We start from the raw sequence: 57,671 nt of genomic DNA, 5'->3' as shown, positions 1-57,671 counted from the left end.
CGCACCCGTACGTTGACCGGGTGGGGTCGCACCGCACCCACCTCCTCCGAAGTGCTCTCGACCAGCGATCCCGAACTGATCGCCAAGGCAGTCGCCATGGTCGCCGAGGACAACGACAGCAAGCCCGCCCACCTGCGGCGCGGCGTGATCGCCCGCGGCCTCGGCCGCTCCTACGGCGATCACGCGCAGAACGCGGGCGGCTTGGTCGTCGACATGACCGCGCTGCACAACATCCACCGGATCGATCGCGACACCCGCATCGTGGACGTGGACGGCGGCGTCAGCCTGGATCAGCTCATGAAGGCCGCGCTGCCGTTCGGCCTCTGGGTCCCGGTGCTGCCCGGCACCCGCCAGGTCACCATCGGCGGCGCGATCGCCTCCGACATCCACGGCAAGAACCATCACAGCGAGGGCAGCTTCGGCAACCACGTGCGCTCGATCGATCTGCTCACCGCCGACGGGCAGGTGCAGCACATCACGCCGAAGCGCAACGCCAAGCTGTTCTGGGCGACCGTCGGCGGCAACGGGCTCACCGGCATCATTCTGCGCGCGACCATCGAGATGGTGCCGACGGAGACGGCCTACTTCCTCAACGACGGCGTGAAGACCACGACCCTCGACGAGACCATCGCCGCGCACAGCGACGGCAGCGAGGCGAACTACACCTACTCGAGCGCCTGGTTCGACGTGATCAGCCCGCTGCCCAAGCTGGGCAGGGCCACCATCACCCGGGGCAGGCTGGCGAAGGTCGACGAGCTGCCCAAGCGGCTGCGCAGCAAGCCGCTGAAGTTCGACGCGCCGCAGCTGATGACCGTCCCGGACATCTTCCCGAACTGGACGATGAACAAGCTGACGCTGATGTCCATCGGCGAGGCCTACTACCGGATGGGCGGCAACTACACCGGCAAGGTGCAGAACCTGACGCAGTTCTATCACCCGCTGGACATGATCGCGGAGTGGAACCGCGGCTACGGCTCCAACGGCTTCCTCCAGTACCAGTTCGTGGTGCCGACCGAGGCGGTCGAGGAGTTCAAGCGGATCATCATCGACATCCAGGCGTCCGGGCACTACTCGGCGCTGAACGTGTTCAAGCTGTTCGGCCCCGGCAACCAGGCGCCGCTGAGCTTCCCGATGCCGGGCTGGAACATCTGCGTCGACTTCCCGATCAAGCCCGGTCTCAACGAGCTGGTCGGCGAGCTGGACCGGCGGGTGCTGGAATTCGGCGGGCGGCTGTACACCGCGAAGGACTCGCGGACCACCGCCGAGACCTTCCACAAGATGTATCCCCGGATCGACGAGTGGATCAAAATCCGCCGTAGCGTCGATCCCACAGGCGTTTTCATGTCCGATATGGCGAGAAGGCTGGAGCTGCAGTGATCAATGCCGTTGGCAACCCGCAGTCGATTCTGCTGCTGGGTGGCACCTCGGAGATCGGCTTGGCAATCTGCGCGGAGTACCTGAAGAAGGGGCCCGCGCGCATCACCCTCGCGGCGCTGCCCGGTGATCCGCTGCGGGAGGGCGCGGTCTCCCAGATGAAGGCCGCCGGCGCGAGCCAGGTCGACGTCATCGACTTCGACGCGCTCGACACCGAAAGCCACGCCAAGGTGATCGACGCGGCGTGGGACGCAGGCGATGTGGACGTCGCGATCGTCGCCTTCGCCCTCGACGGCGATCCCGAAGAGCTGTGGCAGAACCAGGCCAAGGCCGTGCGGGTCGCGCAGATCAACTACACCGCCGCGGTCTCCGTCGGCGTGCTGGTCGGCGAGAAGATGAAGGCGCAGGGCTTCGGGCGGATCATCGCCATGTCCTCCGTCGCCGGTGAGCGGGTGCGCCGCTCGAACTTCGTGTACGGATCGACCAAGGCCGGGCTGGACGGCTTCTACCTCGGCCTCGGCGAAGCGCTGCGGCCGCACGGCCCGCGCGTGCTGGTGATCCGGCCCGGCATGGTGCGCACCAAGTTCTCCGCGCACGTCAAGGAGGCTCCGCTCACCGTCGACAAGGAAGACGTGGCGGCGCTGGCGGTCGCGGCGTCGCAGCGGGGGAAGGAACTGGTCTGGGCGCCGGGAACCTTCCGCTACGTGATGATGGTGCTGCGGCACATCCCGCGCTCGATCTTCCGCAGACTGCCGATCTGATCGGCGACCTTCGGACGAAGTGCCCGCGTGATCGGTGATCGCGCGGGCACCTATCGTCTGACGGAGTGACCCTGTGAACCGGGAGGCGCCATGCGAGTAATCCAGTGCGACGAGCGCGGAGCGGTCCGTTGAGCACGGTGACCGCCGCGGACGAAGCGCCGCCGCGTCCGGTCGATCCGGCTCCGGCGCCGGGGCGCGGGTCGCTCGTGGCGCGGCAGATCGCCTCCGGCGTCGGCGAGGCCGCGCTCGCGGCGGTGGTCGCCGCCGTGGTGGCCGTCGTCGGGCTGGTCGCTTTCTCGCTGGTGCAGTGGCCCGCCTTCAACTCGTCGAACGTGACTCGGGCGCTGACCACGGTCGGACAGGTCGGCGCGGCGGTCGTGCTCGCGGTCGCGATCGCGCTGCTGCGGCTGCGCAAGTGGCCTTCGATCGCGAAAGTGCTTTCCTGGGCCGGACTTTCGACGTTCGTCACATTCACGCTCGGCATGCCGCTTGCGGCGACGAAGCTGTATCTGTTCGGCGTCTCGGTGGATCAGGAGTTCCGCACCGAGTTCCTCACCCGGCTCACCGATTCCGCCGCGCTGCGCGACATGACGTACGCGGATCTGCCGTCGTTCTACCCCGCGGGCTGGTTCTGGATCGGCGGGCGGGTGGCGAATCTGCTCGGGATGGACGGCTGGGAAGTGTTCAAGCCGTACGCGATCACCTTCCTCGCCGTGGCCGCCGTGGTCGCGCTGGTGTTGTGGTCGAAGCTGATCCGCGCGGACTGGGCGGTGGGCGTCGCGGCGGCGAGCACGGCGGTCACCCTGGCCTACGCCGCACCCGAGGCCTACAGCGCTGTCATCGTGCTGCTGCTGCCGCCCGCGCTGGTGCTCGCGTGGGGGGCGCTGCACCGGCCGGCGGTGCGCTCGTCGGAGGACGCCGAGCGCACGGCCGGCGGTTGGGGCGCGGTCGTCGGCACCGGGCTGTTCCTCGGCTGGGCGGCCACCTTCTACACCCTCTACTTCCTCGTGGCTGCCTTCGCGGTGGCGCTGATGGGGCTGGTGGCGGCCTTCCTCGCGGTGCGGGCACAGCGCGCCGCCGACCGTCCGCGCCGTGCCCGCCCCGCGACGGACTCGACCCTTCCCGTCTGGCGCGCGGCCCTGCCGCCGTTGGTGCGGCTCGTGGTGATCGCGGTGCTCGCGGGACTGGTCGCGCTGCTGGTGTGGGCGCCGTACTTGGCGAAGGCGCTGCGCGGCGCGACGGCGAGTTCCGGGACCGCCCAGCACTACCTGCCGGAAGCGGGCGCGGAACTGCCCCTGCCGATGTTCCAGTTCTCCCTGCTCGGGGCGCTGTGCCTGCTCGGCACGATCTGGCTGGTGCTGCGCGGCGCGTCGTCGCGCAGGGCGCAGGCGCTCGGCATCGGGGTGGCGGCGATCTACCTGTGGACGCTGCTGTCGATGGCCGCGACCGCCGCGGGCACCACGTTGCTGTCGTTCCGCCTGGAGCCGGTGCTGCTGGTGCTGCTGTCGGTCGCGGGCGCGTTCGGGTTCGTGGAGGGCGCGCGGGCGATCTACCAGGCGTTGAACGAGCCCGCGCGGTTCCGGCTGGTGGCGATCGCGGTAGCGACGATCGGCGCGCTGGCGTTCGCGCAGGACATTCCGCACGTGCTGACGCCGGAGATCACCACCGCGTACACGGACACCGACGGCGACGGGAAGCGCGCCGACCAGCGCGACCCCTCGGCCGTGTCGCGGTATGCCGAGGTGGATCGGGCGCTCACCGCGCAGACCGGACGCCCGCGCGCGGACACCGTGGTACTCACCGCCGACACCAGCTTCCTTTCTTTCTATCCCTACTTGGGCTTCCAGGCGCTCACCTCGCATTACGCCAACCCGCTCGCGGACTTCGCGGGCCGGGCGGCGACCATCGAGCGCTGGAGCCAGCTGAAGACGCCGCAGGAATTGCTCGACGCGCTGGCCGCGAGCCCGTGGCGAGCGCCCGACGCGTTCCTGTTCCGGCGCAGCGGCGACTCCTACACGTTGCGGCTGGCCAAGGACGTCTACCCGAACGACCCGAACGTGGCGCGTTACTCGGTGAGCTTCCCCAAGGAGCTGTTCGCCGACCCGCGCTTCACCAGCACGGATATCGGACCGTTCACGCTGGTCACCGTCCACCGCTGAAATCGCCGCGGTTGAACTCGCGCGCAGTGGTTACCCCTTTCGTTTGTCGGTCCACGCACAGCGTGGTTGCTACGGAGGGCGCTGTCGAGGAGTGATGCCCGGGTGACACAGGCACAGGACGCCGAGACCGGCCTACCGGCGGAATCGGCGACGGTCGCGGTCGCGGCGAAGCGGGCGACAGCGGCCGGAGTGCTCACCCGTCCGGCGCGTACCCGGCGGCCGACCGCGACGCGGGTCGCGGACTTCGCTGTCGGCGCCGGTTACCTGGCGCTGGCCGCGACCGTGCTCTCGGGCCAATGGCGTAATACCGCCAGCGGGTACCTGATCAAGAGCGGTCAGGACCAGACGATGTGGGAGTGGTTCTTCGCGGTCACCGCGCACTCGGTGGCCACTGCGCACAACCCGCTCGGCACCGATCTGCAGAATTTCCCGGCCGGTGTGAACATGATGGCCAACACGGCCATGTTCGGCGTCGGCGTGCCGCTGACGCCGGTCACCTTGCTCTTCGGGCCGACCGTCACGTTCGTGCTCGTGCTCACCCTCGGCCTGGCCGGGACGGCGTTCGCCTGGTATCGCTTGTTCGCCCGCGAACTGGTCCGGTCCAGGACCGCGGCGGTGATCGGCGGGCTGTTCTGCGGTTTCGCGCCCGCGATGATCTCGCACGCCAACGCGCATCCGAACTTCGTGGTGCTGTTGTTGCTTCCGATCATCGCGGGCAGGCTGATCCGGATGGCGCGGCGGGCGGCCACGGCGGAACCGGCACGGCCGCGCGGACGGGTTCGGGACGCCGTCGTGCTCGGTCTTCTGGTCGCGACGCAGATCGCTCTCGGCGAGGAACCGCTGTTGATCTTCGCCCTCGCGTTCGGCCTGTTCGCGATCGTCTACTACCTGCATACTCCGCGCACCGGGCTGCGCGTGACGCGCACGATCGCTCCCACCCTCGTGCTGGCCGCGGTGGTCACGCTGGCGCTGGCCGAGATTCCGCTGTGGTGGCAGTTCTTCGGCCCGCAGAGCTATCGCTCGATCGACCACGGCCCGATGGGCAACGATCTCGCGGCGCTGGTGCAGTTTCCGTCCGAATCGCTGGGCGGCGTGTTCGCTCCCGGCGCGAACGTGGCGATCAACCCGACCGAGCAGAACGCGTACTTCGGCTGGCCGCTGCTGCTTCTGGTCGTGTTCACGGTGGGACTGCTGTGGCGCGACCGCGTGGTGCGGGCCGCGGGCGTGGTGATCGCGGTGTTCGGTCTGCTCTCGCTGGGTGCCGTCGCGACCATCGGTAGACGGCCGACCGGCGTGCAGCTGCCGTGGCGCTGGGCCGAACATGTCCCGCTGTTGAACACGGTGCTGGAGAGCAGGCTGAGCATGGCCGCTGTCCCGGCCATCGCGGTGGTGCTCGCGCTGGGCACCGACCGCGCGGTGGGCACCTGGACGCGATCGGCGGCGGACTGGAAGCCGCTGGGCTGGTTCACCGCGGTGACCTGCGCGCTGCTGCCGCTGATTCCGACCATCCTGCCGGTGGTCGAGCGACCCCCCACACCGGATTTCTTCGCCGACGGCGCCGTCCGCCGCTACGTCGGCGACGGCTCGGTGGTCATGGTGCCCCCACCGCGTCCGCCCGACGCGCGAGCGCTGCGCTGGCAGGCCGACGCCGGTTTCACCTTCCCCTTGGCGGGTGGCTATTTCGTCGGCCCGACCGGCGCGACCAAGAAGGGGATCTACGGCCCGGAGGCCCGCCCGACCACCGCGCTGCTGGTCCAAGCCCAGGACACCGGGGTGGTACCGCCGATCGACGCGGGCGTGCGCGCCCGGGCGCTGGAGGATCTGCGGTTCTGGCAAGCCGACGCCCTGGTGCTGCCCGCGGCGAAGAACGGGGATGTTTTGCGGGAAACCGTGACCCAGCTGCTCGGATTCACGCCGACGCGGGTGGAGGACGTCTGGCTGTGGGACGTTCATACGCTGCGCTCGTCGGGGGCAGTCGGCGTCACACCGGGCGGTAGCTAGCATCAACCCCCGTGCGACCGGATCGATCTACTCGAGCGTTCACCCGTATCCGCTTGATCGCCCTGCTCTCCGGGCTTCTCGGATTCCTGCTGGCCTTGCTGACCCCGCTGCTGCCGGTGCGGCAGGACCGGGCGAGCCTGGACTGGCCCGAGTCCGGCGCCGCGAGCGTGGCGGCGCCGCTGGTGTCCTACGAGCCGCTGCGGCTGCACGCGACGCTGCCCTGCGCGCTGTCGGGAGAGCTGGGATCGGGCGGCACGCTGCTGTCCACCGTCCCGGTGGCCTCCGGCCAGGCGGCGAGCAAGGGCCTGGTGGTATCGGTCGCCGACGGCGTCCTCTCGGTGGTGCTGCGCGACATCCCGCTGCTGTCGGCCCCGCTGGCCGAGGTCGGTTCCTGCACCGCGATCGACATCGAATCGACCGCCGCCGCGACCACCGCCGAACTCACCGGCGTGACCCGGCAGGACGGCACACCGTTCCGGTCCACGGTCGGACGGGACATCCGGCCGCAGCTGGTTGGCGTGTTCACCGATCTGACGGCCGATCGGCTCGCCGGGGCGCAGGTGCACGCGGACATCGACTCGCGTTTCTCCTCCACGCCGACGCCGCTGAAGCTGGCCGCCATGATCGCCGCCGCCGTGTTCACGCTGATCGCACTCGTCGCACTGCATCTGCTGGACACCGCCGACGGACGCAAGCCGCGCCGTTTCCTGCCCGCGCACTGGTGGCGGGTCACCCCTGCGGACGGCGTCGTGCTCGGCACGCTCGCGCTGTGGCACGTCATCGGGGCGAACACCTCCGACGACGGCTACATCCTGAACATGGCGCGCGTCTCCGGGCACGCGGGCTACATGGCGAACTACTACCGCTGGTTCGCGGTGCCCGAGGCCCCCTTCGGCTGGTCCTACGAGGTGCTGGCCTGGATGTCGCGGATCTCCGACGCCAGCCTGTGGATGCGACTGCCCACGTTGCTGGCCGGCGTGGTCTGCTGGCTGGTGATCAGCCGGGAGGTGCTGCCGCGCCTCGGCGCGCGGGTGCGGCGCAACAAGGTGGCGCTGTGGACGGCGGGGCTGGTGTTCCTCGCGTTCTGGCTGCCCTACGACAACGGCCTGCGTCCGGAACCGCTGATCGCGGCGGGCGCGCTGCTCACCTGGTGCTCGATCGAACGCGCCATCGCGACCGGACGGCTGCTGCCCGCCGCGGCGGCCGTGCTGATCGCCGCGTTCTCACTGGCGGCCGGCCCCACCGGCCTGATCTGCATCGCGGCGTTGATCGCAGGCTCACGGCCGGTGCTGCTGATCATCATCAAGCGGGCGCGCGGCGCCGTCCCGGTCCGCACCGGGCCCGACGCCGACGCGGCCGCCGCCGGTTCCGCCGCAGCCGCGGCCGCCGTGAACGCCCCCGCGCGGGCGCGGGAGTCGTCCCGGGCGGGCGCGGTGTTCCGGTTCGCCGCGCTGATCGCCCCCGGCCTCGCCGCGGGCACGCTGGTGCTGGTGGTGATCTTCGCCGACCAGACCTTGGCGACGGTGCTGGAAGCGACCCGGGTGCGCACGATCGTGGGGCCGAACGTCGCCTGGTTCGACGAGCGCACCCGCTGGGACTCGCTGCTCATGCTCTCGCCGGACGGTTCGCTGGCGCGGCGGTTCGGCGTGCTGGTGATGCTGTTGTGCCTGCTCGTGTGCGTGCTGCAAGTGCTGCGCAAGGGCCGGATACCCGGCACCTCGCGCGGCCCCTCGGTGCGCATCCTCGGCATCGTGTTCGCGTCGCTGTTCCTGATGATGTTCACCCCCACCAAGTGGACCCACCACTTCGGCGTCTACGCCGGACTGGCCGGATCGCTGGCCGCCCTCGCCGCGGTCGCGGTGGGCACCACAGGGATTCGCTCGCCGCGCAACCGCGCGCTGTTCGCCGCGGCCGTGCTGTTCCTGCTCGCCGTGACCTTCACCGGTCCGAACGGGTGGTGGTACGTGTCCAGCTACGGTGTCCCGTGGTGGGACAAGGCTCCGTTGATCGCGGGCAAGGGGCTGTCCACGTTGTTCCTCGGCCTCAGTGGCCTCGCGCTGCTGGTCGCCATCTGGCAGCACTACCGCGAGCCGTACCGGCGCGAGACCGGCGGCGGCCCACGGCGATTCGACCGATGGGCCTCGGCGCCGCTGACCGTGGCCGCCGCGCTGCTGGTCATCTTCGAGGTCGCCTCGCTCGCCAAGGCCGCGGCCACACAGTACCCGGCCTACTCGATCACCAAGTCGAACGTGGAATCGGTCGGCGGGGATTCGTGCGCACTGGCGAACGAGGTGCTCGTCGAGACCGACACCGCCGATTCGCTGCTGCGACCCTTCACCGGATCGCCCGCGGACGGATTGTCGGCGCAGAACAAGGGATTCACCCCGAACGGGGTGGCGCGCGACCTCACCGCCGACGCCGAGGAAACGGTCACCGGCGGCGCGAACTCGGTGGAGAAGGACTCGGAGAACAAGACCACCAACACCACCGGCGCGGGCACCGGAGGCGGCACCACCGAGCAGGCGGGCCTCAACGGCAGCACCGTCGCGCTGCCGTTCGGCCTCGACCCGGCGAAGACCCCGGTGCTCGGCAGCTACCAGGAGGGCGAGCAGCAGCAGGCGAAGCTGACCACCCAGTGGTATCGCCTCGACCTGACCGACAGCATGCGCGCCGACCCCGCCTACCAGGTGCTGGCGATCACCGCGGCGGGCCGCATCCGCTCGGTGGACGCCGACGGTGTGCTCACCTACGGGCAGGAACTGCACCTGGAGTACGGCGTCCGCGGCGCGGACGGCGAGGTGCGCACGCTCGGCTCGATCGATCCGCTCGACATCGGCCCCGCGCCGTCCTGGCGCAACCTGCGGGTGCCGTTGGACCGGCTGCCCGCCGAAGTGAACGCCGTGCGGCTGGTGGCGATCGACAACGACATCACCCCCAAGCAGTGGCTGGCCGTCACCCCGCCCCGGCTGCCCAAGCTGGCCACGCTGAACTCCGTGGTCGGATCGCAGGCTCCGGTACTGCTGGACTGGCATGTCGGTCTGGCCTTCCCGTGCCAGCGGCCGTTCGACCACAAGGACGGCGTCGGTGAGATCCCGCAGTGGCGCATCCTGCCCGACCGGGTCGGCTCCGACGCCTCCAACGCCTGGCAGGACGACATCGGCGGCGGCCCACTCGGCTGGACCGGCCTACTGCTGAAGTCCCAAACCGTCCCCACCTACCTCGACCGCGACTGGACCCGCGACTGGGGCTCCCTCGAACGCTTCACCCCCTACGCCCCCAACGCCGCCCCCGCCCCCATCCACGTCACAACCCAAACCCGCACCGGCCTCTCCACCGACGACCCCATCCGCATCCGCTGACCGCGAGTGGCACATGGTGGAGAGCGCTTCTCGGGTGGATTCGCCACAGCCATGTGCCACTCGCGGCGGGGTGTCAGGGGGTGAGGACGAGGCGGCCGCGGAGGCCGCCGAGGGCGAGGCGTTTCTGGGCTTCGGAGGCGGCGGTGAGGGGGTGGGTTTCCGCGACGCGGAGGGTTAGGTTGCCTGCGTCGACTTGGGATACGAGGTGGTCGAGTCGGGGGCGGTCGGCGCGGACCAGGACCGTGTGCACGGTGGTGCCGCGCAAGGGGATCGGGGTGTTGGGGACGCTGACGGATGCGAATCGTCCGCCGCCGCGTACCGCGGCGAGTGTCGCGGGGCCGAGGGCGGCCGCGTCCAGGGCGGCGTCGACGCCGCCGGGGACGATGGCGCGCACGGCATCCGGCAGGGACGCTTGGCGCGGAACGAAATCGGTGGCGCCCATGGCGCGCACCGCGTCCTCGTCGGCGGGTGACGCCGACGCGATCACCCGGACCCCGCGCGCCGCCGCGAGTTCGACGGCGAAGCCGCCGACCGCGCCCGCGGCGCCGGTCACCAGCAGTGTGTCGGTGGACGCGAGATCCAGCGCGTCGAGGGCTTGGAGCGCGGTGAGACCGTTGAGCGGGATGGTGGCCGCTTGCACCGGCGACACGGAAAGCGGGGCGGGCGCGACATTTCCGGCCTCCAGCACCACGTAGTCGGCCTGCGCGCCGAGGGAGACGTCGAGCCGGTCGCTGATACCGATCACCGCCTGCCCCACCGCGAACTCCGTCACTCCCTCGCCGATCGCGTCGACCGTGCCCGCGACGTCCCAGCCGACGCCCCATTGGTCGCGTGGCGCGGCGAAAGGCGTGCCGCCCACGCCCGCCCGCACCATCAGATCCACGGGGTTCACCGTCGCCGCCGCGACCGCGATGCGAACCGAGCCCGGACCCGGTTGCGGCGTCGGCACTTCCACGATCTCCACCACGGCTTCCGGTCCCGGCCGGCGGACCACCACTGCACGCATGACGTTCCTTCCTCTCTGCTGCCGACCAACCTAAAGCTGGTTACTATCTGATGGGTAGTAGTTACCTGAGAGTGCGTTAGAGGCAGCGAGGTGCTCCCGATGGCGACGAAGACCGCGACGCAACGCCGTGAACTGGCCAAACAGCGGTACGACGCGTATATCGCCGAGTGCCCCACCCGCCAACTGCTGGACCGGATCAGCGACAAATGGGTGAGCCTGGTCCTGGCCGCGCTCGCCGACGGGCCGTTACGCTACGGCGAACTGAACCGGATCATCGCGGGTGTGAGCCCCAAGATGCTCACCCAGACGCTGCGCGGACTGGAACGCGACGGGCTGGTGGAGCGACGGATCACCGCGGAAGTTCCGGTCCGCGTCGACTACGAGCTCACCCCGCTGGGGCACAGCCTCCAGCCGGTCATGAGCGCGGTGAAAGCCTGGGCCGAGACCCGCATGGACGACGTCATCGCCGCGCGGGCGCGCTATGACAGCAGCTCCCAGTAAACCGGTTGTCCGGTCTGAAAATGTGCTCCCACCTGTGGCTACGCATCGCAGGACGAATCGGGCCGGTGGCCTTAATCTGATTGCCATGACAACGGCATTCGATGAAATGGATCTGCGCGATCTTGTCGGACTGCTCAGCGAAGAGGAACAACGGGAGCTGCGACCAGCGGTGCTGCGCGTGCTCGGCCGCCTCCCTTCGCAAGAGGTGCTCCGGCGCGAGCTCGGTCTTCGGCTGAAGGTCTGAGCGCCCGGCATCGCACCGGCGAATACTCGGCAGGGCCGCCGCGCAGGATCAACCTGCGCGGCGGCCCTGCGTCTGGACACCTAGCCCGCCGCCGGCTCGCTGAACGCCACATCGGCGGGTATCGGCACGTCACCCGCTATTCGCGACGCTCAGCCATACCGCGGATGTCCTCAGCGCGTGAGGCTGCTCGAGCCAAACGCCCGTCCGTGGTGATCAGCGGCAAGTCCAGCTGTTCGGCGAGTTCGACATACAGGGCATCAGTCAGCCTGATGGCCGCGCGGCGAGCCCAAGCGCCTTTGGTCAGATTCATCAATGGATGGCGAGTCAATGGCGCGCCTGCGAGACGGCTCAGCGCAGTCTCGACGTCGGTGTCGGTCAAATCGCCGGCCCGGTTCAGCCGTCCCAGCGCGGACAGCACTTCAGCGTCGAAGTGCGCCGGGACGTGCATGACGGTTGGCGTGATTCGCTCGATCACGGCGGCCGTGCGATCGTTGCACACGAGAATGTCCACCATCGCGCTGGCATCCAGCACGATCTGTTCGGAAGAGGTCACCTGCCGAACTCGTCCCGAGACGAATCCAAAGCGGCGAGGGTGGCCTCGTGGGAGACCGCCGGTCGATCAGCGAACTCGGCCAGCCAAGCCGAGGTGGCAGTCTTCTCCAGTTCGGCGAGAATCGCGGCCTGAGTAAGTGCGGACACGTTCAGTCCACGTTCACGCGCGCGTTCAGCTAGTTCGTCGGGCACGTAGACATTGAGCCGAGCCATGCCTTAACTATACACACTTATGTGTGTATAGTTCTGCCGACAAACCTGACGGCTGGTGATCCGTGATGAAAAGGGCCGTCGCACAGCGTTCCTGCGCGACGGCCCGATAGCCGGACTGGTTCCGAACGAATGGTCAGAACACCCGCATGCTGCCCGGGGACCACAAGCCCGAGCGGGTGGCGGTGCCGGTGTCCAGCTTCGCCGGGACGGCGTTGCGGTCGTACTGGTCGTAGCGCTCCAGTGAGCCCCAGTCGCGCGCCCAGTCGTTCTTCAGGTAGGTGGGCACGGTGGTCGACTTGGCCAGCATCTGCGTGAAGCCGAGCACGCCGCCGAACTCCTCGGCCTGCCAGGTGTTGGTCGAGCTGATGGCCAGCGGGCGGTCGGGCAGGATGCGGTAGCCGGGCACCTCGGCCACGCCGTTGCGGTGATCGAACGGACGCTGGCACGGGAATTGCAGGCCCACCGCCCAGTCCAGCAGGATCGGCTGCTGGGAGCCCAGCAGGCTGTTGAGCGTCTGCAGCTTCGGCATCCGCGGCGGCGTGAACGCCAGCCACTGGTCCCCGATCAGGATCGGGTCGTTGGCGACGATGCGCACCGCGTCGGCGTCGGGCGCGATCTCGTCCAGCGGCACCCGCAGGTTGCGCCAGGACGGGAACGGGCCGATATCGCGTGGCAGGTAGGTGCCGAGCTTCTGCACGCTGCCGTCCGGCTGCCGCTTGCCGTAGTCGACGGTCAGCGACTGGCCGTACTTCATCGCGCCGGTGTCGTCGAAGGACAGGATGCGGCCCGCGGCCGAGATCACCACCAGCGGCTTGTCCGCCGAACGCGCGGGCAGCTGGTACCAGCTCGACGTGACGTTCGCCGGCTGCTGCATGCCGTTCTGGTAGCTGCCGAGGATCGGCGTGGTCGCCGGGTCGAGACCGAACGGAAGGGCGACGGTGGAGCCGTTCACGCCGCGCGCGCCCTGACCGCCGCCGGTGCCCGCGCTCTGCCCCTCGGCGAAGGCGGCCCCGACCGACTGGGTCGAGGTGTTACCGGTGCCCGGCTTCACCTCCACGCTGTCGGCGGACAGATCGTTCGGCACGCCGTTGGGATCGAATCCGACCGGGTCGACGCCGGCGAGCGGGTCGGACGGATCGGTCGGCGGATGCGCCGGGTCGATGATCGGCTCCAGCTTGCCCGCGTTCGGGTCCGGCTCCACCAGCACGTCGTTGGCCAGGCCGCAGGTGCTGCCGCCGAGCGCGTCGATGTTCGAGCGGGCCAGCGAATACGCCGGGTACTGCGAGACCGCGCCCTTGACCAGCGAGAGCACCTCGAGCGCGACCATCAGCGCGGCGACCACGGTCAGCGGGATCGCGGCGAACCGGCGGATCCGCCTGCCGCGCGCCGTCTTGGCCGACGGCTGCGGCTTGGTGTAGTCCTCCCGCAGCGCGTACCACCCGACCAGCGCGAGCGCCAAGCCGAACAGCACGAGCATCAGGGTGTTGGACTGGTAGCCGTGCAGGGAGACCCGCTTGTCGAACCACGGCACGCCGAAGCTGGACACATACCAGTAACCGTTGATGCCGGAGAACGCCACCGCGAGCACGAACAGCAACCCGGCCAGGAATATGGCCCGGTTCTTCCGCGCCCGCAACGCGCTCGCCGACACCGCGACCGCGGTGACCGCGGCCAGCGAACCCGCGATGCCCGCGTACGCGCCGAAGTGGTGGGTCCACTTGGTCGGGTTGAACATCATGAAGAAGATCGTCCCGAAGACCACGCCCATCAGCCGCCAGGTCGGCCCGCTCGCGATGCCGGGCACCTGCCTGCGCCGCAGCAGCACCAGCATGGTGGTGAACAGGCACAGCAGCATCACCAGGAAGGCGAAGCGGCGCGACAGCGACCCGTCGACGGTCTCCACGAACAGGTAGTAGTAGCGCAGGTAGTCCTCGTACCAGGCCAGGTTCGGCCCGGTCACCTGGCGCACCCGGTTGGCTTCCTGGATGCCGGCGAAGGTCTGGTCGGTGTAGACGGCCGTCAGCACGAGCACGCCCGCCGCGGCGATCGGCGCGAGCAGCGGCAGCGTCGAGCCCCACCGCCCGGCGCCGAGCGCGGCGAACTGCCGGTGCTTGCGCACCACGATGCGCACCATCGGACGGATACCGGCCAGCAGCGCGGCCACACACATCAGGCCGGTCGGCGCCGCCGCCAGCGTGAACGCCGCCACCAGCACGGACACCGCGGCGGGCAGCAGCCGTCCGGTCGCGATGGCCCGCTCGATCGACACCCAGGTCAGCAGCGCGCCGAGCGCGACGATCGGCTCGGAGCGCAGGCCGTTGTCGAACGGCAGCCAGAACGCCAGGAACACCAGTCCGCCGGTCCACAGCGCCACCTTGCTGGTGCGCACCCCGCGGCCCAGCCGAGGCACCACCTCGCGGCTGATCACAAGCCAGCACAGGATCGCGCAGGCCAGCGCGGGCAACCGGACCCAGGGACTGGCGGTGGAGATCTCCGAGAAGATCTGGATCACGTAGTAGTACCAGCCGAACGGCGCCTCCGGCACGCCGTACCAGCGGAAGTAGTTGGCCATGTAGCCCGCGTGCGGCGCCACCCGCACCATGCTGAGGATGTAGCCGTCGTCGGAGGTGTTCGCGCCCGCGAAGTGCCACAGCAGCAGCGTGCCGACCACCGCGCCGTCCGCCCAGGTCGGCTTCAGCCAGTTCGCCGGCAGGAACCGGCGGTGCCCGCGCCCGTCACTGCTGTCGAGCCGGGCCAGCGCCGCCAGCGCGATCAGCGTGCACAGCACCGCCGCGATCATCGCGACCAGCTTGATCGCGGTCGGGCTGGAGGAGAAGCGGGTGTCCACCGTCATGGCGAACGACAACCCGTTGGGCGCCGCGCCCTTCAGGTCGGAGAACACGCCGACCACCTGGGGCCGCAGATCGCCGCTGAGCTGCCCCTCCACCGGCACGGTGACCAGCTCGGTCGCCCCGGGCGCCCCACCCTCGACCGGCCGCTCCACCTGCCTGGTGAGCCCGTTGAACCCGCTGTAGGTGCGTTCGCTGTCGGAGGTGATGCTCAGCGACGTGCACTCGCCCATACGGCTGCGGTCGGCCGACACCACCACCGCGTTGCGGTCGACCACGTCCACCGAGGTGTCCGAGACCCGCACGAACAGCGCCTCCAGCGCGGCCCGGTCACCCTGCGGCGGCGCGGTGGCCAGCAGCATGCCGCCGCGCTCGGGTAGCTGGGCGATCGTCTCGCACGGGATCGTCGCCTTCAGGTCGATCGGGACCTGCGACATCAGCGGCGCCTGCACGTTGCCGAGCGTCCCGCCCTGCGGCCAGTTCAGCACCGCGGTGGTCTGCGTGACCGGCAAGAACGGCGTCGCGAGCGCGAACAAGGCCCCGAGCACTCCGGCCACCAGCGCGATGAGCCGGGCGGTGCGGAAATCGTTCGGGGTCACCGCGGGGGCGGCGGGAGGTTTCGTCAGAACAGCGGTTGCGGCGTCGGGCACGATTGGCAATGCTAGCCGCCCGTCTGTCCGCACGGGCGTCGCGCCGCCGGGAGGAATGGCGCGTTCTCAGTATGTTCGGAGCCGACTGCCAGAATGTTGTGCCGACCAGCGAGAAAATTCACGCCGGAGGGCCGAATCGACCCCGTACCGCTGACCCGCGCCGACCACAATGGAAAGGTGGGGCGTATGACCAAGGTGAATCTCTCGACGAACTACGGATCGATCGTGCTCGAACTGGACGATCAGAAAGCGCCGAACACGGTGCGCAATTTCGTGGACTACGTGAACGCCGGCCACTACAACGGCACCATCTTCCACCGCGTCATCCCCGGCTTCATGATCCAGGGCGGCGGGTTCGAGCCCGGGCTGCGCCAGAAGGGCACCAACGCCCCGATCCAGAACGAAGCGAACAACGGCCTGAAGAACAACAAGTACACCGTCGCGATGGCGCGCACCAACGACCCGCACTCGGCCACCGCGCAGTTCTTCATCAACGTCTCCGACAACGATTTCCTCAACCACTCCGCTCCCACCCCGTCGGGCTGGGGCTACGCCGTCTTCGGCGAGGTGACCGAGGGCACCGACGTGGTCGACAAGATCGCGGGCGTCGCCACGTCATCGGCGGGCATGCATCAGGACGTGCCGGTCGACGATGTCGTCATCGAGTCCGCCACCGTCAGCTGATCATTCGAGAGGCGAGACGCGAATCGGGCCGCACCCCAGGGGATGCGGCCCGATCGTGTTCCGGTCGCTACAGCGGCAGCAAGTGATGCTTGCGCGGGTTGCGGGCAAGAGCTTTGTCCCGCAACAGGTGTAGCGCACGACGGATCTCCAGCCTGGTCGCCGCGGGCTCGATGACCGCGTCGATGTATCCGCGCTCGGCGGCCACCCACGGCGTCGCGACGGTGGCGTTGTAGAAGTCGATCATCTGCTGGCGAATCGCCGCGCGCTGGTCCTCGGGCGCGGCGTCGATCTGCTTGGCTCCGATCAGGCTGACCGCGCTCTCGGCGCCCATGACCGCGATCCGCGCCGTCGGCCAGGCCAGATTCACGTCGGCGCCCAGCTGCTTGGACCCCATCACGGCGTAACCGCCGCCGTAGGACTTGCGGATCACCACGGTGACCTTCGGCACCGACGCCTCCACGTAGGAGAACAGGAACCGTCCGCCGCGCTTGATGACGCCGATCTTCTCCTGCTCCACACCGGGCAGGAACCCCGGCGTGTCCACGACGAAGACCAGCGGGATCTCGAACGCGTCGCACAGGCGCACGAAATGCGCGGCCTTGTCCGAGGCGCGGGCGTCCAGCGCGCCCGCGTACACCATCGGCTGGTTGGCCACCACGCCGACGCTGCGGCCGTCGACGCGGGCGAAGCCGGTGATGACGTTGCGTCCCGCCGAAGCGCCGACCTCGTGGAAGGCGCCGTCGTCGAAGATGCGCAGCAGGATCTCGTGCATGTCGTACCCGGCGTTGTCGGAGTCCGGGACGATCGAGTTCAGTTCCAGGTCGGTGTCGGTGATCTCCGGCTCCAAGCCGGGATTCACGATCGGCGCCAGTTCCTGGCAGCTGGTCGGCAGGTAGCTCAGATAGTCGCGCACCCACTCGAACGCGGCCGCCTCGTCCTTGGCCACGTGGTGGATGTTGCCGTATTCCGCCTGGCTGCGCGCGCCGCCGAGCTCTTCGAGGCTCACGTCCTCGCCGGTGACCTCCCGGATCACCTTCGGCCCTGTGACGAACATGTACGCCTCTTCGGTCGCCACCACCACGTCGGTGTTGATCGGGGCGTAGACGGCGCCACCGGCGCATTTGCCGAGGATCATCGAGATCTGCGGGACCAGGCCGGACAGCGGCTCCTGCCGCCGCCCCAGCTCGGCGTACCAGGCCAGCGAGGTCACCGCCTCCTGCACGCGCGCGCCGCCGGAGTCGTTGATGCCGACCACCGGGCAGCCCACCTTGGCGGCGTACTCCAGGATCCCGGCGACCTTGCGGCCGAACATCTCGCCGACCGAGCCGCCGTAGACGGTCTGGTCGTGCGAGAACACCGCCACGGGCCTGCCTTCGACCAGGCCGTGCCCGGTGACCACGCCGTCGCCGTAGAGCGCGGCGGAATCGCCCGGTTTGCGGACCAGCGCTCCGATTTCCACGAAGGTTCCCGGATCGAGCAGCATGTTGATCCGGTCGCGGGCGCTGGGGATGCCCTTCTTCGCCCGCTTGGCCACCCCCGCTTCACCCGCGGGCTCCTGCGCTAGTTCCAGGCGCTTGCGCAGGTCGGCGAGTTTTTCGGCAGTCGTGCTCACTTGGCCCCTTTCGCCTCGATCGCGGCGAGCTTCGCGGTCAGGTCGGCTCCGATCTTGCCGATCCGCGGTTCGTCGATGATCTGCAGGTGGTCGCCTGCGATGTGGACGACCTCCAGATTCGGGATGTATTCGTTCCAGCCGCCATTGGGCAGCCGGTCGGCGAAGCGCGGCTCCAGCTCGATCATCCCGTCGTGATAGCGATCGGCGAGGTACAGCACCACATTGCCGTCGTACTGGGACGGTTGGGTTTTGGCGAGCTCACGGCTCTCGATCCACGAGGTGCGCTGATGTTCGAGCACGCCCCCGGGGATCTTCGTGCCGCTGATCTTGATCAGGTCGCTGATCATCTTGAACTGCTCTTCGTCGGAGGCCGCGGCCAGCGTCTCCAGCTGTTCGCGGTCCAGTTCACCGTCGACGCCGTAGGTCTTCTTGGCGAAGGCCTGGTAGCGCTCGATCCGGCGCACCCGCTCCTCGGGGCTGTTGTCCTCGCCCTGCGTCGGAATGGCGAGGTCGATCAGTCCGACCACACGCACGTCCGCACCCTCGGCGCGGAGCAATTGCGCGGTCTGCATGGCCAGCACCGCACCCAGCGACCAGCCGTACAACACGAACGGACCATCGCACTGGATCTTGCGCAGCTCGGGCAGGTACTGGCGGGCTCGTTCCTCGATGGAGCCTTCGACCCGTTCCATGCCGTACATCGGCGTATCGGCGGGCAGCCGCTTCAGCAGAGGTTCGTATACGAGCGTGTTCCCGCCGGACGGATGGAACACGAACACCGGCACGGCATTCGAGCCCTCCGCGCGCGCTCGCAGCGGACGAACGAAACCGTCCACGTCCGCGCCGCTGTCCTGCAAGTTGCGGACGATGTCGGCCAACTGCTCGATGGTCTCGCAGTCGAGCACGTCGTCCACGGTGACCTCGGCCTTGACCCGCTCGGTGAGGCGCGCGGCCAGCTTCTCCGCGGTGTCCTCGTCGAGGATCGGCAGCGTGTTGAAGATGCCTCCGGCCGATTTGCCGGTGACCACCGCCCAGGTGGCGAAGGTCAGGCGCTCGGCGGCGTCGCGCGGCGGGACATCGTCCTCGTCGGCGGACGACGGCTTGGCGCCTGCGCCGAAGACCGCCGCGGCCTCGGCAACCGGTTGCGGGGTGGGAGTCGCGTCGCCTCCGGCGGCGTCCTCCGCGCTCGCGGGAACCGAATCGGACTCGGAAGCAGTGGTTTCCGACGACGTGGGCGCAGCGCCTGTCACCGCCGCGACCGGGTCGGCGCCGGTGGCCAGCGCAGCACGGGCCGTGGCGATGAAATCGGCGTCGACGGCCAGCTCGCCCGTACCGCCTGCGGCCTTGTCGGCGGCCTGCTGATCGGCCATCGCCTGCACCTCGTCGCGGTGCTCGATCGCGTACCGCAGCACCTTGCCGACCTCGTGCAGGCTCGCGTCCCGCACGGCCTGCACCTGCAGCTGCGGGATGTCGAACTCGTACTCGACGCGGTTCTTGATGCGCATCGCCATCAGCGAGTCCAAGCCGAGTTCCATCAGCGGGATCTCCATCGGAAGATCCTCGACCGCGTAACCCATGGACTCCGCGACGATCAGGGCGAGCCGTTCCTCGACGCTCTGCGTGCCGTTCGGATCCCACCGGTCGCCGAAGGTCTCGACCACCTCGAGGTCGGCGTCGCTCTGCGGCTGCGCGGCGACCGCCGCCTCGGCCACAACGGGTTCCGGCAGCGCGGCGCCGGAGGTCACCACGGCGTCGAACACCAAGCGGAAGGCGCCGCCCTCCTTGGCGTGCACCTGCACCGAGGCGCCACCGGGATGCGGGGTGAGCGTGGTGGTGAGCGTGCCTGCGGCCGGGATCGGCGCGTGCGGGATCGACGCGCCCAGCGACACGTCGCTGAGCACCTGTGCCGCCGCGGCACGCACGAGTCCGGCGAGATCGGTCACCGCGGACGCCTGCACTTCCCAGACGTGCCTGCCGTCCGGCAGCGCGACGTGCGCACCCGGAAGCCAGCCGTTGCCGCCCGAGGACAGCTGGACCTTCGGCCAGTACTCCTTGCGCACGAACGTGGTGCGCGGAACGTCGGCGTACTCGCCGGGACCGACCAGCGAGAACAGATCCACCTTGTGCCCGTGCACGTAGAGCTGGGCGAGCGCGGCGATCACACCCGCGGACTCGTCCTCCTTGCGCTTGAGCGTGGGGATGAGCTGCGCGTCGTGCACGCCCGCGGCGAAGGTGGTGCCGAGCACCTGCATCAGCGCGACGGAATTCGGCGCCAGCTCCAGGAATGTGGTGTGCCCTGCGTCCACCGCGAGCTTCACCGCGTTGGTGAAGTACACGCTGTGGCGCATGTTCTTGACCCAGTAGTCCTCGTCGTGGATCGGGTCGTGACCGGCGCGGAAGAACTCTTCCTTGTGCACCGTCGAGTACAGGCCGGTCTTCAGCTTGGTCGGCTCGATACCGGCCAGCTCCGCGGCCAGCTCGCCGAGCAGCGGATCCATCTGCGAGGTGTGGCCCGCGCCGCGGGTCTGCAGCACCCGGGCGAACTTGCCCGCCGCCTCCACCCGCGCGACGATCGCCGCGACCTGGTCCTGCGGACCGCCGATCACCGTGTTGGTCGGCGCCGCGTACACCGCGACCTCGACGTCCGGGTACTCCGGCAGCAGGTTCGCCACATCCTCGGCGCTGTACTCGACCAGCGCCATGTTGCGCACGTCGTCGTCGCTGATCATCTGCTCGCCCTCGCCCATGAGGCGGGAACGGGCGCAGATCACGCGCACCGCGTCCTCCAGCGAGAGCCCACCGGCGATGTACGCGCCCGCGACCTCGCCCATGGAATGGCCGACCACCGCTTCGGGTTCCGCGCCGTGCGCGCGCAGCAGCGCGGCCAGGCCGACCTGGATGGTGAAGATGCCGACCTGCGAGGTGCCGACGTTGTAGTCCTGGCTGTCGTCGAGGAACAGCTCGCGCACCGAGTACCCGGCCTCGTCCTGCACCAGCTCGTCGACCTCGTCGACGGCCTTGGCGAAGATCGAGTTCTCCAGGTACAGCTGCTTGCCCATCTTGCGGTGCTGCGCGCCGAAACCGGCCAGCACCCACATCGGACCCATGGCCGCGGGCGCGTCGGCGGTGAAGACGCCGGGCCCCGGCTTGCCCGCCGCGATGGCGCGCAGTCCGGCGATCGCCTCTTCGTGCGTCTTGGCCAGCACCACGCCGCGCGAACGCCAGTGGCTGCGCTTGGCCAGCGACCGCGCCACATCGGCGAGCGGCGTCTGCGCGCCCGCCTCGGACTCCAGCCAGTCGGCCAGTTCGGCGGCGGCGCGGCGGCGGCGCGACGGCAGATAGCCCGACACGGGCAGGATCTGCGGCAACGGGTCGGTGCGCTCGGCGGTCCACTCCGCGACGGCTTCCGCCACCTCGGCCACGACGTCACCGGCTTCGGATTCCGCCGCCGCGTCGGTGGTCTCCTCCACGGTGTCCTCGTCCAGCTGGGACTCCAGCTCGGAGAACGGGGCCTGGCTCTCGGCCGCCACGTACTCCTGGACGACGATGTGCGCGTTGGTGCCGCCGAATCCGAAGCCGGAGATGCCGATGGTCGCCTTGCCGCTGTAGCGGGGGAACTCGGTCGGCTCGTCGACGACCTTCAGGTTCGCCTGATCGAACGGTATGTACGGGCTCGGACCGGCGTAGTTGATATTCGGCGGGATGACGTTGTGCTGCAACGACATGATCACCTTGGCCAGGCTCGCCGCACCGGCGCCCGACTCCAGGTGGCCGAAATTGGTCTTGGCCGAACCGAGCAGCACCGGCTTGTCGGCCTCCCGCCCCCGGCCGACCACCCGGCCGAGCGCGTCCGCCTCGATCGGGTCGCCGAGCGCAGTGCCGGTGCCGTGCGCCTCGATGTAGTCGACGGTGGACGGCGGTAGGCCCGCGTCGCGGTAGGCGCGACGCAACACATCGGCCTGAGCGTCGGGATTCGGGGCGACGATGCCGTTGGAGCGGCCATCAGAGTTGACCGCCGAGCCCTTGACCACACCCAGGATGCGATCGCCGTCGCGCTCGGCGTCGGCGAGCCGCTTGAGCACCACCAGGCCCGCGCCCTCGGAGCGGACCATGCCGTCGGCATCCGAGGAGAACGCCTTGATCCGGCCATCCTTCGCGACCGCGCCGACGGAGTCGAAGCCGAGCGTGGCCATCGGCGCCAGCAGCATGTTCACGCCGCCTGCCAGCGCCAGATCGGCGTCACCGCTGCGCAGCGCGCGCACCGCCTGGTGCACGGCGACCAGCGTGGACGAGCACGCGGTATCGATCGCGACGGAGGGGCCGCGGAAATCGTAGAAGTAGGAGATGCGGTTCGGGATGATCGACGACGAGCTGCCGGTCAAACCGTACGCGGCGGCCGAAGCGGGCGCGGACGGGTCGTCCGTGCCGAGACCGAGCGCGGCGATCAGCATGAAGTCGCTGGTCGAGGTGCCGATGAAGACGCCGACCGACTCGCCTTTGAGCTGGCTGGCCGGAATCCTGGCGTGCTCTAACGCCTCCCAGGTCAGCTCCATCATCAGGCGCTGCTGCGGATCGACGCGCTCCACCTCGAGGGGCGACATCGCGAAGAACTCCGCGTCGAAGCCCTTGACGACGTCCTGGTCGAGATAACCACCGAGGGTGTTGCCCTTGGCGATCGCCTCGGCCGCCATCGGGTCGCCCGTGAACTCCTCCCACCTGCCCTCGGGCAGCTCCCGGATCGCGTCACCGCGGCCGATAAGGAAGTCCCACGTCGACTCGGGGGTGTCGCCCGCGCCGGGCAACCGCGTCGACAAACCGACGATCGCGATGTCGTGCGCCTCGCCGGGGCGGTAACCCGCGGTGTAGAACGAGTCGTCCTCGGTTTCCTCCGGCGCCTCCGGCTCGCCGTTGATGATCCGCTCGGCCAGCGCGGCGATGGTCGGATGCTGGTACACGATCGTCGCGTTCAGCAGCACGCCGGTCAGTTCCTCGATGTCCCCGCCGAGGGCGATGGCGTCCCGCGAGGCGAGCCCGAACTCCTCCATCGGCCGGTCCACGGTGATCTGCTCGATCGGTTGCCCGGTCGCTTCGGCGACCCAGCGCCGCAGCCATTCACGCAGCTCGGCGACCGACATGTCGGTCTGCGCGCCGCCGTTCGTTGCCTCGGCCGTGGCCGACGCGTCGGCGACTTGCTCCACGGCCGGGGTGTCGGTCGTCTGGGTGGGCGTGCCCTCGTTGTCAGCCATCAATTCCTCAAGCTACCTGTCTGCGTACCGGGCGTACCGTGAATTGACGCTCGGCGCGTGGGAAGCTCGGCGCCGAGCGTCGATGGTCGGTCCGAGGCCGCCCCTGGCAATTACTCTTCCGGTGCATCGGGGAAAGCCTGCTGGGTGTAACCACCCCGCAGCGTTCCCTCCAGATAGGCCGCCCGGCAGGCGCGACGGGCGATCTTGCCGCTGGATGTGCGCGGGATCGACCCCGCGGGCACCAACAGCACGTCACGAACGGTCACGCCGTGGCGCTGGGAGATCGCCGCGCGCACCGCGTCGGCGATCGGCAGCGGATCGGCCTTGCCCGCACCGGGACCGCGCTCACCCACGATGACCAGCTGCTCGGACGCGTCGTCGGCGTCGAACTGCAGACCGGAGTGGCTGCCCTGCTCGAACACCTCGGCCGGGAGCTGGTTGGCGGGCACCGAGAACGCCGCCACGAAGCCGGGACGCAGCGCGCTGCTGGCTTCCTGCGCGGAGAACTCCAGGTCCTGCGGGTAGTGGTTGCGTCCGTCCACGATCACCAGATCCTTCACGCGTCCGGTGATGTAGAGCTCGCCCTCGAAGTACACGCCGTAGTCGCCGGTGCGCATCCAGTTCGCGTCCGGCTCGGTGCCCTCGGCGTGGCTGCCCTCCGGCAGGCGCTCGGTGACCTTGTTGTGGAACGTCGCCGCGGTCTCGTCGGGACGACCCCAGTAGCCGATGCCCATGTTGTTGCCGTGCAGCCAGATCTCGCCGACGTGCCCGTCCGGCACCTCACGGCCGCCGCCGGACTCCACCGACTCCGGATCGATGATCGTCGCCCACTGCGAGAGCGCGACGTAACCGCAGGACACCTGCGCGATCGCGTCCTCGTGGCTCGGGTCGACCTTCACCATGCGCCCCGCGTTGAGTTCCTTGCGGTCGACGTAGGTGACCTTGGCCTCGTCCTCGGCCTTGGTGGCGGAGACGAACAGCGTGGCCTCGGCCATGCCGTAGCACGGCTTGATGGCGGTCTTGGGCAGGCCGTACGGAGCGAACGCCTCGTTGAACTTCTTCATCGACGAGGTCGTCACCGGCTCGCTGCCGTTGATCAGGCCGATGACGTTCGACAGGTCCAGCGACTCGCCGTTCTTCGGCAGTCCGCGCGCCGCGGCGTGCTCGAACGCGAAGTTCGGTGCGGCGGCGAAGGTTCCGGCGCCGTCGGAAACCGCGGCCAGCTCCTTGATCCACCGGTAGGGGCGGCGCACGAACGCGCTCGGCGACATGATGGTGATGTACTTGCCGCCCACCGCGGGCAGGATCACCGTCAGCAGGCCCATGTCGTGGAACAGCGGCAGCCAGGTGACGCCGCGCGAGTTCCAGTCCAGGTTGATCGCGTCGACCATCTGCAGCAGGTTCGTGCCCACCGCGCGGTGGGTGATCTCCACGCCCGCGGGCACCCGGGTGGAACCCGAGGTGTACTGCAGGTAGGCGATGTCGTCGATCGCGATGTCCGGGCGCACCCAACTCTCGCCGACGCTGTCGGGAATCGCGTCCACCGCGATGATGCGCGGACGCTGGGCGGCGGGCAGCGAGCGGAAGAACTGCCGGACCCCGGCCGCGGAGGAGCTCGCGGTCAGGATGGCCGAGGGCTCACAGTCGCCGAGCACCGCGTGCAGGCGATCGGTGTGGCCTGGCTCGTCCGGGTCGAACAGCGGCACCGAGATGGTGCCCGCGTAGATCGCGGCGAAGAAGGAGATCACGTAGTCCAAGCCCTGCGGTGCGAGGATCGCGACCCGGTCGCCCGGGTTGGTCACCTGCTGCAGTCGAGCGGCCACCGCGCGCAGCCGAATGCCGAACTCACGCCACGTCAACTCCTGCGCCTCGCCGTCGCGCTCGCGCGAGTAGTCGATGTAGCGATACGCCAGGGTGTTCGCGTCGTTCCGGGTGTGCTTCTCGACGTGATCAACCAGGGTGTGATCCTCGGGAATACGGATGTTCCCGGTTTCGTCCAGGTAGTCGTCGAAAGTCTCTTCCATTCCTTCTTCTCCTCCGAGGCACACGCAGCAAGACGGCGAGAACGCCGCTTTTACCTGTGAGGCCCCGACTCGCTTTCGCCCGCGGGTGCTCCAAGTGCAGAGCCAGCCTGCAGATTTTGTGCGGTCTGCGCGGTGACCGCTTATCGGCTAGATGTACTCAAACCAGAGTCATGTTACAGAGAAGACCGGCTCACTCGTCCCGCAGCAGGGGAATAACGGGGGCGAACGCGTCCATCTGGGTGGGGAATACACCGACATAGGACATCGAGGTGAGCTGCCGCACACGGCGGATCTGCTCGGCGATCTCCTCGAATGTGCCGATCGCCACGTAGGGCGAGTTCAGGATGTCCTCGACGGACAGCTGAACGTCGACCTCCAGGTTCGGGTGCAGTCCCCGGTCCAACGCCGACAGCGCCATCTCCGCGGTCTTCTCGCGATCGTCGGTGATCACGATGGCGGTGATGGCCCAGTTCAGCTCGATGTCGGCGAACCGGTCACCGGCGGCCTCCTTGATCAGATTCACCTTTTCCACGGCCTTCTCGATGGTGATGCCGGAGAGAAGGCCCTTGCCGTTCTTGGTGGTCACGGGAACGACGGAGATGATGTCGGCGTGCTTGGCGGCCAGCCGCAGCATCTTCGGACCGCCGCCGCCGGTGCAGATCGGCGGGCGCGGACCCTGGCGCGGCCGTGGGGTCCCCTTGACGCCGCGGACCTGGTAGTGCTTGCCCTCGAAGGTGCACTCCTGGCCGCGCAGCAGCACGTCCAGAATGGTCAGCGACTCGTCCAGCTTCTCCAGCCGGACACCGGGCGACTCGTAGGGGATGCCCGCGTTCTCGAACTCCTCCTTGATCCAGCCGGCGCCGACGCCGACCTCGAGCCTGCCCTTGGACAGCACATCGATCGTCGCCAGGTCCTTGGCCAGCACGACCGGGTGGCGGAAACCATTCGCCAGCACCGACGTGCCGAGCCGGATCTTCTCGGTGGCCTGGGTCAGCGCGCCGAGCGCGGCGATCGGCCCGATCTGCTCACCGAGGTGGTCGGGCACCACGAAGGTGTCGAAGCCGTATTCCTCGGCCTGCTGAGCGGTCTGCACGAACTTACGCGCACCGCCCTCCTGCTTGTTTCCTTCGCCGGCCGCCGCGAAGCGGAACGGACGCAACGGAGTGCCCAGCGCGGACAACGCAGCATCCGCGTCACGGCTCGCCGTGGTGGCCGGTGCGGCGGCTTCTGTCATGAACTCATGCTCCTGGCTGTAAGGAAAATACGGGCGCGACGCCCGCTTCCGGACTGCGCTGCGGTGGTGCCCGGCGTCGCGATCACCAGCGCACTTTACAGCGTGCTACCCAACTCGAGTTGCGCTTGTCACGCCAATCGGGTGCGGGGTATCTCACGGGCTGTGAATTTTCACGAATGGGCCGGATGCGGCGCTGCCTCGATGAGGCCCGCCGCCCAGTTCAGCGTCCACTGCGTCGCGGTGGTGCCGTCACCGTCGACGACGTAACTGTTGTAGAGGGTGTGCACCGGGTTGCCCGCGGCCCGGACCAGCGTGTTCACACTGCCCAGGATGTTGAACGGACTCAATGCCTCGCGGGGCGCGTCGCAGATCAGATCGCCGGGCGCGCACATGGTGTAGGTGCGGTCGGCCAGTGCGCCGAAGCCCCCTTGACGGGGGCCGGTCATCGTGATGCCGGGCACGTTCAACCCCTTCAGCGCGACTTCGGCACCGACGCCCGCCGGCGGGGTGCCGATCTGGATCGCCTGGCCGGGGCCGTCCTCGCCCGTGCGGCGTCCGTCGGCGATCAATGTCACGCCGAGCACCAGATCGGCGGGCACCGGACCGGCGCCCGCGCCGATCTGCGCGGCCACGTCACCCGCGATCACCGCGCCCTGGGAGAACCCCGCGAGCACATAGGTGGTCAGCGGGCACTCCTGATGACGCGCGGCCATGGCTTCGACCATCCGCTGGGTGCCCTCGGAGCGGCTGTTGTTGTAGGACTGCTGGCCGTCCGGCGGGATCGCGATCGGATTGGAGAACTGCGCGACGTACGGAACGGTGTAGACGTCCACCCGCTCGCTCGGGAACCGCTGGGCGATCGGGCCGGAGACGTTGAGCATCAGCGACACCGGGTTGGCGGTCGGGTTGTGCGGATCGTCGGCGCTGTTGGACTCCCAGGTTCCGGGCACCGAGATCATCTGCACGTCCGGGCAACTCGCGGGCTGCGAGGTCGGCCGTTCCGGCGGTTTCGGCCCCGGGCCGGGCGGGCGCAGACGCCCCGCCAGCAGATACCACAGCAGCAGGACCACCAGGACGATCAGCAGGACGGCGCCGATCACGAGCAGACATCCCGCCGGCTTGGACCGGCGGGAGGTCGAACGGACGCGCGAACTCACTGGCAGTACGTGGCGCGAGCGGTGGAGATGTAGATCTGCCCGGCCTTCTCCACCGGCATCTTCGCCGGGTCGAAGGAGGGATCGGAACCTGCCATGGCGTTGACGAAGGTCATCAGATCCTGGTCGGACGCGCCCGCGGCGGTGCCCTGGCAGACGTACGCGCCGATGCTCAGCGCGATGTCCGGGCTCGACGGGGTGACACCCTGCTTGGCCAGCTCGTCGAGGAACTTCTTGTCCTTGTCGGTGAGCTTCGAGGTGTCAGCGGGCGGGACGGCCTCGGTCGGCACCGGCTGCGGACGCTCGGGCGGCACCGACGTCGTCGGCTGCTCCGGCGCGGGAGCGGGCTGCCCGGTCTCGGCGGGTGTCGAAGCGACCGGCGAGCTGGTCGCCGCCGTCGTCGTGGTGCGGGTAGGCGATGGCGTGCTCGTGGCGGTCGAATCATTGTCGCCGCACGCGGCGAGCAGGCCGGTCGCGGCGATCGCCACAACCACGCCGACTACCTTTCCCGTGGTCCGATGCATGAATTCTTGTCCTCGATCTGTCACTGAGCGGGGTCGGGTCGCCCACCAGGCTAGCGGTGTTGAATTTGCCTCGCCTTCGCGCGGCGGTGTTCGCGGCCCCCTTGTGGCTCGCGCCCGAGCGACCGCCGCTGGCGACTTCGTCGCGGACGCGGCGGCCACTCGGACGCGAGCCGGGCCGCGAACGGCGCATGCTCGGTCTCGCTTCGCTCGAAAGACGTGGTTGCGGTGCGCTGGGCGCGTCAACGTTCCGGCTCGGACCTCGGGCGCGCGATGCCGCCCGCATCGCGAACGGCGCGCGTTCTCGCTTCGCTCGAAGTCGAGGGCTGGGCCCGACGTGTCGGTATCGGCGTCGTCGCACCACCTCGATGCGCGCCGGGCAGTGTTGGATTTCCGGCGCCTGACACCGTTTGTTCGTGGTCGATGCTCGTTCCCACTTCGCCCGGGAGATGGGGTTGAGGGGAGCTGGTCGCGTCGGTGTTCTTCTGGCTCGGGCCTCGTGCGCGTGAGGCCGCGGCGCAGCGATTGATCGGCCGCGAGTGGGCCGCAATCGGCGGCAGGCCAAGTCTCGCCACCACCGAAATCGGGGGCTCGGCCGACGTGCGGGTGTCCGCAGCGGCGCACGGTCTCGATGCGCGGGCGCAGACCATGAGGGAATCGTGGCGCGCTGAGGACCACACCGCCGAGGCCCGACTACAGCATCGACCGAGCCGAGATTCCGTCCCGCCTGCTCGGCTCCGGGAGTTGGGCCGAGGTCTTGGTACCGGCGGCACCTCACCATTCGCAGTCGGCGCATCGGTCGTGCTCAAAGGGCGTGGACTTCTGTTTTGCCATCGCGCAGTGTGATGAAACCGCCCTGGAAGTTCTGTTGCACGCCGTCGGAGATGGGGAACTCGTCGCCGGTGGGGAAGCCGAGTTTGCCGTTCTCGTAGCCGGCGTCGCGCCAGGCGTCCAGGATCGGGCCGTTGCGGACCGCCCATGCGCCGGAGACCGGGCTCCAGTAGATGGCGCCGCCTTCGAAACGGCTGAAGCGGCCCGCGTCCTTCACCGTCTGCTCCTCGGCGACCGGGAAGCCGAGGGGGCTGTTCTCGAAGCCCAGCTGGGCGTACTTGCCGAGGATCAGCCCTTGGACGCGATGCACGCCGGTGGCCTGGCTGTAGTAGAACGGACCGTTCTCGAAAGCTTGCACGGCGCCGTCGCGACTCGGCGTCTTCGCCTCCGGCGCTGTCGGGTAGCCGGCGGGGCCGCGCTCGAATCCCTGCTTGCCCCACTCGTCCAGGATCGCGCCGCGGACCATTTGAGCGCCGGTCTGCGGTGTCCAGTACAGCGAGCCGTGCTGGAAGGGCTGGAACCGGCCGCGGCCGTCCTCCAGCGCGCGTTCCTCGCCCGTCGGCAGGCCGAGCGGTCCGGCGGGCCCGCCCGCCGCCTGGTATCCCGGCCCGAAGACGCCGCCGACCGGGTAGGCGCCCCTGTCCGGCGTGAAGAACACCCGGCCGCCCTTGAAGTCCTGGGCGGTGCCTCCTGCCACCGCGTACTCCTCGGTGACGCATTCACCCAGCCAGCCCGCCGCGGCGGCCACCGGACCGATCGCGCCACCCGGCTGACACGCGGGCTTGCCCGGGTCGACGCCGAGCGCGGAGGCGGCCTGACTCCAGGACTGGCGCATCTCGAAATCCCAATACGGCCAGGAATGGGTGCCGGACGGGCGATAGTTCACCTGCGCCGGAATGGCCAGCTTGGACAGTTTGGTCACGAAGTTCTGCGAGGTGAGCCGGGAGAGGATCTCCAAGCCCATGCCCGCGACGTTGGTGCTCACGCCCGGAATGCCGAGAGCGCGGTCGTAGGGACCGATCGCGCCGCTGCCGCTGGAGACGTAGATGCTGATGCCCCGCAACTTGTCGGCCAGCACGTACGGGTCGTGCGCCTCCCATTCCGGCCCGGTCTGCGGGCCCCACATGGCGGCGGAGTCGAAACCGCCCGCGTCGCGCATGGCGAACTCGATGGCCTGCGGCATGCCCAGCGTCGTCGTGGTCAGGAACCCGGAGTAGGACGCGGCGTGCCGGACGAAGCCCGGATTGCGGGCGGCGAGGAACATCGCGGCCGTGCCACCCATGGAGAGACCTTCCACGCCGCGCACCGGCGTCGCGCGCCAATGGCTTTCCAGCAGCGGCGGAAGCTCTTTCGTCAGGAAGGTCTCCCACTTGTAGGTGCGGCCGTTGTCCGGCTGGAGCCAATCGGCGTAGAAACTGGACTGTCCGCCCACCGGCAGCACCACGGTGACGTTCTTGTCGGCGAAGAAATCGACCGCCCCCGCCTCTTTCGTCCAGCCGTTCTCGTCGTCGGTCGCACGCAGACCGTCGAGCAGGAACAGGACGGGGAACCTGGCCTCGGGACGGGCGTTCCAGTCCCTCGCCAGCAACAACTGGACCTGGATCGGCACCCCCATCGCGGGCGAGGTCACCCACAGCGCGACGCGGCGGTCGCTGAGCCACTGGACCCGCTCCAGGGCGGGCGCGGCCACGGCAGCGGTGGGCTCCGCGACGGCGGGAGCGTCGACGGGCACGCTCGCGGCTAGCGGGACCACCATCGCGGCGGCGAGCAGCATGAGCCGCTCGCGTGCCGAACGAGCGACGAGACGCCCGCGTATGCCACAGCTACCGCGCGTAATCCCTGCCACAAGAGCTTTGTACTCCCGTTATAGCGACGTTTACGGGAGACACGCGCTGTACAGCAAACTATGTTCGCTGCGATGCGATCGAGACTGCCCCCGAACGCAATTCAGGCCGCACCGAATCGGTGCGGCCTGAATGCGAGAGGCGGATCAGATCACCAGGAGCCGGTGGCGTCCAGGATCATGTTGCGCGAGGCGAACAGCTGGCCCTCCCAGTACTTCCAGGAGTGCGTGCCCGCGGCAGGGAAATCGAACCGCGCGGGGATACCCAGCGAGTTCAGGCGGGCCTGGAACGCGCGGGTGTTCACCAGCGAGAGGGCTTCCAGCGCCATCGCGTTGCCGGTGTTGAACACGCCGACCGCCGAGTTCGGCTGGTCGAACTGGCCCGGCAGGCCGCTTGCGGCCGAGATGTACATCGGCAGGCCGCGCAGCTGCGGCGCGAAGACGAACGGGTCCATCCGCAGCCACTGCGGGCTCCACGGCGCGGCCATCGCGTCGACGTTGAAGCGGCCCGCGTCCAGCATCGCGATGCGGATCGCCTCGCGCATACCCGGCGCGGAGATGTTCAGGTAGCCCGAGTAGGAGGCGGCGAACTTGAACTGGTCGCGGTGGTAGGCCGCGAGCGCCAGCGCCGCGCTGCCGCCCATGGACAGGCCGACGACCGCGTTGTTGGTGCGGGAGACGCCGTAGCCCTCGAGGAAGGCGGGCAGTTCCTTGGTGAGGAAGGTCTCCCACTTGTAGGTGGTCTTCTGACCGTTGGTGTTCGACGGCGCGTACCAGTCGGTGTAGAAGCTGGACTGACCGCCGACCGGCATCACCAGGGTGATGTTGTCGTTGGCGAACTGCTGCATCGCGTTGGTCTCGAACGACCAGGCGTTGCGGTCGTCGCGGGCGCGCAGGCCGTCGAGCAGGTACAGCGCCGCGTTGCCGCCGCGCGATGCCCACTGCACCTGGACCTTGATCGGGCCCATGCTGGAGGGGACCATCAGGTCCTCGTAGCCGCCCGCGGGCGACCGCAACACCGGCGCGTGCGCCGACGGCGCCGCCGCGGCGACGGTCGGGGTTGCCAGACCTGCGGCGATCGGTAGCGCCAGCGCGGCGGCACCGACAGCCAGAATTCGATTACGCCAACCGCGAGGTGCGCCTCGCCGTCCCGACGGTGTTCTCTTCGGCGCGGCGGCCCTGCCGAAACGCATGAATCCTGCTCTCTTTCTGCTGTTGTGGTGCCACTCGCCGCCCGAGGGGCGAAGCGGCACCCGTGTTGCCAACGAGACGCGCGTCACGGACATGGTCCCGACAATCCGATCCCCATGACGGCGCTACAACGATCTGGTCACACTTGCGCTCGCTGGACGATATTCGACGCCTCTCGCTTTAGCAAGATCCGGGTCTTTCCACTGGCCGAAATCCGTCCGTTCGCGCAAGGTAATGATGCGGTGACCTTATCGCGTTCTCCCGGTGATGTCGTGTTGGATCGCAAGAATATTCGCGCTCCTGGCGGGAACTGTCACCGATCCGAGATCTACGCAATCCAGACACCTGTCACCCGCCCCGACGGGCAGCCAACACGGGCTACCGGCAGAAGGAGAGCCCGATCGGCCAGTGACCACACCGTGATCGGGAGCGATATCTGCCGTGATAGCCATCGAGACGCTAGCGGGCAAACAATTCCGAACAGCCATAACCAAGCAACAGCTATCACATAGCAAACATGACTGCGGCTGCCCAGAACCCCGAAGCTCACCCCACGGCTCCCTAACTGCCCACCCCTCACTCCCCCACGCTCGGCAGCTGAGCCCCCTACATTCCTCCAACCTCGACGGCAGGCAAAACCACTACCGCCCAGCAACACAACCTCACAAAAGGCAAACAAAATGCCCCCGCCAGCCCCGGGCGCAACCACAAAGCGCAAGATCCCCACCCCCTGAACCCCCTCGAGTGCGAGTCTTACGAGCACCGTTCGCGGCCCGGCTCGCGTCAGAGCGGACGAAGCGCATGCGCCGCAGGCGCGAGTCTCGTCCGCTCTGACGCGAGCCAAAAGGGGGCCGCGAACACGCGGCGCCGCAGGCGCCGCCAAACAACTCAGCCGATGTTGGCCGACATATCCGGGATCATTCGCATCGCCTCGTCGGCCCAGTTGTTCCAGGCGTGGATGCCGAACGGCGGGAACGAGTAGACGGCGTTGCCGCCGCCCAGGGTCGCCATCCGGACCTGGAACGCGCGGGTGTTGGCCAGCGCGAGGGCCTCCAGCCCCATGCCGGTGAGGGTGTTGAAGCTCGGCGGGTCGCTGGCCGCGGGCAGGCCGCTGGCCGCGGCGATCCACAGGCGGGTGCCGTTGCGGATCAGGTTGGGCGCGAAGACGAAGGGGTCCATCCGCAGCCACTGCGGGCTCCACGGCGGGGCCATCGCGTCGACGTTGTAGCCGCCCGCGTCCAGCATGGCGGCGCGGATCGCCTCGCGCATGCCCGGCGCGGAGTTGTTCAGGTAGCCGGAGAACGAGCCCGCGAAGCTGAACTGGTCCGGGTGGTAGGCCGCCAGGGTGAGCGCCGCGCTGCCGCCCATCGACAGGCCGAAGGCGCCGTTGCGGTTGGGGTTGAAGCCGAGCCGGTCGCGCAGCGCCCAGCGCAGGTTGTTGGTCAGGAAGGTCTCCCACTGGTACCGGTAGCTCTTGCCGGGCCCGCCCGCGAACCCGTCCAGCCCGCCGGAGCCGGTGCTGGAGCCGGAGCCCGCCGGGATGCCGAAGAACTCGCTCGGCGCGATCCAGTCGGCGTAGAAGCTGGACATGCCGCCGACCGGCATGACCACGTTGATGTTCTGACTCGCCAGCACCTGCGGGATGTTGGTCTCGATCTCCCAGCCGTTCAGCGTCTCCGGCGCGCGCATGCCGTCCAGCACGTAGACGACGCGGTTGGTGTTGCCGTCGGCGGCACGCAGGATCCGGGACTTGATCGGACCCATGCCGGAATCGACCCAGAAATCGAAGGCCGCGGGGTCGAACGCCGCGGATGCCGTGGCGCCGGTGCCCGCGATGGTCGCCCCGAGCGGCAGCAGCATCGCCGCGGCGATGCCGAGGGCGGACCGCCGCAACCACGAACCCGCTGTTCGGGACCTCAGGGACCCGCGCTTCCCGCGCGCACTACGCATCACATCGACCTTTCCCTCGGGCGGCCTGGCATTGGCAAACTTCTAGCGATCTCCACCGGGCCCACATCGAGCACCGAGGCGCGACGCCCACCGCAGAAACGGACGAATCGACCTTGGCGCATGCTGTTCGGGTATCAATTGGAGACGAATGCCTTCATGTTGCTGGATGGTGATCCAGACCACAACTACCGAAGCCGTTTTCTCTTCATATTCGTTGCCTAAGTACCCCGCGGACGACCGGTTGAACGGCGAAAGGCCGCTCCGCGCCGATGGCGCGAAGCGGCCTTTCTCGCTGTGGCGGGACTACTACCCGATGTTCGCGGACAGATCCGGGATCATGCGGTAGACCTCGTCGGCCCAGTAGTTCCAGTTGTGCACACCCACGGCGGGGAAGTCGTAGGTGACATTGTTCGCGCCCAGGGTGAGCATCCTGACCTGGAACGCGCGGGTGTTGGCCAGGGCCAGCGCCTCCAAGCCCATCGCGTTGAGCGTGTTGAAGCTGATGCCGTCCGCCCCGCTCGGCAGGCCGCTACCGGCGGAGACCCACAGGCGGGTGTTGTTCGCCTTCAGGCGCGGCGCGAACACGAACGGATCCATCCGCAGCCACTGCGGGCCCCACGGCGGCGCCATCGCGTCGATGTTGTAGCCGCCCGCGTCGAGCATCGCCACGCGCAACGCCTCACGCATGCCCGGCGCGGAGATGTTCAGGTACCCGGAGTACGAACCGGCGTAACGGAACTGGTCGGGGTGGTAGGCCGCCAAGGTGAGCGCGGCGCTGCCGCCCATGGAAAGGCCGAAGACGCCGTTGCCGTTCGGGTTGAACCCGAGGCGGTCGCGCAGCGCCCAGCGAAGGTTGTTGGTGAGGAAGGTTTCCCACTTGTAGGTGCTGGTCTTGCCCGGCCCGCCCGCGGAACCGGTCAGCAGGCCGGAGCCCGAGTTCGCCGAACCGGTGGAGGACGAGCCCGCGCTGCCGAGGCCGAAGAAGTCGCTCGGGCCGTTCCAGTCCGCGTAGAAGCTGGACTGCCCGCCGACCGGCATGACGACGTTGATGTTCCACTTGGTCAGCTCGCGCGCGACCTCGGTGTCGATCTCCCAGCCGCTCAGGTCGGTGCGCGCCCGCATGCCGTCCAGCGCGTACACCACCCGGCCGGTGTTGCCGTCGGCGGCGCGGAAGATGCGGGACTTGATCGGCCCCATTTCGGAATCGACCCAGAAGTCGAAACCATCCGGATTGAACGCGGCGGACGCCGGGGCGGCAGGGCCTGCCACCGACACCCCGAGCGGTAGCAGAACGGCCAGCGATACCAGCATGGACCGCTTGAGCCAAGAACCTGCTCTTCGAGAATTAAGACGACGCCCGATCACGCCTCGCATCAGTTTCAACCTTTCGTTTGCACAGCGACAGCGGCAAGCCGTCCACACGGTAACCCGCCCATGCCCACGACCGGTGGACGCCAGGCCGGGCATACGGTCGTAGCGTATATCGGTATCGACACGGGGGCGTTACCAAAAAGAGATAAAGCGGCGTACGCCACTTTATCTACCTCGGAAAATGAGACCACTGGGCCCACCGTGCCAGGTGGGCCCAGTGTGATTCACGGGATCAGCGCTGCGCGACCAGCTGCGGGAAAGGATCTTCCAGTCCGCACCGCTGGATCTCGTACTTCGGCACCCGGTCGATGCGGTACTTCGCGAAACGCAGCGCGTTGCGCAGGTTGTGCCGGAAACGCTCGAAGGTGAGCGGATCGCGGTAGGAGATCAGCAGCGCCTGGGTGTCGGGGCACGACATCGCCGTCCGCGCCTGGGTGACCCACTTCTCGTCCAGGTACCAGGGCATCCACGGCTTCTTGTCCACCATGCCGGTGTCGACGACGACCCAGTCCGGGTACAGGCTCTTGTCGTGCCCGATCCGACCGTCGGTGAGCCGGTCGGTGTGCGCTGCCAGCGGGTAGGCCAGTCCCATCGGATCGATCACGGGCACGTCCAGCGGAACGTTCATGCTGGTCATCCCGAGATTCAGGAAGTAGACCGTGTGCCCGGCGCCACCGGCCGGAATCGGCTGGGGCGGCGGCGCGACGTACCAGAACATGAACGACGGCGAATTGAGCAGCAGCCCGCCGTTCGGGGTGTTGGTGATGTCGTCGACCATCGCGCGGATGCGCGGGTAATCCAAGTAGTCCTCGGCCAGGATCGGGTGGTCGTGCCCGGTGTTGAGCACGTAGTAGACGCGCTCGTCGACGATGCCGGTGGAGGTGATCTTGGTGCCGGTCTTGATCGCGGTGGTGTTGGCCGCGAACAACGCCCAGCCCGCGACGCCGGCGAATGCCACGGCGAGCGCCGCCAAGGACCAATCGGCGGCGGTGGCCGCGCGCACACCGCCCTCGGGAGCCCGGATCGGCAGGACCGCGACCGGGAGCAGGAACAGGAACAGCTGGGGCAGCAGCATCCGGCCGTGCATGAAGTCGCCGCCGACCCGAAGCGCGTAGACAGTCAGGATGAATCCGCTGAACAAGACCAAAGCGACCACCGCGCCGGGTGAGCGCAGCCACTCCTGAATCCGGCCGATCGACCAGCCGCGCGCCTCTCCGTCACGGGCCGTCGTGGCCACCCCCGTGCGCGCGGCGAGTACGCCGGCGATCAGCAGCACCAGCAGCGGCGCCCACAGGAAGTAGGGGCCGACGAGATCCCACAGGTAGGTGAAGCCCTGGCCCCACTTGGCGCCGCCCGCGTCCTTCGCGACGGCGGTGTTCGGGTAGGGCAGGCCGTAGTAGCCCATCCGCCAGATCTGGTAGCCCAGCGGCACCAGTCCGGCCACCGCGACGATCACCGCGCGCAGCACGAGCGGCCGCAGCCTGCTCTCGGGCATGGGGGCGCAGAAGATCATCAGCAGCGCGAGCGCGCCGACCAGGGTCATCTCGGGACGGATCAGCGGGGCCAGCCCGGCGAGGAAGACCAGTCCGAGCAGGCCGGGCAGGCGCACCGATGCGGCCTGACTCCAGCGCATCAGCTGCCACCACAGCAGGCCGATCCAGCAGATCACCAGGCCGCTCTCCAGGCCGGAGGTGGCGTAGTCGCGGGCCGGGGGCAGCGCGATGTAGACCAGCACGCCCGCGGGCAGCAACAACCCGGTGCTGGTCCCGCCCCACAACCGGGCCGAGCCGAGCATGGCGAACACGACCGCGGCCAGCGACACCGTGAGCGCGACGCCGAGCACCACGTACTCGAGCCGCGCTTGGGTCAGCCAGCTGAAGAACCAGACCAGATAGGTCCACGCGGTGCTGGTGTTGGTTTCGACGCGCTCGCCTCGGTTGAAGACGGGGCCGTTGCCCGCGAGCAGGTTGCGCACCGTGCGCAACACGATGAGACCGTCGTCGGCGATCCACCGCCGCTGCCAGCCCCCGACCGCGAAAAGAACAACGGTGAGCGTGATCCCACCGACGAACGTGGCTTTGGACAGACGCGGGGACCGCTCCGCTACCAGCATCTCGTCAGGTGAGATAGACAGCGACACCTACCGCTCCGATCCAGGCGATTGCGAGCAGCTGCAGGACGCGGTCCCCCAGCGCGATCTCTTCCGGCTCCCCGGCCTCGCCCCCATCGACGTCCACCGCGTAACGCAGGATGGCGATGGTAAACGGGATCATCGAGATCGCGAACCAGTTGGTGTCCTTGATGCCGTCCTGCTGGAACGCCCACAGCCCGTAGAACACCACCACCGCCGTCGCGGCCAGCGTCCAGATGAAGCGCAGGTAGGTGGGCGTGTAGTACTCCAGCGACTTGCGGATCTTGGCGCCGGTGCCGAGCGCGATCTGCAGCTCCGCGTAGCGCTTGCCCGCCGCCATGAACAGCGAGCCGAAGGCCATGATGAGCAGGAACCACTGCGACAGCTCGATGTCGGCCGCCGCGCCGCCGGCCACGGCGCGCAGCAGGAAGCCGGAGGACACGATGCAGATGTCGAGCACGGCCTGGTGTTTGAGCCCGAAGCAGTAGGCCAGCTGGATGCCGATGTAGACCGCCATCACCACGGCGAGCTGCCACGACGCGAGGAACGATCCCGCGATCGACCCGGCCAGCAGCGTCGCCGACAGCAGGTAGGCCAGGTTCACCGGGACGACGCCTGCTGCGATCGGCCGGAAACGCTTGGTCGGGTGCGCCCGGTCGGCCTCCACGTCGAGCGCGTCGTTCACCAGGTAGATGCCCGAGGCGGCCATGCAGAACATCACGAAGGCGATGCCGACGTGCGCGAGCACATCGACGTCGGTGGCCGTGCCCGCGGCCAGCGGCGCGGCTAGCACCAAGACGTTCTTGACCCACTGCCGCGGACGGACTGCCTTGAACAGACCGCCGGCCAGCGTCTTGGGCGGGCCCTTGACTACCGCCTCGGCCAGGTCGGCGCCGGTCGGCTCTTCACTCATGTCAACGAAGGCTCTTTCTTGTGCGGTCACTGTCGAGTCTCTTTTCGGCGGCGAGCAGGGCGGCGGCGGACGCGGCGCCGAGCGCGGAACCGGCGAGCACGTCGGTGGGGTAGTGCACCCCGAGGACCACCCGCGAAAGCAGCATCGGGGGGACGAGCACCGCAGGCAAGGGTAGCCCGGTCAATCTGCCGAGCAACACGGCCGCTGCCGTCGTCGAGGTCGCGTGCGAGGACGGGAAACTGAGTTTGCTGGGCGTCCCCACGTTGACCTGCACCGACGGGTCGTTCGGCCGCGGGCGGCGGACGACGCGCTTGATGACGATCGAGGCCGCGTGCGCGCCGACGGCGCCGACGGCGACCCCGGCCCACTGCCTGCGCCGCGGCTTGTCCACCAGCCAGCCCGCGGCGGCGATGCCGACCCAGCCGAGCGCGTGCTCGCCGAAGTGCGACAGGCCCCGCGCCGCGGACACCACCGCGGGTTTGCTGCCCAGGGTGGCCTGCACGGCGTTGATGATCGCGACCTCCGGCGGCGTCTGCCCGGCCGCGGGCGGGTGCGCGGACACCGGACCGCCGTGGCCGTTGGCGCTGGGTGGCGGCGGCTGCACCGCCGCGTCGTCGGCGGCACTCGCTCCGAGACTCACTGCTGCCCATCCTTCGTGTCGATGCCGAAGACCTTCTCCCAGGCCGCGGTGCTGGTCAGCTGCGGGTGGGCGGCGCGGTAGCGCTGCTGCATCTCCGGGAAGCGGGCGGCCAGCTCCTTGCGCAGGCGCATGGCCTCCTTGAACAGGCCGAGCGCCTGGCGCGGGTCGCGCTTGCGGTAGACGACGCCGCGGCCGTCGGCCGTGGTGACGGTGACGCCGTCGACCTGCGAGAGCAGGAACCAGCGCGCGTCCAGCGTCGGCACGTTCAGCTGCGGGGTCTCGTGGTGCTCGGTGCGCGCGGGGCGGAAGTTGTGCACCACGCCCTTGGCCAGCCGGACCACCTTGGCGATCGGATTGGCCGGCTCGCCGACCGCACCGACGTCGATGTGGCTGGCCAGCGGCAGTTCGGTGGACGAGGGCAGGATCACCGCGTCCGGGTACTGCTTGCGCAGCTCGTGCACCGCGCCCAGCGCGCTGGGCAGCAGCTGGAACAGCCGCTCCGGGCCTGCGAGGAAGTCGCGGATGGCGAGGTTCTGGATCGCGACCGTCGAGTACTCCAGGCACAGCAGATGCTTCAGCGTCGCCTTGATCGTGTTGACGACCATGCCGCGCCCGTTGCCCGGCAGGTGCAGCGAGGCGACGACCAGGCGATTGCGCAGGTGGAAGTACGCCTGCCAGTCGATGGCGTCGTCCTTGTCGCTCCAGGCCATGTGCCACACCGCCGCGCCGGGCAGGGTGACGGTCGGGTACCCGGCCGCGCGGGCGCGCAAGCCGTACTCCGCGTCGTCCCACTTCAGGAACAGCGGAAGGGGCTGGCCGAGCTCCTCGGCGACACGCCGCGGGATGACGCAGGTCCACCAACCGTTGAAGTCGACGTCGATGCGCCGGTGCAGCAGCTTGGAGTTGTCCCGGTCCTTGAGCGGGTACTTCGAGAAGTCGTGGTCGTACTCGACGTTCGGCGCCGCGGTCCACATGAAGATGCCGCGATCGACCACCTCGCCCATGACGTGCAGGTGCGAGCGCTCCTGCAGATTGAGCATCTGGCCGCCGACCAGCACCGGCGACTTCGCGAAGCGGGCGAAGGCCAGCGCGCGCAGGATCGAGTCGGGCTCGATCTCGATGTCGTCGTCCATGTAGACGATGTGTTCGGCGTCGGTGGTCTTCAGCGCCTCGTACATCACCCGGCTGTAGCCGCCGGACCCGCCGAGGTTGGGCTGGTCGTGGATGGACAGGCGATCCCCGAGCGCGGCCGCCGATTCGGCGAAGCCGGGTTCGTCGACGACCTTCTTCGTGCCCTGGTCGGGGATGATGACGGCCTGGATCTTCTCCAGCACCAGCGGGTCAGAGCCGAGGGCGGCGAGGGTCTTCACCGCGTCGGTGGGCCGGTTGAAGGTGGGCATGCCGACCGCGATGCTGCCATCGCCGGGCGCGTCGACCGGCGCGTACCAGCCGCCGGACAGCAGCGTGACCGCCGTGTCGGTGGTGATGTCGAACCAGATCCAGCCGCCGTCCTCGAACGGGCCGAGATCGGTCTCGAATTCGACGACCACCGAGTCGGCGCCGGACGCGACCGCGAATTCCTTGCCCTGCACGTGGATTCGCGAGCCGTCGGCCTTGGAGCGGTACACGTCCACCCGGCCGTGCCCGGCCAGTTCCAGCCGCAACACCACCGACGACAGGATGCTCCAGCGCCGCCAGTAGCTCGCGGGCAGCGCGTTGAAGTAGGTGCAGAAGGAGACCTCGGACTCCGCGCCGATCGACAGCGAGGTACGGGTGGTGGCGTGCGCGCGCCTGGCGTTGGTCGCCGATTCCTCGACGTAGAGCGTGCGCACGTCCAGCGGCTCACCCGGCCGGGGCAGGATGATGCGCTGCAGCAGCGACTTCGCGCGGGTCTCGGTGGTCATGTCTTCCAGAATGGATTGGGAGGTCATCGCGCTCCTACGCCTCCTGGTCGACCAGCGGCGCGCCGTCCGCCAGATGCGGGCGCAGCACGTTGTCGAACATGCTCAGCGCACTGCCGATCGCCATGTGCATATCCAGGTACTGATAGGTGCCGAGACGTCCGCCGAAGACGACCTTCGCCGCGGCGGTCTCCTGCTTGGCCAGCTCACGGTAGGCCAGCAGTTTCGCCCGGTCTTCCGGTGTGTTGATCGGGTAGTACGGCTCGTCGCCGGTCTGGGCGAACCGGGAGTACTCCCGCATGATCACCGTCTTGTCGGTGGGGTAGTCGCGCTCGGGGTGGAAGTGGCGCGGCTCGATGATGCGGGTGTAGGGCACGTCCGCGTCGTTGTAGTTCATCACCGAGGTGCCCTGGAAGTCGCCGACCGGCAGCACCTCGGTCTCGAAATCGATGGTGCGCCAGCCCAGTTCGCCTTCGCGATAGTCGAAGTAACGGTCCAGCGGGCCGGTGTAGACGACCGGGGCGTCCGGGTTCTCGGCGCGCACCTGCTCGCGCACCTCGAACCAGTCGGTGTTCAGGCGCACCTCGATCAGGTCGGAGGCGGCCATGTTCTCCAGCCACTTCGTGTAGCCCTCGCGGGGCAGGCCCTCGTAGGTGTCGTTGAAGTAGCGGTTGTCGAAGGTGTAGCGCACCGGCAGGCGGGTGATGTTGCCCGCAGGCAGCTCCTTCGGGTCGGTCTGCCACTGCTTGGCCGTGTAGTCGCGCACGAACGCCTCGTAGAGCGGACGGCCGATCAGCGAGATGGCCTTCTCCTCGAGATTCTGCGCGTCCTTGGTCTCGATCTCCGAGGCCTGCTCCGCGATCAGCGCCCGCGCCTCTTCCGGCGAGAAGTAGCGGCCGAAGAACTGGGAGACCAGGCCCAGCCCCATCGGGAACTGGTAAGCCTGCCCCTTGTGCATCGCGAAGACACGGTGCTGGTAACCGGTGAACTCGGTGAACTGGGTGACGTAGTCCCACACCCGCTTGTTCGACGTGTGGAAAAGGTGCGCGCCGTACTTGTGGATCTCGATCCCGGTTTCCGGATCCGGCTCGGAGTAGGCGTTGCCACCGATGTGGTGGCGCCGTTCGATCACCAGAACCCGTTTACCCAGCACGGTGGCGGCGCGTTCGGCAACCGTCAGCCCGAAGAATCCGGAGCCGACGACGATCAGATCGAACTGTGAGGCGGAATGGACGGAGGTACCCGGGGACGATGCGACGGTCACGGGAGCCCAGAGTATCGGAAGTCCCCGCCGTGTCCCGGTGGAGTCGCGACTGTGCTGAGCCGCACCGCTGGGCGCACCCGGTTTCACCTTCCTGACCTGGCAATTTCGCCGGATGTTTGCCGGAATGCGGTTCCCTGGCAACCGACCGGTGGTTTACTGCCGCCGCCGAATGATCGCGCACGGCTGCGGGTGGCCCCGGCCGGTGCGCGATCAAGGGGTCTTCCGAGCTTCAGGCCGGGAAACCGACGTCGAGTTCCACCTTGTCCCGCTCGGTGTACAGCCGCCAGTAGTGATCGCCGAGTTCGCCGCCGCTCATCCGGACGATCTCCAGGCCGGCCGGGATCACCTCCGGATTCTCATCGATGATCTGCGCGGCCTTGCTGCCGTCGATCAGCGCGCCGATGTTGAGCAACCCGACGTAGACGCCGGTCCCCCGGAATTCGACCGCGAGCTGGCGCAGGTATCCGCGCTGGGCGGCGAGCGCTATGCCGAAGTTGGCCAGGTAGGGCGCCACGAAGTGCTCGGAGGAGCCCGAGGAGAACAGCAGCGCGCCGTCGCCGCGCTGCACCATCTTCGGCGCCAGCGCCCGCGTCACCAGGATCGGCGAGTGCAACTTCAGCGCGATCGGCGCGTCGAGGGAGGGGAGGTCCACCGCCAGGGTGGAAGGCAGCCGGTCGCTCATGTTGCCCGCCGCGCCGTGCATGGCCACATCGATCGTCCCGAAGGTCGCCTCGATCTTCTCGATCACCCCGGTGACCTGCGCGGCGTCGGTGACGTCCGCGGGGAAGGCCGCGGCCTCGATCCCCTCGGCGGTCAGCTCGTCGGCGTGCCGCCGCGCTTTCTCCGGGTCACGCCCGATGACGGCCACCCGGAATCCTTCGCGCCCGAATCGGCGTCCCGTGCCCACGCCGAGACCCGGGCCGTAGCCGAAGATCGCGATGATCTTGGACATTGCCACTCCTTAAGTTGAGACATGGTTCAAGTTATTCGGCCCGACAGTAGCATTAAGTTGAACCCATGCTCAACATATGCACGCATGCCTCATTTGTAGGATCGGCCCGTGGACAAGCCGTTACGCAGCGATGCCCAGCGCAACCGGGACGCGCTCGTGACCGCCGCCCGCGCCGTCTTCGAAGAACGCGGCCTCGACGCGCCGCTGAAGGAGATCGCCGCGCGCGCCGGGGTCGCCATCGGCACGCTCTACAACCGCTTCCCCACCCGCGACGACCTCATCGCGGCCGCGGTCGAGGACCGGATCGAAGCGGGCAGCCGCATCGCCGAGGACGCGCTGGCCATCGATGACCCCTGGGAATCGTTCGTCTACCTGGTGGAGCAGGTCTGCGCGCTGCAAGCCGCAGACCGCCTGCTCAGCGAACTGGCCGTGCGCGCCGCACCGAGCCGCGCCATCGCGCGGGCCCAGGAGCACGGCCACGGCCTGATGCGCCGGATCATCACCCGCGCGCAGGAAGCCGGAGTCCTGCGCGCCGACTGGGTGCTCGAGGACATCGCCTTCATCACCTGGTCACACACCAGAATCGTCGAGGCGACCAGTCACATCGCCCCCGAAGCATGGCGTCGCCATCTCGGCCTGATCCTCGACGGCCTGCGCGCGGAGGCCGCCCATCCGCTTCCGGTGCCTCCGATCACGGAGGACCAATTGATGCACGCGCTCGGACGCGACGACGCTGGTTGACCGTGCCGCACGCGTAGGCGAATGTCGCCTTCACCGAACACTCAGAGATGCGGTCCGGCTGCGCCGCTGAGCTCGAGGCTGCTGCCCAGCGGACTGAACCGACGGCCGGTACGTGTCTTTCGTACCGGCCGTCGGAGGGTTGTGTGCTACAGCCGTCGCTCGGCGTAGACCTTCATCGCGTCGCGCACGAACTCGGCGGTGCCCGCGCCGTGCACGTCGTAGTTCTGCGCGAAACGTGGGTCGGCCACGTACATCTCGCCGAGGTTGACGAAAGCCTCTTTCACCACCGGACGACCCTGCCAGCCGACGCCGATCCACTCGTAGTGGCGCTGGACGATGGCCTGCACCTCGTCGGCGTCGGGCGCGAGCCCGTCGGCGTGCGCCCGGCCGTAGTCGGCGGCGATGTCGAGATGGGTTTGCTGGAAGTTCTTCTTGTCCTTCTCCGACATCGAGCCCCACCAGCGGTCGCCGCGCTCGTAGGCCTCCTTGCCCCAGCGTTCGATCACCTCGTCCTTGTACTTGGTGTGGTCGAAGCCGTCGAAAACTTCTGCTGCCACGAGTTGTTCACCTCTTTCCGTCTTCTGCAGCGTGGTTCGCACCGACTCGATCTGCCGCCGGATCCGATCCTGTTCCTGCCGTAGCAGTTCCAGGTGCGTACGCAGCGCGGCGGCGGTTTCCCGCTCGCCGGCGAGGACTTCGGCGATGACCGGAAGGCCGAGGCCGAGTTCCCGCAGCAGCAGGATGCGTTGCAACCGCACGAGGGAGTCCTGGTCGTAGTACCGGTAGCCGTTGGCTCCGATCCGGCTGGGCGGCAACAGCCCGAGCTGCCCGTAGTGGCGCAGCGTGCGACTGGTGGTACCGGCCGCCTTCGCCAGATCCTGGATGGACCATTCCTTCCCGCCCACGACCCTGTTTTCCTTTGTGCTCTCGTCGGTGTAACCAGCTTGCAAGTTGACGCTACGTCAAGGTCAACCCCTTTATGCGATCGATTACGGACCAGCGGGCCGGATCGCACCGCCAGCCGTGGCGTCACCCCCGTTTGCCACGTTTTCCGGTGGGGCGATACCGCCGGGTGCAGCAGTGCCGTCAGGCGTAGCCGCAGCTCCAAGGGCATCGGCACCGCCAGCAGCCACGGCGGCACCGTCGGGCGTAACGGGACCACCGGACACAGCCGCATCTCCATGCGCACCGGGCTGAGCCCCACCGCCGGGCGGCACGGCATCGGGCCGAGCCGCCGCGCCGGACGGAACCTGCTGCGCTGCAGCCACTTCCGGCACCACCTGCAACACGCGCGAGTAGTCCACCACCTGCGCGCCCAGCGTGGGCGTCGCGATGATCACGCCGTTGGTGTACATCCGGTAGGTGCCCGCGTGCTGCGGCAGGATCATCTGCGGTCCGATCGGCGTGCCGAGCGAACTGTTCGCGCCACCGATGCGGCGGTACTCGGCATCGATCGCCGACTCGGTGGCCGCCGACCGCGCGGGCGGCTCCGCGCCCGGCGCGATGGCGAGCAGTTGCCCGGGGGCGGGCCCGACGTCCATGGTCCGGATATCCGCCGGTGCCCCTCCGTCGGGTGCGGCGGAGTACTCCGTGCGCAGGATCCGGCCGTCGCGCAACAACACCGTGCCCGCCGTGGCGGCTACGGCCGCCGCCGTCCGCGGGTCCTCCCGCTCGGTGCCGGGATAGCTTTGGCAAGCCGTGGTGTCGCACGTCTGCGCGTACGGATAACGCTGCTCGGCGAGGACATACGAGCGCGCCGCGATCGCCTGGGCACGCAGCGCCTCGGCCGCGCCCTTGTCCGCCCAGTTGGCCTGCACCTCGGCCGGGACCACCCCGAGCAGGTAATCCTCGACATCCACCTGGTTGATCGTGCGGGCCGCGCCGTCGTCGAGGGCGACGCCGAGCACGCCGCGGTAGGAGGGACCGCCGCACAGCGTGAGGTGTTCGGCCACCGGGCGGTTCGGCCGTGGGTCGATCGGATGGACCCAGGGGTCGTCGGTCGACGCCTGCCACAGCACGTCGCCGTCGCAACCGACGGTCACCGTCACGTTCGCGCCGCCACCGGGCAGCGGCGTCAGGTGCGCGGCCTGGCCGGGCGGGAGCTGTCGGCCCGCCACCCGCAGGCCGGTGGCGGCGAAGACGTCGAGCGAAGAGTCGTCCCGCGCCGCGAGGCGGACCCGGACGGCGGCGGGCGCGACGGCGCCGAGCGTCGCGCCCGGGTAGTAGTGCGCGAGGATGCGTTCGGCTGCCCATCCCGCTCGCGCGTTCTCGAACGCGCCGACCTGACTCAAGCCACGGCCGTGTCCCGGCCCCGCGAGCTGGCGATAGGGCACGTGGTTCGGCCAGGCCGAGAGCACGACGAGGACTCCAGCGACCAGCCCGACTCCGCCGAGCAACAGGGCGGAGCCGCCCAGCGCGTTCCCGCATGGCCTCCCGGCGGGGCCCCGCCCGGGGAATATCGCCCTTACCAGCAATTTTCGGTTCCCCCGCATGGGCCTATTACGATGCATCGGTTCACTCCCGCGGTTTACGAGACCGTAGCTCTCCTACTTTTTCCGCACGTTTTGCAGACGCGCCAGCAATCGAACAGCTACATTCAGGCAATCACATAATCCTCAACCAGAGGTTTAGCCATGTGACAAATGTGGTTATTGTGACCATTGATACATCAGGAAGTGACCCTTTAATCACACGATCACTGGTACGACCTGATTGGAGACGCACGTGCGGTACCGCAAACCGAAACGCTCCTACGTGCTACCGGTTGTCACCACCCTCGCGGTAGCTGCCCCGCTCGGCACGCTCGCGCTCAGCGATTCGAACGACTACCGCACCGCCACCGACAGCGAACCGGCCACCGTCTCGGCCGGGCTCGCCGAGGTCTCCCTGACCCACGCCCCCGATATCGTGTTGCCGCTGCGCGAACTCACCGGGCTGAACCTGCCTGATCTGCATCTTTCCGACCTGCGCATGCTGCCGATCGCGGCGGGCATTCCGATTCCGGAAGGGCCGCTGCCACCGGGCGCGCAACCTCCGGAAGGAATGCGACTACCCAGTTCCAATTCCAGCCAAACCTCCGAATCCGAATTAATGCCGAGCCGATCGGACCGAAGCACGAATTCCGCTGGTCAGCCGATTTCCGGACCGCCGGCGAACAGTGTGCGCTTCATCGCCGATCCCGCCCGGCTCCAGCCCGGCACCACGCCCGACACCCCCGCGCTGTCTCCCGGTGCGGTGAACCCCGAACTGATGAGCCAGGTGGGGGCACAGGTCAAGGAACTTTCCAGCGACACGCCGTTCAGCATGGTCGCACTCACCGCGCGAGAGCTGGCCGACACCAAAGCCACCATCCGCGCTCGGCAGCCCGACGGCACCTGGGGCCCCTGGTACGACACCGAACCGGTGGACACCCACCGCACCGATCACTCCGGCCCCGGCCCCACCGACGGCACCGAGCCGATCTACGTCGGCAACACGAACGCGGTGCAGGTGCTGGTCACCCGCAAGCAGGCAGCGCGGACCATCCAGCCGGTGGCGCAGCCCGGACCCAGCGCCGACGACCGGTCACAACCAGCCGACCCGGCTCAGCAGGCCGCGGACCTGACCGCCGTGCTGATCGATCCGGGCCGGGCCGCCGCCGACGGCGATCTGCACAGCGTGGCCGCCGCGCTGCCCGGCGGCGGACCGAGCGTGATCACCCGCGCCCAGTGGGGCGCCGACGAATCGATCCGGTGCGCCGAGCCGACCTACGACGACCGTCTCGGCGGCGTCACGGTGCACCACACCGCGGGGCGCAACGACTACAGCAAGTCCGAGTCGGCGGGCATCGTCCGCGCGATCTACACCTATCACGCGAAGACATTGGGCTGGTGCGACATCGGTTACAACGCGCTGGTCGACAAGTACGGGCAGGTCTTCGAAGGACGCTTCGGCGGCCTCGACCGCCCGGTGCAGGGCGCGCACGCGGGCGGGTTCAACGAGAACACCTCGGGCGTCGCGCTGATGGGCAACTACGAGTCGGAGCCACCGAGCCAGGAGGCGCTCCAGGCGATCGGCGCTTTCGTCGGCTGGCGCACCAAGATCGCCGGACTCGATCCCAAGGGCTCCACCACCATGTACTCCGAGGGCACTTCCTTCACCTCGTACGCCGAGGGCGAGGCGGTGCAGTTGCCGGTGGTCTTCGCACACCGCGATGTCGGCAACACCACCTGTCCCGGCGACGCGGCGTACGCGCTGATGGATCGGATCCGCGACATCGCCGCCGGTGCGCCGGACGCTTCTGGCGCGCCCGACAGCCAGGTGCCCCCACCAGCGGAATCCGACGTGGCGGCCCTCGCCGCGCTGACCACCAAGCTGCTGAACATGGTGCAGGAGAACATCATCGCCAGGCACTGGTCGCAGTCCGGCGGACCGAACGGCCCGCTCGGCGCCGTACGTTCGGATGTGCTGCCCGCCGCGGGTGACCAGCAGTACGCGAAGTTCGCCAACGGCTATGTCTACACCGCCGCAGACGGGCAGGTCGTCGAGGTGCTCGGCAGCATCCTGGACCGCTTCCTGCAACTCGGCGCCGACACGGGTGTGCTCGGACTCCCCCTGCGCAACGCCTATCCGGTCCCCGACGGCCTGCGCGCCGACTTCGAGCACGGTTCATTGATCCTCGACCAGATCACCGGCCTCGTCACGACGGTGTGGAAGACCTACAACGACACCTATCGAGCGGAAATGAGCCGGAACCCGGTCGCAGCGCAGGTGAGTGCCCCGATCCCGCACCGTCCCCCGGCGCCCGCCGCCGCCACGGCTACGGGCGGCGCGCCGATCCCCGGCGGGCCCGATCGTTGATCTCCGCTCGGAGCCCGTGCCCGACGCGCGGGCTTCGAATCGCTCCGTCACCCATTTCTCTCACACCCACCAGCGTTCCAGGATGCGCGCGACTCCGTCGTCGGAGTTCGATTCGGCGACCTCGTCGGCGGCGGCGATGGCCTCGGGGTGGGCGTTGCGCATCGCGACACCGTGGCCGGCCATGGTGAGCATGGGGACGTCGTTGGGCATGTCGCCGAACGCGACGATGGTGGACGCGTCCACGCCGAGCCGCTGCGCGACCACGGCCAGCCCCGCGGCCTTGGTGATGCCGGGGGCGGACAGTTCGATGAGTCCGTGCTCGGTCGAGTAGGTGATGTCGGCGCGTTCGCCGATCAGCGGCGCGAGCACCGCGCGCATGTCCGAACTGCGCGCGCCGGGCAGCCGGATCAGCATCTTGATGGCGGGCGCGTCGATGACCTCCTCCCTGGCGACGGAGGTGTCGTCCGGGTTGAGCCAGGCGTGCTCGTACTGCGGCGAGCTGACGAACTGCGGCGTCACGGCGTCGTGCGCGCTCTCGCCGACGCGTTCGGCGGCCAGACCGCAGCCGGGCAGCGCCCGCTCGGCGATGTCGGCGAGCCAGGCCAGCGTCGGCACGTCCAATGCCATGCTGGTCAGCACCCGGTCGGCGGCGCTGTCGTAGATCACCGCGCCGTTGCCGCATACGCACAGCGGCGCGTACCCGAGCCCCTGCACCACCGGATCGATCCAGCGCGGCGGGCGTCCCGTGGCCAGCACGAACGGCACGCCGTCGGCGATCAGCGCGCCCACCGCCGCCTTCGTCCGCGCGGTCACCCGCTCGTCACGGTCGATGAGGGTGCCGTCCACGTCGGTGGCGACCATCTTCGGTTTGGGGAGGTGCAGGGGCGTCACCCGTCCATCCTGCCGGACAACCTCCGGCTCGCGCCCGGCCACCGTGGCCGGACGGGCTCCGGACATGCCCGGATGTCGTGTGGCACGCGCGCCGCGAACCGCGTCCTTATGATCGGGGGCTAATACCGACGCTGGCCCGCCCAGCCGAAAGACCAGAGGACTGATGACCGGCTTCCTGCTACGACGCGCGCTCAACTATGTCGTGCTGTTGCTGCTGGCTTCGTTCCTGACGTTCAGTTTGGCGTCCCTGACGTTCCGGCCGCTGGACAGTCTCGAACAACGCAATCCGCGCCCGCCACAGGCAGTGATCGACGCCAAGGCCGAGGAGCTGCACCTCAACGACCCGATCCCGGAGCGGTACGTCACCTGGCTCAAAGGCATTCCGCGCGGCGATTTCGGCACCACGCTGGCCGGTCAGCCGGTCAGCGAGGAACTGCCGCGACGGGTCGCGGTGAGCCTGCGGCTGCTGATCGTCGGTTCGCTGGTCGGCACGGTGCTCGGGGTTCTGATCGGCGCGGCGGGCGCGATCCGGCAGTACAAGTTCAGCGACTATTTCACCACGGTGGTGTCACTGCTGATCTTGAGCACGCCGGTCTTCCTGCTCGCGACGCTGCTGAAATACGGTGCGCTGGAGATCAACTCGCTGACCGGATCGCAGATCTTCCTCTACACCGGCGAGACGTCGGCCAACACCATCGAAGGGTTCGGGCCGCAACTGCTCGACCGCGTCCAGCACCTGATCCTGCCCACCACCGCGCTGGCGCTCGGCGCGATGGCGAGCTACAGCCGCTATCAGCGCAACGCGATGCTCGACGTGCTGCAGAGCGATTTCATCCGCACCGCCCGCGCGAAGGGTCTTACCCGCAGCAAGGCGCTGTACAAGCACGGCCTGCGCACGGCGCTGATCCCGATGGCCACACTGTTCGCCTACAGTCTCGGCGCCCTGATCACCGGCGCGACGTTCACCGAGAAGATCTTCGGCTGGCACGGTGTCGGTGAGTGGCTGGTCGACTCGATCAACGCCCAGGACCTGTACGTCGTGGTGACGGTCACCGCGTTCGCAGGCCTGGTTGTGCTGGTGTCGGGTCTGCTGTCCGACATCGTGTACGCGATTCTCGATCCAAGGGTGCGTGTGGGATGACGGAAACCGAGATCATCGTCCAGGGCGCGCCCGAGGTCGCCGCGACCGGGCGGCGCAGGCTGGTGCTGCGGCGCTTCCTGCGCAACAAGCCCGCCGTCGCTGGTGGCCTGATCCTCATCGCGCTGTTCGTCGTGAGCTTCGCGCTGCCGCCCTTCCTGCCCTACGACTACCAGCAGCTGGACTACACCGCCCTGCTGAAACCGCCGAGCCCGGACCATCCCTTCGGCACCACCCAGATCGGGCAGGACGTCTTGGCGCAGACCCTGCGCGGATTGCAGAAGTCGCTGGTCATCGGCCTGTGCGTCGCGCTGCTGTCCACCACGATCGCCGCCACCGCCGGCTCACTGGCCGGACTGCTCGGCGGCTGGACCGACCGGGCGATCATGTGGCTGGTCGATCTGCTGCTGGTGGTTCCGAGCTTCATCGTCATCGCGCTGTTCGCGCCGCGCACCAAGGGCAGCGGCTCCATTCTGCTGCTGATCGTCCTGCTGTCCTGCTTCGGCTGGATGATCTCGGCGCGGATCGTGCGCGGGCTGACACTGAGCCTGCGTGATCGCGAATTCGTCCGAGCCGCCAGGTACATGGGCGCGCCGACCCGCACGGTGATCCTCAGCCACGTCATCCCGAACATCGCCTCGATCCTGATCATCGACACCACGCTCACCGTCGGCTCGGCGATCATGGCCGAAACGGGTCTGAGCTTCCTCGGTTTCGGTGTGCAGCCGCCGGACGTGTCACTCGGCTCGCTGATCGCGGCGGGGACGAAATCAGCGTTGACTTATCCCTGGCTGTTCCTGTTCGCAGGTGGTCTGCTGATCATCACCGTGCTGTGCGCCAACCTCGTGGGCGACGGACTGCGCGACGCGTTCGATCCCGGCGCGAAGCGGGCTCGGTCGAAGAAGAAGGCGAAGGCATGACGAGCGCGGGAACAACCGAGAAGACGATCGAGACCACCTCGACCGCGCCCCTGCTGGAGATCACCGATCTGCGGGTGTCCTTCCCCAGCGAGGAGGGCCGGATCGACGCGGTGCGCGGCGTCACCTACACGGTGTCCGATGGTGAAGTGCTCGCCATCGTCGGTGAATCCGGGTCGGGCAAGTCGGTGTCCTCGCTGGCCGTGATGGGGTTGCTGCCGGAGCAGGCGCGGATCACCGGTTCCATCCGTTTCCGCGGACGCGAACTGCTCGGGCTGGGCGATCGCGACCTGTCCAAGCTGCGCGGCAGTTCGATCAGCATGGTGTTCCAGGACCCGCTCTCGGCGCTGACGCCGGTCTACCGGGTGGGCGATCAGATCGCCGAAGCCCTGCTGGCGCACGGCAAGGTGAGCAGAGGCTCAGCCGCGAAACGCGCGGTGGAGCTGCTCGACCTGGTCGGCATCCCCGATCCGGAAGTGCGGGCCAAAGCGTTTCCGCACGAGTTCTCCGGCGGCCAGCGCCAGCGCGTGGTCATCGCGATGGCGATCGCGAACGACCCGGCGCTGATCATCTGCGACGAACCGACCACCGCGCTGGACGTGACGGTGCAGAAGCAGATCCTCAACCTGCTGCGCAAGGCGCGCGACATCACCGGCGCGGGCGTCATCATGATCACCCACGACATGGGCATCGCCGCCACGCTGGCCGACCGCGTCGCCGTCATGTACGCGGGCCGGATCGTCGAAACCGCCCCCGCCGCCGAGCTGTTCGACGCGCCGCGGATGCCGTACACCGTCGGTCTGCTCGGCTCGATCCCGCGCATGGACGGTCCGCCGCGACGACCGTTGATCCCGATCGTCGGCGCGCCGCCCGCCATGCACGCGCTGCCGCCCGGCTGCTCGTTCGCACCGCGCTGCCCGGTGTCGATCGACGAATGCCGGGCGGCGGAACCGCCTTTGGAGACGGTCGGGCCGGGGCATACCGCCGCATGCATCCGCACCGCCGAGGTCGGCACCGACGAGCTGTTCGAGGCGTATCGGCGCGAGATCGCCGAGCCGGAGGCCGAGGCGCAGGTGGACTCGGATGTCGTGCTGCGGGTTTCGGACCTGGTGAAGGTCTTCCCGATCACCTCGGGTGTGGTGCTGCGCCGCCGCAAAGGAGAGATCAGGGCGGTCGACGGCATCAGTTTCGAGGTCCGGCGCGGGCGCACCTTGGCGCTCGTCGGTGAGTCCGGCTCCGGCAAATCGACCACTCTCACCCAGATCCTCGATCTGGTGCCGCCGCAGTCGGGCGCGATCGAGATCATGGGCAGCGACGTCGCGACCCTGAGCAAGGCCCGCAAGCGGGAGATCCGCCGGAAGATGCAGATCGTCTTCCAGGACCCCACCGCCTCCCTCGACCCCCGTCTGCCGATCTTCGACGCCCTCGCCGAGCCGTTGCGCATCGACGGGCGGCCGCGGGCGGAGATCGCGCGCCGGGTACCGGAACTGCTCGAACAGGTCGGTCTGCGCCCGGAGCACGCCGACCGCTACCCCGCCGACTTCTCCGGCGGCCAGAAACAGCGCATCAGCATCGCCCGCGCGCTCGCGCTCGACCCGGAACTGCTGGTGCTGGACGAGCCGGTCTCCTCGCTGGACGTCTCGATCCAGGCCGGCGTGCTGAACCTGTTGCGCGACCTGCAAACCGAGCGCGGGCTGTCGTATCTGTTCGTCTCGCACGACCTGTCCGTGGTGCGGAACCTGGCCCACGACATCGCGGTCATGTATCGCGGCAAGATCGTGGAATACGGCTCGGCGGAGCAGATATTCGCCGATCCGCGACACGAGTACACCAGGGCGCTGATCGACGCGGTCCCGGTGCCGGCAGTCAGCCGATAGGCAGGAGGGCGCGATGCGGATCCGTTTCGACCGAACGCGGTGGGCCGCGGGGGTGGTGGCGCTGGCGCTGATCGCCGCGGGCTGCGCGAGCACCGCCGACGATTCGGCCGCCGGACTGTCCGACGCGCTCGGCACCACCAGCGACATCAATCCCAAGCATCGTGACGAGGTGCGCGAGGGCGGCAACCTGCGCCTGGCGGTCACCAGCTTCCCGGCGAACTGGAACACCCTGTCCACCGACGGGAACGACGGCGAGATCGGCGACATCGAGCGCCCGCTCATGCCCCGCGCGTTCGACGTCGACGCGGCGGGCAACCTCACCGTCAATCGGGACTTCTTCACCGACGTGGCGCTGACCGGCACCAACCCGCAACAGGTCACCTACACCATCAATCCCGAGGCGGTCTGGTCCGACGGCAGCCCCATCACCTGGGAGGACATCGCCTCACAGGCACACGCGCTCAGCGGTCGCGACAAGCGCTTCCTCATCGCGATCACCAACGGGTTCGAGTTCGTCGAGAAGGTGGAACGCGGTGTGGACGACCGGCAGGCCGTGCTCACCTTCAACCATCCCTTCGGCGAATGGCGCGGCCAGCTCGCCGGTGATTCCGCGCTTTTCCCGAAATCCGTCACCGCCGACCCGGAGTCGTTCAACAAAGGACTCGTGGACCGGCTCGGCCGCAGCGCCGGCCCCTTCGTGATCCAGTCCACCGACCGCACCCAGGGCCGGATCGTGCTCAGCCGCAACCCGAAATGGTGGGGCGAGACGCCGAAACTGGACACCATCACCTTCAGCGTGCTGGATCAGGCGGCATGGGCGAGCGCCCTGCAGAACAATGAACTCGACCTCGTCCGTCTGTCTTCGATCGACGAGGTCAAGACGGTTCGCGAGACCGGCGGCCTGGTGATTCGCCGTGCGCCGGGCAACCGCTGGCGGCACATCACCTTCAACGGCGCGCCGGGGTCGATTCTCGCGGACGCGCGCCTGCGGGTGGCGATCGCGAAGGCCATCGACCGGCAGGGCATCGCCACCGCGACGCAGAACGGTCTGGTGGAGAACCCGAAGCCGTTGAACAACCACATCTTCCTCCAGGGCCAGGACGGCTACCAGGACAATTCGGCGCCGGTGGCCTACGACCCCGACCAGGCGGCACGGGAACTCGACGCGCTCGGCTGGAAATTGAACGGCGATGTCCGCGAGAAGGACGGACGCAAGCTGGAGATCCGCGACGTGATGTACAACGATCCGCTGTGGATCCAGGTCGCGCAGATCATCCAGCAGAACCTGGCCCGGATCGGCGTGCGGCTGATCATCGACACCAAACCCGGCGCGGGGTATTTCACCAACGTCATCATTCCCGGTGATTTCGACGCCGCGCAGTTCGTCTTCACCGGAGACGCGTTCTATCTGAGCGATATCCGGCAGATCTACTACTACGACCCGAACGATCTGCAGGGCAACTACGGCCGCGTCGGTTCGCCCGAGCTCAACGCCTTGATCGAGCGCACGCTGACCGAACTCGATCCGAAGAAGATGATCGAACTGGCCAACGAGGTCGACCGGAAGGTGTTCGAGGAAGGACATTCACTGCCGCTGACCCAGTCCGACGGCAGTTTCGGCGCCCGCGCCGACCTCGCCAACATCGGCTCGCCCGGCCTGGCGTCCTACGACTACACCAAGATCGGATTCGTGAAATGAGACCAGCACAGCCAACCCGGAACCGCCGCGGGCAGGCACGCACGGTGATCGTCCGGGCTCTCACCGTCGGCACGGCGCTCGCGCTGCTGGTCGGCTGCGGCTCCGGCGGCAGCGAAGTGAAATCCGGCTCCAACGCGATCGGCTCGACCAACGACATCAACCCCCGCGACCCGAGCGAATTGCGCGACGGCGGGAACCTGCGCCTGGCGATCACCAATTTCCCCCCGACGTTCAATTCCCACCACGTCGACTCCAACGGCGACCTCGCCGAAGTGGTCGACTGGACCTTGCCGGGACCGATCACGGCCGACGCCGCCGGTGAGGTGTCGATCGACCACAACTTCTTCACCGACATCGCCTTGACCGAGACCACCCCGCAGCGGGTGGTCTACACCATCAACCCCAAGGCCGTCTGGTCCGACGGCAGCCCGATCACCTGGGAGGATCTGCGGTCCCAGGCGGAAGCGCTGAGTGGCCGCAATACCGAATACCGGGTTTCGGCGACCCAGGGCTACAGCCGGGTGGCCAAGGTCGAACGCGGCGTCGACGACCGCCAAGCGATCGTCACCTTCGCGCAGCACTACGGGGAGTGGCGCGGCCTGTTCAGTCAGCTGTACCCCAGGGAGTCGACCGAGACGCCACAGGCGTTCAACGAGCGCGATCGCAACGGGCTCGCCAAGTCGGCGGGGCCGTTCGTGATCACCTCGATCGACCGGGCGCAACAACGAATCGTGCTCAGTCGCAACCCGAAATGGTGGGGCGAGACGCCGAAGCTCGACACCGTCACCTACAGCGTGCTCGACTGGTCGGCCCGGCTGAACGCTTTGCAGAACAACGAACTCGACGCCATCGATGTCTCGGGCATCGAGGAGGTCAAGTCCGCCGCCAACTCACCGGGCATCATCGTCCGTCGCGCCTCGCGCCCGTTCAACTCGCAGATCACCTTCAACGGCGCACCGGGGTCGATTCTCGCGGATCCCAAGGTGCGCGTCGCGATCGCGAAGGGCATCGACCGGCAGGGCATCGTCACCGCGCTGCAGAACGGGATCGTGGACAATCCCACTCCACTGAACAACCACATCTACCTCAACGGGCAGAAGGGCTACCAGGACAACTCCGCGGTGATCGCCTACGACCCGGACGAGGCGGCCCGCATGCTGGACGAACTCGGCTGGAAGCTCAACGGCGATGTCCGGGAGAAGGACGGACGCCAGCTGGTCATCCGCGATGTGATGTTCCAACAGGACACCTGGGTGCAGATGGCTCAGATCATGCAGCAGAACCTCGCGCGGATCGGGGTGAAACTGCTGATCCAGACCTATCCGGGCAACGGCCTGTTCACCGATGTCATCGACCCGGGTAACTTCGACATCGCGCAGTTCAGCTGGGAAAGGAGCATCTTCCCGCTCGGCGCGCTGCCGCAGATCTACGCCTACGACCCGGCGAACACGCTCAGCAACAAGGGCCGGATCGGATCGCCCGAGCTGAACGACCTGATCGAGCAGACCATCTCCGAACTCGATCCCGAGCGGGCGATCGAGCTGGCGAACAAGGCCGACCGAATGATCTTCGAGCTCGGCCACTCGGTGCCGGTCGCGCAGTCGGCCGGCAACGTGGCCGTCCGTGCGGGGCTGGCCAACTACGGCGCCTTCGGGCTGGCTTTCCCGGACTACCTCCGGGTCGGCTTCGAGAAGTGAGGCCGGACCGAAGGACGCGACGAGCGGAAAGGATCACCATGCGGATCACCTCTGCGTGTGCCCGGCTGGCGTTGTCGCTGGCCGTCGTCGGGCTGACGCTCACGGGCTGCGGCGGCGGCGACAACGTCACCGGAGGCACCAGCACGGTCGGCACCACCAACGACATCAATCCGAGGGACCCGAGCGAACTGCGCGACGGCGGCAACTTGCGGCTGGCCCTCACCAACTTCCCGGAGAACTTCAACTATCTGCACGTGGACGGCGGAACGGAGACCGTCTTCTACCTCCTCGAACCGACGATGCCGACCACCTTCGTCAACGACGCGGCGGGGCAGTTGAGCGTCGCCCACGACTTCTTCACCGATATCGAGCTGATCGGAACCAGTCCGCAGCAGGTGAGATACACCATCAACCCGAAGGCCGTGTGGTCCGACGGTTCGCCGATCACCTGGGAAGATCTCCGCTCCCAAGCCCATGCTCTGAGCGGCAAGGACAACGCGTTCCTCGTCTCGTCCACCAGCGGATACGACCGGGTAGGCAAGGTCGAGCGCGGCAGCGACGACCGGCAGGCCGTCGTGACATTCGATCAGCCGTTCGGCGAATGGCAAGGACTGTTCAACCCGCTGTATCCGAAGTCGGTCACGGCGACTCCGGACAGCTTCACCAATGCGGCCAAGAACGAGCTGCCGCTCAGCGCGGGCCCCTTCGTGATCACCTCCATCGATCGCAGCCAGAACCGCA

At 68.5% G+C, this 57,671-nt stretch carries 39 protein-coding genes (2 of these 39 cut by a window edge); 16 read left to right on the top strand and 23 right to left on the bottom strand.

From position 1 onward, the window contains the following. From ACWDMM_RS10475 to ACWDMM_RS10455, 5 genes are all read left to right on the top strand, one after another. Positions 1 to 1,377: the 3' portion of an FAD-binding protein gene (locus ACWDMM_RS10475; protein WP_449937021.1), read on the top strand. Its footprint begins 111 nt before the window's first position; the window shows 1,377 of its 1,488 coding nt (coding positions 112–1,488); its start codon lies beyond the left edge, outside the window; its stop codon occupies positions 1,375 to 1,377. After that, positions 1,374 to 2,135, top strand: coding sequence for a decaprenylphospho-beta-D-erythro-pentofuranosid-2-ulose 2-reductase (locus ACWDMM_RS10470; RefSeq protein WP_195079704.1), 762 nt, complete (start codon positions 1,374 to 1,376; stop codon positions 2,133 to 2,135). The genes ACWDMM_RS10475 and ACWDMM_RS10470 overlap by 4 nt, the downstream gene beginning before the upstream one ends. Before the next feature lie 206 nt (positions 2,136 to 2,341). Then, the gene (locus ACWDMM_RS10465; RefSeq protein ID WP_195079892.1) at positions 2,342 to 4,294 is read left to right on the top strand and encodes a galactan 5-O-arabinofuranosyltransferase; all 1,953 of its coding nucleotides are present in this window, start codon (positions 2,342 to 2,344) and stop codon (positions 4,292 to 4,294) included. A 102-nt stretch (positions 4,295 to 4,396) separates the two neighbouring features. Next, on the top strand, positions 4,397 to 6,295 hold the full coding sequence (locus ACWDMM_RS10460; protein WP_323124454.1) for a glycosyl transferase: 1,899 nt from the start codon (positions 4,397 to 4,399) through the stop codon (positions 6,293 to 6,295). A gap of 11 nt (positions 6,296 to 6,306) precedes the next feature. After that, the gene (locus tag ACWDMM_RS10455; RefSeq protein WP_195079703.1) at positions 6,307 to 9,654 is read left to right on the top strand and encodes an arabinosyltransferase domain-containing protein; all 3,348 of its coding nucleotides are present in this window, start codon (positions 6,307 to 6,309) and stop codon (positions 9,652 to 9,654) included. A 73-nt stretch (positions 9,655 to 9,727) separates the two neighbouring features. Here the strand turns inward: ACWDMM_RS10455 and ACWDMM_RS10450 are convergent, their stop codons facing one another. Further along, positions 9,728 to 10,660, bottom strand: coding sequence for an NADP-dependent oxidoreductase (locus tag ACWDMM_RS10450; RefSeq protein WP_195079702.1), 933 nt, complete (start codon positions 10,658 to 10,660; stop codon positions 9,728 to 9,730). Between the two features lie 99 nt (positions 10,661 to 10,759). On the opposite strand from ACWDMM_RS10450, the gene ACWDMM_RS10445 reads away from it, so the two are divergent. Together ACWDMM_RS10445 and ACWDMM_RS10440 are read left to right on the top strand one after the other, a co-directional pair. After that, positions 10,760 to 11,161 carry a winged helix-turn-helix transcriptional regulator gene (locus tag ACWDMM_RS10445; protein WP_195079701.1) on the top strand — a complete coding sequence of 134 codons (402 nt, stop codon included), beginning with the start codon at positions 10,760 to 10,762 and terminating at the stop codon, positions 11,159 to 11,161. An 85-nt stretch (positions 11,162 to 11,246) separates the two neighbouring features. Then, positions 11,247 to 11,405 carry a hypothetical protein gene (locus ACWDMM_RS10440; RefSeq protein ID WP_168434190.1) on the top strand — a complete coding sequence of 53 codons (159 nt, stop codon included), beginning with the start codon at positions 11,247 to 11,249 and terminating at the stop codon, positions 11,403 to 11,405. Positions 11,406 to 11,541: 136 nt separating this feature from the next. On the opposite strand, the gene ACWDMM_RS10435 is transcribed toward ACWDMM_RS10440, so the two are convergent. The 3 genes from ACWDMM_RS10435 to ACWDMM_RS10425 all read right to left on the bottom strand — a co-directional run bounded on the left by ACWDMM_RS10435 (position 11,542) and on the right by ACWDMM_RS10425 (position 15,669). Next, complete coding sequence (locus ACWDMM_RS10435; RefSeq protein ID WP_357112933.1) at positions 11,542 to 11,958, bottom strand: type II toxin-antitoxin system VapC family toxin; 417 nt, start codon at positions 11,956 to 11,958, stop codon at positions 11,542 to 11,544. After that, positions 11,955 to 12,170 (bottom strand): type II toxin-antitoxin system CcdA family antitoxin, encoded by a 216-nt coding sequence (locus ACWDMM_RS10430; RefSeq protein WP_195079700.1) that lies wholly within the window; start codon positions 12,168 to 12,170, stop codon positions 11,955 to 11,957. The genes ACWDMM_RS10435 and ACWDMM_RS10430 overlap by 4 nt, the downstream gene beginning before the upstream one ends. Positions 12,171 to 12,303: 133 nt before the next feature. Then, the gene (locus tag ACWDMM_RS10425) at positions 12,304 to 15,669 is read right to left on the bottom strand and encodes an arabinosyltransferase domain-containing protein (RefSeq protein ID WP_195079699.1); all 3,366 of its coding nucleotides are present in this window, start codon (positions 15,667 to 15,669) and stop codon (positions 12,304 to 12,306) included. Positions 15,670 to 15,855: 186 nt separating this feature from the next. On the opposite strand from ACWDMM_RS10425, the gene ACWDMM_RS10420 reads away from it, so the two are divergent. Further along, positions 15,856 to 16,353 (top strand): peptidylprolyl isomerase, encoded by a 498-nt coding sequence (locus ACWDMM_RS10420; RefSeq protein ID WP_195079698.1) that lies wholly within the window; start codon positions 15,856 to 15,858, stop codon positions 16,351 to 16,353. 67 nt (positions 16,354 to 16,420) lie between these two features. On the opposite strand, the gene ACWDMM_RS10415 is transcribed toward ACWDMM_RS10420, so the two are convergent. The 16 genes from ACWDMM_RS10415 to ACWDMM_RS10340 form a co-directional block, all read right to left on the bottom strand. Further along, entirely contained in the window at positions 16,421 to 17,965 is a 1,545-nt protein-coding gene (locus ACWDMM_RS10415) for an acyl-CoA carboxylase subunit beta (protein ID WP_195079697.1), read from the bottom strand. After that, complete coding sequence (gene pks13 / locus ACWDMM_RS10410; protein ID WP_449937013.1) at positions 17,962 to 23,211, bottom strand: polyketide synthase Pks13; 5,250 nt, start codon at positions 23,209 to 23,211, stop codon at positions 17,962 to 17,964. Before pks13 ends, ACWDMM_RS10415 begins: the two co-directional genes overlap by 4 nt. 110 nt (positions 23,212 to 23,321) lie before the next feature. Then, positions 23,322 to 25,235 (bottom strand): long-chain-fatty-acid--AMP ligase FadD32, encoded by a 1,914-nt coding sequence (fadD32, locus tag ACWDMM_RS10405; protein ID WP_195079695.1) that lies wholly within the window; start codon positions 25,233 to 25,235, stop codon positions 23,322 to 23,324. Between the two features lie 190 nt (positions 25,236 to 25,425). Further along, complete coding sequence (locus ACWDMM_RS10400) at positions 25,426 to 26,469, bottom strand: LLM class F420-dependent oxidoreductase (protein ID WP_084486091.1); 1,044 nt, start codon at positions 26,467 to 26,469, stop codon at positions 25,426 to 25,428. Between the two features lie 170 nt (positions 26,470 to 26,639). Next, positions 26,640 to 27,632 (bottom strand): cutinase family protein, encoded by a 993-nt coding sequence (locus tag ACWDMM_RS10395; protein ID WP_397069718.1) that lies wholly within the window; start codon positions 27,630 to 27,632, stop codon positions 26,640 to 26,642. Beyond that, positions 27,623 to 28,117: a DUF732 domain-containing protein gene (locus ACWDMM_RS10390; protein WP_323124451.1), complete on the bottom strand. Its 495-nt coding sequence runs from the start codon at positions 28,115 to 28,117 to the stop codon at positions 27,623 to 27,625. Before ACWDMM_RS10390 ends, ACWDMM_RS10395 begins: the two co-directional genes overlap by 10 nt. 832 nt (positions 28,118 to 28,949) lie before the next feature. Further along, positions 28,950 to 30,749, bottom strand: a complete 1,800-nt coding sequence (locus tag ACWDMM_RS10385) for an alpha/beta hydrolase-fold protein (protein WP_195079693.1) — start codon at positions 30,747 to 30,749, stop codon at positions 28,950 to 28,952. Positions 30,750 to 30,970: 221 nt separating this feature from the next. Beyond that, on the bottom strand, positions 30,971 to 32,011 hold the full coding sequence (locus tag ACWDMM_RS10380; RefSeq protein WP_357107086.1) for an alpha/beta hydrolase: 1,041 nt from the start codon (positions 32,009 to 32,011) through the stop codon (positions 30,971 to 30,973). 886 nt (positions 32,012 to 32,897) lie between these two features. Then, the gene (locus tag ACWDMM_RS10375) at positions 32,898 to 33,959 is read right to left on the bottom strand and encodes an alpha/beta hydrolase (RefSeq protein WP_195079692.1); all 1,062 of its coding nucleotides are present in this window, start codon (positions 33,957 to 33,959) and stop codon (positions 32,898 to 32,900) included. Positions 33,960 to 34,265: 306 nt separating this feature from the next. Then, positions 34,266 to 35,333, bottom strand: coding sequence for an alpha/beta hydrolase (locus tag ACWDMM_RS10370; RefSeq protein ID WP_244891850.1), 1,068 nt, complete (start codon positions 35,331 to 35,333; stop codon positions 34,266 to 34,268). 229 nt (positions 35,334 to 35,562) lie between these two features. Then, the gene (gene zomB / locus ACWDMM_RS10365; RefSeq protein ID WP_323124362.1) at positions 35,563 to 37,443 is read right to left on the bottom strand and encodes a flagellar motor control protein ZomB; all 1,881 of its coding nucleotides are present in this window, start codon (positions 37,441 to 37,443) and stop codon (positions 35,563 to 35,565) included. Between the two features lie 4 nt (positions 37,444 to 37,447). Further along, positions 37,448 to 38,374 carry a decaprenyl-phosphate phosphoribosyltransferase gene (locus ACWDMM_RS10360; protein ID WP_195043794.1) on the bottom strand — a complete coding sequence of 309 codons (927 nt, stop codon included), beginning with the start codon at positions 38,372 to 38,374 and terminating at the stop codon, positions 37,448 to 37,450. A gap of 1 nt (position 38,375) precedes the next feature. Further along, complete coding sequence (locus ACWDMM_RS10355) at positions 38,376 to 38,936, bottom strand: phosphatase PAP2 family protein (protein ID WP_195079886.1); 561 nt, start codon at positions 38,934 to 38,936, stop codon at positions 38,376 to 38,378. Positions 38,937 to 39,010: 74 nt separating this feature from the next. After that, a complete protein-coding gene (locus ACWDMM_RS10350) occupies positions 39,011 to 40,945 on the bottom strand; it encodes a glycosyltransferase (RefSeq protein ID WP_449937008.1) in 1,935 nt (644 codons plus the stop codon). Between the two features lie 7 nt (positions 40,946 to 40,952). Next, complete coding sequence (gene glf, locus ACWDMM_RS10345; RefSeq protein ID WP_195079689.1) at positions 40,953 to 42,179, bottom strand: UDP-galactopyranose mutase; 1,227 nt, start codon at positions 42,177 to 42,179, stop codon at positions 40,953 to 40,955. Positions 42,180 to 42,408: 229 nt separating this feature from the next. Beyond that, positions 42,409 to 43,131, bottom strand: coding sequence for an SDR family NAD(P)-dependent oxidoreductase (locus ACWDMM_RS10340; RefSeq protein WP_195079688.1), 723 nt, complete (start codon positions 43,129 to 43,131; stop codon positions 42,409 to 42,411). A gap of 108 nt (positions 43,132 to 43,239) precedes the next feature. On the opposite strand from ACWDMM_RS10340, the gene ACWDMM_RS10335 reads away from it, so the two are divergent. After that, complete coding sequence (locus ACWDMM_RS10335; RefSeq protein ID WP_195079687.1) at positions 43,240 to 43,872, top strand: TetR/AcrR family transcriptional regulator; 633 nt, start codon at positions 43,240 to 43,242, stop codon at positions 43,870 to 43,872. 146 nt (positions 43,873 to 44,018) lie between these two features. Here the strand turns inward: ACWDMM_RS10335 and ACWDMM_RS10330 are convergent, their stop codons facing one another. Together ACWDMM_RS10330 and ACWDMM_RS10325 are read right to left on the bottom strand one after the other, a co-directional pair. Beyond that, the gene (locus tag ACWDMM_RS10330; RefSeq protein WP_195079686.1) at positions 44,019 to 44,777 is read right to left on the bottom strand and encodes a MerR family transcriptional regulator; all 759 of its coding nucleotides are present in this window, start codon (positions 44,775 to 44,777) and stop codon (positions 44,019 to 44,021) included. An 84-nt stretch (positions 44,778 to 44,861) separates the two neighbouring features. Beyond that, positions 44,862 to 46,229 (bottom strand): SpoIID/LytB domain-containing protein, encoded by a 1,368-nt coding sequence (locus ACWDMM_RS10325; RefSeq protein WP_323124361.1) that lies wholly within the window; start codon positions 46,227 to 46,229, stop codon positions 44,862 to 44,864. Between the two features lie 367 nt (positions 46,230 to 46,596). Here ACWDMM_RS10325 and ACWDMM_RS10320 point away from each other — a divergent pair, with 367 nt between their 5' ends. Beyond that, complete coding sequence (locus tag ACWDMM_RS10320; protein ID WP_195079684.1) at positions 46,597 to 48,711, top strand: N-acetylmuramoyl-L-alanine amidase; 2,115 nt, start codon at positions 46,597 to 46,599, stop codon at positions 48,709 to 48,711. 60 nt (positions 48,712 to 48,771) lie between these two features. On the opposite strand, the gene ACWDMM_RS10315 is transcribed toward ACWDMM_RS10320, so the two are convergent. Continuing rightward, positions 48,772 to 49,572: a Cof-type HAD-IIB family hydrolase gene (locus tag ACWDMM_RS10315; RefSeq protein WP_397069720.1), complete on the bottom strand. Its 801-nt coding sequence runs from the start codon at positions 49,570 to 49,572 to the stop codon at positions 48,772 to 48,774. A 193-nt stretch (positions 49,573 to 49,765) separates the two neighbouring features. On the opposite strand from ACWDMM_RS10315, the gene ACWDMM_RS10310 reads away from it, so the two are divergent. The 6 genes in view from ACWDMM_RS10310 to ACWDMM_RS10285 are tightly spaced (at most 38 nt apart) and all read left to right on the top strand, a layout consistent with a single transcriptional unit that may run on beyond the window. Beyond that, positions 49,766 to 50,743 carry an ABC transporter permease gene (locus ACWDMM_RS10310; RefSeq protein ID WP_357107074.1) on the top strand — a complete coding sequence of 326 codons (978 nt, stop codon included), beginning with the start codon at positions 49,766 to 49,768 and terminating at the stop codon, positions 50,741 to 50,743. Further along, positions 50,740 to 51,660 carry an ABC transporter permease gene (locus tag ACWDMM_RS10305; RefSeq protein WP_195079681.1) on the top strand — a complete coding sequence of 307 codons (921 nt, stop codon included), beginning with the start codon at positions 50,740 to 50,742 and terminating at the stop codon, positions 51,658 to 51,660. The genes ACWDMM_RS10310 and ACWDMM_RS10305 overlap by 4 nt, the downstream gene beginning before the upstream one ends. Beyond that, positions 51,657 to 53,534: an ABC transporter ATP-binding protein gene (locus ACWDMM_RS10300; RefSeq protein ID WP_195079680.1), complete on the top strand. Its 1,878-nt coding sequence runs from the start codon at positions 51,657 to 51,659 to the stop codon at positions 53,532 to 53,534. The genes ACWDMM_RS10305 and ACWDMM_RS10300 overlap by 4 nt, the downstream gene beginning before the upstream one ends. A gap of 13 nt (positions 53,535 to 53,547) precedes the next feature. Next, entirely contained in the window at positions 53,548 to 55,233 is a 1,686-nt protein-coding gene (locus tag ACWDMM_RS10295) for an ABC transporter family substrate-binding protein (RefSeq protein ID WP_449937003.1), read from the top strand. After that, complete coding sequence (locus ACWDMM_RS10290) at positions 55,230 to 56,930, top strand: ABC transporter family substrate-binding protein (protein WP_357107066.1); 1,701 nt, start codon at positions 55,230 to 55,232, stop codon at positions 56,928 to 56,930. Before ACWDMM_RS10295 ends, ACWDMM_RS10290 begins: the two co-directional genes overlap by 4 nt. A gap of 38 nt (positions 56,931 to 56,968) precedes the next feature. Then, on the top strand, positions 56,969 to 57,671 hold the 5' end (the start) of the coding sequence (locus ACWDMM_RS10285; protein WP_357207103.1) for an ABC transporter family substrate-binding protein. The gene runs 968 nt beyond the window's last position; only the first 703 of its 1,671 coding nucleotides appear in the window; it begins with the start codon at positions 56,969 to 56,971; its stop codon lies beyond the right edge, outside the window.

This window comes from Nocardia sp. NPDC003726 (assembly GCF_053586955.1).
This window is presented reverse-complemented; position numbering and strand designations above follow the sequence as displayed.

Coding starts and splice junctions, on each gene's coding strand:
- ACWDMM_RS10370 (WP_244891850.1), bottom strand. CDS start 35,333: ATGCGAGGCGTGATCGGGCGTCGTCTTAATTCTCGAAGAGCAGGTTCT.
- ACWDMM_RS10420 (WP_195079698.1), top strand. CDS start 15,856: ATGACCAAGGTGAATCTCTCGACGAACTACGGATCGATCGTGCTCGAA.
- ACWDMM_RS10290 (WP_357107066.1), top strand. CDS start 55,230: ATGAGACCAGCACAGCCAACCCGGAACCGCCGCGGGCAGGCACGCACG.
- ACWDMM_RS10295 (WP_449937003.1), top strand. CDS start 53,548: ATGCGGATCCGTTTCGACCGAACGCGGTGGGCCGCGGGGGTGGTGGCG.
- ACWDMM_RS10310 (WP_357107074.1), top strand. CDS start 49,766: ATGACCGGCTTCCTGCTACGACGCGCGCTCAACTATGTCGTGCTGTTG.
- zomB (WP_323124362.1), bottom strand. CDS start 37,443: ATGCTGGTAGCGGAGCGGTCCCCGCGTCTGTCCAAAGCCACGTTCGTC.
- ACWDMM_RS10385 (WP_195079693.1), bottom strand. CDS start 30,749: ATGCTGCTCGCCGCCGCGATGGTGGTCCCGCTAGCCGCGAGCGTGCCC.
- pks13 (WP_449937013.1), bottom strand. CDS start 23,211: ATGGCTGACAACGAGGGCACGCCCACCCAGACGACCGACACCCCGGCC.
- ACWDMM_RS10430 (WP_195079700.1), bottom strand. CDS start 12,170: ATGGCTCGGCTCAATGTCTACGTGCCCGACGAACTAGCTGAACGCGCG.
- ACWDMM_RS10440 (WP_168434190.1), top strand. CDS start 11,247: ATGACAACGGCATTCGATGAAATGGATCTGCGCGATCTTGTCGGACTG.
- ACWDMM_RS10315 (WP_397069720.1), bottom strand. CDS start 49,572: ATGGTCGCCACCGACGTGGACGGCACCCTCATCGACCGTGACGAGCGG.
- fadD32 (WP_195079695.1), bottom strand. CDS start 25,235: ATGGAAGAGACTTTCGACGACTACCTGGACGAAACCGGGAACATCCGT.
- ACWDMM_RS10360 (WP_195043794.1), bottom strand. CDS start 38,374: ATGAGTGAAGAGCCGACCGGCGCCGACCTGGCCGAGGCGGTAGTCAAG.
- ACWDMM_RS10380 (WP_357107086.1), bottom strand. CDS start 32,011: ATGCGTTTCGGCAGGGCCGCCGCGCCGAAGAGAACACCGTCGGGACGG.
- ACWDMM_RS10305 (WP_195079681.1), top strand. CDS start 50,740: ATGACGGAAACCGAGATCATCGTCCAGGGCGCGCCCGAGGTCGCCGCG.
- ACWDMM_RS10445 (WP_195079701.1), top strand. CDS start 10,760: ATGGCGACGAAGACCGCGACGCAACGCCGTGAACTGGCCAAACAGCGG.
- ACWDMM_RS10350 (WP_449937008.1), bottom strand. CDS start 40,945: ATGACCTCCCAATCCATTCTGGAAGACATGACCACCGAGACCCGCGCG.
- ACWDMM_RS10300 (WP_195079680.1), top strand. CDS start 51,657: ATGACGAGCGCGGGAACAACCGAGAAGACGATCGAGACCACCTCGACC.
- ACWDMM_RS10400 (WP_084486091.1), bottom strand. CDS start 26,469: ATGACAGAAGCCGCCGCACCGGCCACCACGGCGAGCCGTGACGCGGAT.
- ACWDMM_RS10375 (WP_195079692.1), bottom strand. CDS start 33,959: ATGCGTAGTGCGCGCGGGAAGCGCGGGTCCCTGAGGTCCCGAACAGCG.
- ACWDMM_RS10450 (WP_195079702.1), bottom strand. CDS start 10,660: ATGCGTGCAGTGGTGGTCCGCCGGCCGGGACCGGAAGCCGTGGTGGAG.
- ACWDMM_RS10340 (WP_195079688.1), bottom strand. CDS start 43,131: ATGTCCAAGATCATCGCGATCTTCGGCTACGGCCCGGGTCTCGGCGTG.